Source organism: Streptomyces sp. NPDC030143 (assembly GCF_055573695.1).
Window position 1 is genome coordinate 1 of record NZ_JBVIAY010000031.1, and the last position, 56,039, is coordinate 56,039.

Consider the following 56,039-nt stretch of genomic DNA (forward strand, 5'->3'; position numbering starts at 1 on the left):
AGATCTTCGTCAAGGGCGAGGTCATCAAGACCGTCCCCGAGTCGAAGATCGTGGAGACCCTCATCGAGGAGGCCATGAAGATCGCCGAACAGATGGAACAGGACGGCGTCGCGGCGGGGGAGCCGGCCGTCACCGTGAGCTGAACCGGCACGGACCGAGAGGGGGCCCGTCGTGACGATCCTGGAGAACATCCGACAACCACGTGACCTGAAGGCGCTGCCAGCGGCGGAGCTCGGCGAACTCGCCGAGGAGATCAGACAGTTCCTGGTGCACGCGGTCGCCCGCACCGGCGGGCACCTCGGACCCAACCTGGGCGTGGTGGAACTGACCATCGCGCTCCATCGGGTCTTCGAGTCGCCGGTCGACCGCATCCTGTGGGACACCGGCCACCAGAGCTATGTCCACAAGCTGCTGACCGGCCGTCAGGACTTCTCCAAACTGCGGGGCAAGGGCGGCCTGTCCGGCTACCCCTCCCGGGAGGAGTCCGAGCACGACGTCATCGAGAACAGCCACGCCTCCACCGCCCTCGGCTGGGCCGACGGGCTCGCCAAGGCCCGCCGGGTGCGGGGCGAGGAGGGCCATGTCGTCGCGGTCGTCGGCGACGGTGCGCTCACCGGCGGCATGGCCTGGGAGGCGCTGAACAACATCGCCGCGGCCAGGGACCGGCCGCTGATCATCGTCGTCAACGACAACGAGCGCTCCTACGCGCCGACCATCGGAGGGCTGGCGAACCACCTCGCGACCCTGCGCACCACCGACGGCTACGAGAAGGTCCTGGCCTGGGGAAAGGGCGTGCTGCTGCGCACGCCCGTCGTCGGGCACACCGTGTACGAGTCGCTGCAAGGCGCGAAGAAGGGATTCAAGGATGCCTTCGCCCCGCAGGGCATGTTCGAGGACCTCGGGCTGAAGTACGTCGGCCCGATCGACGGGCACGACGTCACCGCCGTGGAGTCGGCGCTCCGGCGGGCCAAGCGCTTCCACGGGCCGGTGCTGGTGCACTGCCTCACCGAGAAGGGCCGCGGCTACGAGCCGGCCCTCGCGCACGAGGAGGACCACTTCCACACCGTCGGGGCGATGGACCCGCTGACCTGCGCGCCGCTCGCGCCCACCGGCGCTCCCTCCTGGACGTCCGTGTTCGGCGAGGAGATCGTCCGGATCGGTGAGGAGCGCGAGGACGTCGTGGCCATCACGGCGGCCATGCTGCACCCGGTGGGCCTCGGCGCCTTCGCCGAGCGCTTCCCGGACCGCGTGTGGGACGTCGGCATCGCCGAGCAGCACGCGGCGGTGAGCGCGGCCGGTCTCGCCACCGGGGGCCTGCACCCCGTCGTCGCCGTCTACGCCACCTTCCTCAACCGGGCCTTCGACCAGCTGCTCATGGACGTGGCGCTGCACCGCTGCCCGGTGACGTTCGTGCTCGACCGGGCCGGCGTCACCGGCACCGACGGCGCCTCCCACAACGGCGTGTGGGACCTGTCCGTCCTCCAGGTCGTCCCCGGCCTCAGGATCGCCGCCCCGCGCGACGCCGCCCAGCTGCGCGCCCAGCTGCGCGAGGCGGTCGCGGTGGACGACGCGCCGACCCTGGTGCGCTTCCCCAAGGAGTCGGTGGGAGCGGACGTCCCGGCGGTCGGCCGGGTCGGCGGCCTGGACGTCCTGCGCCGCGCCGACCGGGCGGACGTCCTGCTGGTGTCCGTCGGGGCGATGGCCCCGGTGTGCCTGCAGGCCGCCGAGCTGCTGGCGGCCCGGGGCGTCGCGTGCACGGTGGTCGACCCGCGGTGGGTCAAGCCCGTCGACCCGGCCCTGCCCCCGCTCGCCGCCGGGCACCGGCTGGTGGCCGTCGTCGAGGACAACAGCCGCGCCGCGGGCGTCGGTTCGGCGGTCGCGCTCGCCCTCGCGGACGCCGACGTGGACGTTCCCGTACGGCGGTTCGGCATCCCGGAGCAGTTCCTCGCCCACGCCAAACGCTCCGAGGTGCTCGCCGACATCGGTCTCACGCCTGTCGAGATCGCCGGACGGACCAGCGCGAGCCTGGCCGTCGCGGGAGAGCGGACGCAGGGCGGCGGAGCCGAGGTGTCCACACAGTCCAAGGAGCATCAGCCATGACCACCGCCGCATCCGAGTCGCCCTCGTCCCGGGCCGGGGAGTTCGACCTGCGCACGCTGCTGGCCGAGCGCGGAGCCGAACGTTACGCGCTGCACGACCGGTACCTCAACCACCAACTCCCGCGCGTGCTGCGCACCCTCGGCTTCGACAAGGTCTACGAACGGGGTGAGGGCGCCTACTTCTGGGACGCGGACGGCAACGACTACCTGGACATGCTCGCCGGGTTCGGGGTGATGGGCCTCGGCCGCCACCACCCCGTGGTGCGCAAGGCGCTGCACGACGTGCTGGACGCCCGGCTCGCCGACCTCACCCGCTTCGACTGCCAGCCGCTGCCGGGACTGCTCGCCGAGAAGCTCCTCGCCCACAGCCCGCACCTGGACCGGGTGTTCTTCGGCAACAGCGGGACGGAGGCCGTGGAGACGGCGCTGAAGTTCGCCCGGTACGCCACCGGGAAGCCGCGGATCCTGTATTGCGACCACGCCTTCCACGGGCTGACCACCGGGTCCCTGTCGGTGAACGGCGAGTCCGGTTTCCGGGACGGGTTCGCCCCGCTGCTGCCCGACACCGCCGTCCCGCTCGGTGACCTCGACGCGCTGGCACGGGAGCTGAAGACGGGCGACGTCGCCGCCCTGATCGTCGAACCCGTCCAGGGCAAGGGTGTGCACGAGGCGCCGCCCGGCTATCTGCGCGCAGCCCAGGAACTGCTGCACCGCCACAAGGCGCTGCTCATCGCGGACGAGGTGCAGACCGGCCTCGGCCGCACCGGCGACTTCTACGCCCACCAGCACGAGGAGGGCGTCGAGCCCGACCTGGTGTGCGTGGCCAAGGCGCTCTCCGGCGGCTATGTGCCCGTGGGCGCCACCCTCGGCAAGGACTGGATCTTCAAGAAGGTCTACTCGTCCATGGACCGGGTGCTGGTGCACTCCGCGAGCTTCGGGGCCAACGCGCAGGCCATGGCCGCCGGGCTCGCCGTGCTGTCGGTCATGGAGAACGAACAGGTCGTCGCGGGCGCCCGCGCCACCGGGGAGCGGCTGAAGGCACGGCTGACCGCACTGGTCGACCGGTACGAGCTGCTCGCGGACGTCCGGGGCCGCGGTCTGATGATCGGCATCGAGTTCGGCCGGCCCACGTCGCTGAAGCTGCGCAGCCGGTGGGCCGTGCTCCAGGCGGCCCGCAAGGGCCTGTTCGCGCAGATGGTCGTCGTCCCGCTGCTCCAGCGCCACCGCATCCTCACCCAGGTCTCGGGGGACCATGTGGAGGTGATCAAGCTGATCCCGCCGCTGATCATCGGGGAGCGGGAGGTGGACCGGTTCGTCGACGCCTTCACCGAGGTGATGGACGACGCGCACCACGGGGGCGGACTCGTGTGGGACTTCGGCAGGACGCTCGTGAGGCAGGCGGTGGCCGGGCGCTGACCGCTTTGCCTCAGAGGCAAGAAACTTGCCGCTGAGGCAAAACCCGGGCTGAAATGGAGGCATGAACTCCCCCGACGCCGAGTCCGCCGCGGGCTCCGACGCCGAACCCGCCGCGGGCGGCATCGGGCCGGACGACGACACCCTGCCCGCCGTCGCCCCGCGGCTGCGCGCCCTGCGCCGCCGGGCCGCCCTGACGCTGGAGTCCGCGGCCCGCGCCGCCGGACTGTCGCCCGCTCATCTCTCCCGTCTGGAGACGGGGCATCGGCAACCCTCGCTGCCGATGCTGCTGGCGCTCGCCCGCATCTACGGTACGACCGTCTCGGAGCTGCTCGGCGAGAGCGTCGCCGACCGGGACGCCGTGGTGCGCGCCGCCGACATGGAACCGACGGCGGCGGGCGGCTGGACGTACTGGCCGGCCGGGGCGTCCGGGCGCGGGATGCAGGCCCTGCGGGTGCGGGTGCCGTACGGCTCGCAGGGCGACGTCGTGCGCGTGCACCCCGGTGAGGAGTGGCTGTACGTCCTCACCGGGCGGCTGCGGCTGCGCCTGGCGGACGCCACGCACCTGCTCGGCGCGGGCGACAGCGCGCACTTCGACTCGCTGACCCCGCACCGCATCGCGGCCCAGGACCCCAACGGGGTCGAACTGCTCTTCGTCCACACCCTGCTGCAGAGCCCGACGGCCACGCTGTGCCTCGGCCCGACCCCCGAAGGAACGCCATGAGTGACATCGAGGAACGCTTTCCGCGCAGCCTCTGGATCCGGCTGATCATCTACATCGCGGTGGGGCACGTCCTCGCGGCGTTCATCTGGCTGCTCTTCGAGGTGGGTGCCCGGCAGTAGTCGCGAGCGCCGCCCGCGCAGCGGGCTCGTCGCGCGCGAAGGCGATCGGCCTCCCCATTTGTTCGGAGCTCTCAGTCGAGCAGTCGCTCCCGCAGCAGCTCCCGGGTCCCCGAGCCGAGTCCGAGGCCCTGTTCCAGGTAGGCGTCGACGCCGCCCCAGTTCTCCTCGATGGTCTCGAACGCCGCCGTCAGGTACTCGACGCGCGCCTCGAACAGGGGGCTGAGCAGCTCCATGACCTCGGGTGAGTAGGTGTCGGCGGAGGTGCCGCTGCGGTGCACCTTGTAACGGCGGTGCCTGGCGTTGGACTCCAGGTAGTCGGCGACGATCGCTTCGCGTTCCACGCCGAGCGCGAGCAGCGTCACCGCCACGGAGAGCCCCGCGCGGTCCTTGCCGGCGGCGCAGTGCATCAGGGCCGGGACGCTGTCCTGCGCGAGGGAGTGCAGCACGCGGGAGTGCTCGGCCGTGCGGTCCTTGATGATCGAACGGTAGGAGGCGGTCATCCGGCCCGCGGCCCGGCCGTCGCCGAGGATCCGGCGCAGCTGGTCGATGTCGCCGTCGCGGACCATCCGCCAGAACTCGGCGCCGTCCGCCGGGTCGGACAGCGGCAGGTTCACGTTGCGCACGCCCGGCAGTTCGACGTCGGGGCCCTCCAGCTTCTGGTCCGCCGCGTTGCGGAAGTCGAAGACCGTGTGCAGGCCGAGGGAGGAGAGGAACGCGGCGTCCTCGTCGGTGGCGTGCGCGAGGTGGCCGCTGCGGAACAGCACGCCGTGCCGCACCCGCCGGCCGTCGACGGTCGGCAGACCGCCCACGTCGCGGAAGTTGCGCACACCGGCCAGCTCGGGCTCGGTCGACGGGATCTGCTGCGTCACGGGGGCTCCTCCCTGTCGGTCCTGGTCGGCGCGGCTCGTCGGGGCCGACAGGACGCCTCCGACCTTACGGCACCTCCGGCCGGGCACGGGGCGGTCCGGGACGGCCGGGATCCGCCGGCCGGACGATCACGTTCCGGCAGACGTTGCCTGTCGGGTTCCCGTCCACCGATGATGTGGACGTTTGATCGCACCTGTTCGAATCAGTGGGGGTTTGATGCTCGAGTCCGCCGTCGACGGCCGTACCTGGATCCTTTCGGGGCCCACCAGCAGTTACGCCGTCCATGTCACCGAGGCCGACGAGTTGGTGCACCTGCACTGGGGGCCGCGGATCGCGCTCGCCGACGCCGAGGCCCTCGCCGTCCGCCCGCTGCCGGACTACTGGCCCTTCGAGTCCCCGCTCGACGGCCGCGAGGAGTACCCGGTGGAGGGCGGCGCGCGCTTCGTGCGCCCCGCCCTGTCCGTGCGCACCGCCGAACGGCGCGGCACCGAGTGGACCTTCGCGGGACACGAGAGCGAGGGCGACGAGCTCAGGCTGCGCTTCCGGGACGCCGGGCTGGAGGTCACCCTGCACTACCGGATGCGCGGCGACGTCGTCGAACGCTGGACGACCCTGCGCAACGAGGGTGCGGAGCCCCTGGAGCTGCTGCGCGCCGACTCCGCCACCTGGACCCTGCCCGACCGCGACGGCTGGCGCCTGTCCCAGCTGCACGGCCGCTGGGCCGCCGAGTCCCGTCTCACGCGGGCGCCCCTCACCTACGGCGAGAAGGTCATCGGCAGCCGTCGCGGTCACACCGGCCACCAGCACCTGCCCTGGGTCGCCCTGGACACCGACGCGAGCGAGGAACGCGGCGAGGTCTACGGCTGCGCCCTCGGCTGGTCGGGCTCCTGGCGGATCGCCGTGGCCCAACTCCCCGACGCACGCGTGCAGATCACCGGCGGCGCCGGTCACGACGACTCGGGTCTGCTGACGCTGGCGTCGGGGGAGTCCTTCAGCACGCCCCTCTTCGCCGGCCTGTGGACCGACGGCGGCTTCGGCGGCGCGAGCCGTGCCTGGCACGCCTACCAGCGCGCGTACGTCGTCCCGGACGCCGAGCGGGACCGGCCGGTGCTGTTCAACTCGTGGGAGGCCACCTACTTCGACATCTCCGAGGAGCAGCAGGCGTCGCTCGCCCGGCGCGCCGCGGCCATCGGCGTCGAACTGTTCGTGGTGGACGACGGCTGGTTCGGGGCGCGCACCGGCGACCACGCCGGGCTCGGTGACTGGACGCCGAACCCCGACCGCTTCCCGAACGGCCTCAGGCCGCTCGCCGACCAGGTGCACGCCCTCGGCATGCAGTTCGGCATCTGGGTCGAGCCGGAAATGGTCAATCCGGACAGCGAGCTCTACCGGGCGCACCCCGACTGGGTGCAGTTCCAACCCGGTCGAAAGCGGACGGAACTGCGCAATCAGCTCGTGCTGAACCTCGCTCGCGAGGACGTCCAGGAATACCTCTGGGGGCAGCTCGACACGCTCTTGTCCAGTGCGCCCGTCGACTACGTCAAGTGGGACTTCAACCGCTGCTTCACCGACGCCGGCTGGCCGGACGACGCCTACCCGCAGCGGCTGTGGACCGACCACGTGCGGGCCCTGTACAAGCTGCTGGACCGGCTGCGGGCGGCCCACCCCGGCGTGGCCTTCGAGTCCTGCTCGGGCGGCGGCGGGCGGATCGACCTCGGGGTCCTGGGCCGCACGGACCAGGTGTGGACCTCCGACAACACCGACCCCCTGGACCGGCTCGCCATCCAGCACGGTTTCACCCAGATCCACCCCGCGCGGGTCATGGCCGCCTGGGTCACCGACAGCCCCAACACGCAGCTCAACGGCCGGGTCAGCTCGCTTCGCTTCCGGTTCGTCAGCGCCATGGCGGGTGTGCTCGGGGTCGGCGGTGACCTCTCCGAGTGGACCGAGGAGGAGCTCGCCGAGGCGCGGCGGTGGGTGGAGCTCTACAAGGAGATCCGGCCCGTCGTGCAGCGGGGCGACCTCTACCGGCTGCGGCCCCCGGAGGGCGGGCTGAGCGCGGTGCAGTACGTGCGCGGGGACGAGAGTGTCGTCCTCGCCTGGCTCCAGGCGCAGCGGTTCGGTGAGCCGGTCCCGGCGCTGCGGCTGCGCGGACTCGACCCGACGGCGTCGTACGAATGCCGCGAAACGGGCGAAGTGCACCGAGGGGCGGTGCTGCTGCACCACGGCTTGCGCACCGGTCTGCGCGGTGACCTTGATGCGGCAGTTCTCCGACTGCGCCGCATCTGAGAGTTCTGTCCGAATTAGATTCATCAGTCCAACTCGCTCCACATTGCGGGAACCTGGAGAGGTGTCACGTGAGGAGCGTCATATTCGTGACCGTGCGTCGCGCGTCATGTTCACGTAATTCTGGCGCTTTTCATGGATGTTCGGTGAAAGGCGGGCCTATCGGTGCACGGAGCGTGACAGGGGATTCCCCCTGAGGCTCACGAGAAACGCGCCTCGCGTGCAACCTTCGCTTGTCCCTGTGCGTCGTGGTCGCTTACGTTCCAGTCCACTCCGGACGGACGCCGAATCCTGCCGCCGCCCGGAGCCCGCATTCACCCACCCGTGCACGGCAGGAGCGGGGGACCCACAGGCAGAACCGCCTGTCCCGGTCTCCGGAACAGGCTTGGGGTAAAGCCGCGCCTCGGCGTGGCCGGACATCTCCAGTCCGCACCCGACAGCTCACCTCGCAGGCGCCGGAGAGGAATCCGCCATGCCCGCGAAGGGTAAGCACCGCCGTCCCAAGACCCAGCGCCTCACCCGCTCCATCGCCGTCGCCGGAACCGGTGGCGCGGCGCTCGCCCTTCCGCTGATGGGCGCCTCCGGTGCTCAGGCCGCACCGGCGAAGTCGGCGGCCCAGTCGGTTTCCTCGGTGTCCGAAAAGACCGTTCAGTCCGTTCCGGTCGGGCAGCCGACCGCCGCCGCCGAGTTGAAGACCGCGGCGGGCACCCGGACCTACACGGTGCGGGCCGGCGACTACCTCTCGAAGATCGCGGACGAGCAGGACGTCAACGGCGGCTGGCAGAGGCTGTACGCGGACAACCGTGAGGCCGTCGGCGAGGACCCGTCCCTGATCCACCCGGGTCTGAGGCTGTCCATCGGCAAGAAGGCCGCGACCGGCTCCGGCACGTCCTCGTCCGGTTCCTCCTCGAAGTCCTCCCAGTCGTCGTCGAAGCCGTCGAAGTCGTCGACCTCCTCGTCGTCCTCGTCGTCCTCGTCGTCCTCGTCGTCGTCCTCCAAGGCCTCGGAGTCCTCCTCCAAGTCCTCCGCGTCGAAGACCTCGACCACGCAGACGTCCGACAGCGCGGGATCGGGCGCGAGCACGGCCGCCGGGTACGTCGCGCCGGTGGCGGGCGCCACCGTCGGCACCCCGTACCGCATGTCCGGCAGCATGTGGTCCAGCGGCTACCACACCGGTGTCGACTTCGTCGTCCCGACCGGCACCTCCCTCAAGGCGGTCGGTGCGGGCACGGTCGTCTCCGCGGGCTGGGGCGGCGCGTACGGCAACCAGGTCGTCATCAGGCTCAACGACGGCTACTACGCCCAGTACGCCCACCTCTCGCAGCTGTCCGTCTCGGCCGGACAGACCGTGAGCGCCGGCCAGCAGGTCGGCCTCTCCGGTGCCACCGGCAACGTGACCGGCCCGCACCTGCACTTCGAGATCCGCACCACGCCGAACTACGGCTCGGACGTCGACCCGGTCGCCTTCCTCCGCTCGCACGGCGTCTCGGTCGGCTGACCTCCCGCTCGACCCCCTGCCCGACACGCCGCCGAAGGCCGGACCCCGATCACGGGTCCGGCCTTCGGCGTCCCCGCCCGCCGGTTCCGGGCGCGTCTGCCCGTTCGTGGCCGTTTCCTCCATGGTCGTTCCACTGCGTTCACGTGGCAGATCCGCCCAGCGGATTCCGGGTGTGGTCGCTGGATCGACGCCGCTGACGGGAGGGTCTTGTCCCGGATTGGCAAATTCTTTAGGAGTGGCTTATCTCACCGCCCGTCAACCCCCGCTACGGTCGCGTAGGTCACATTCCAGGGTGAATCATGAACCGCTGTGGCAGACGATTCGAAGAATGACAGCAGTCCAGTGATCGGGTCGTACGTGGCGGTGGGGGACAGCTTCACCGAGGGCGTCGGCGACCCCGGCCCCGACGGGGCGTTCGTCGGCTGGGCCGACCGGTTCGCGGTCCTGCTCGCGGACCGGCGTCCCGAAGGCGACTTCCGGTACTCGAACCTGGCGGTGCGCGGCAAGCTGCTCGACCAGATCATGGCCGACCAGCTGCCCAAGGCGGTGGAGCTCGCGCCCGACCTCGTTTCCTTCTGCGCGGGCGGCAACGACATCCTGCGGCCCGGCACCGACCCCGACGAGGTCGCCGAACGCTTCGAGCGGGCGATCGCCGCGTTGACCGCCTCGGCCGGCACGGTCATGGTGACGACCGGCTTCGACACCCGTGGCGTCCCCGTGCTCAAGCATCTGCGCGGCAAGATCGCCACCTACAACGGGCACGTCCGGGCCGTCGCCGACCGCTACGGCTGCCCCGTGCTCGACCTGTGGTCCCTCAAGTCGGTCCAGGACCGCCGGGCCTGGGACCACGACCGGCTCCACCTCTCACCCGAAGGTCACACGCGCGTGGCGCTGCGCGCCGGGCAGGTCCTCGGCCTGGAGGTGCCGGCCGATCCCGAGCAGGCCTGGCCGCCGCTCCCGCCGCGCGGCACCCTCGAGGTCCGGCGCGACGACGTGCACTGGGCTCGCGAGTACCTGGTGCCGTGGATCGGCCGCCGTCTGCGCGGAGAGTCCTCGGGCGACCACGTGACCGCCAAGGGCACCTTGTCCCCCGACGACATCAAGATGCGGATCGCCTCGGTGGCCTGACGGGGTGCCGCCGCCCGGGGCGGGGTGTCGCGGGCACCCCGCCCCGGAGGACGGGCTGACGGGGCTGCCGCTCGGGGGCCGGATGCAGGGCGGGCGTCCACGGGACGGCCGTCGGGGCTGCCGCTCCGCAGGGCGGGGCGCCGGGGGGCTGTCGCCGGGCAGGTGCGCTCGGGGTCGCCGTCCGGCGAGGCGCGCTCGGGTCGCCGTCCGCGGCGGGGCACTCGGCGGTGCCGTCCGGCGACGGGCGCTCGGTGCCGCCGCCGGGCGGGTGTCCGGGGCGGCTGCGGCGGTGGTGCGCGGTGGGTTGGGCGGTGGTGCGCGGTAGGTGCGGCGGTGTCCTCATGGCCGTCCCGGTGCCGCCGTGGCCGTGGCCGCCGTCGCTCCACCGGCCAGGTGACCGCGCGGGAGTGGTGCGCGCGAGCCGCCCCGGGCGGGTGCTGGGATGGGCGTACGTCGTCCTCCAGCACCCGAAGGGGCGGTCCCGAATGTTCCGTCGCCGTATGCCCGTCGCCGCCGTCGTCGTGACGCTCCTCGCGCTCGGACCGTCGGCGGTCGCCGCGCCCGCGTCGGCTGCCGCGCCCGCCTCTGCCGTGCCGAGCCCCGCCGCCGCGCCGAGTCCCGGCACCGTCTCCGTGACCGGTGAGGGCGGTGCGAGCGCCGACCCCGACCTCGCGGTCGTCGGGGCCGGGGTGGAGACCCTCGCCGCCACTCCGCAGTCCGCTCTGGAGGCGCAGGGCAGGGCCGTCGAGGCCCTGCTCGCCGCGGTGCGCGGGCAGGGTGTCGCCGAGCGGGACGTCCGTACCGAGAGCGTCTCCCTCAACCCCGTCCACGACCACGCGGAGGGCACCTCCCGTCTGAAGGGCTACCAGGCCGCGCAGTCCTTCTCCGTGAAGGTCCGTGAGGTGGACCGCACCGGCGCCGTCCTCCAGGCGCTCACCGACGCCACCGGCGAGTCGGGCCGCATCACCTCCGTCGCCTTCGAACTGTCCGACCCGGCCCCGCTCCAGGCCCGCGCCCGCGAGGCCGCGCACGAGGACGCCCACGCCAGGGCCGCACAGTACGCCCGCCTGAGCGGCCACCGGCTCGGCCGGCTGGTCTCCCTCGCCGAGGGTGCCACCGGGTACCTGCGCCCCGCGCCGGTCACAGCGGAGGCGTCGGCCGCGGCCGCCGACGGCGTGCCCGTGGCTCCGGGCGTCATCCGGGCGACGGCGACGGTGACGGCGGTGTACGAACTGGTCTGAGACATCCGCCCCGCGCGGGCCGTCAGCGCTCCGGGGCGGCCGACGTCCGCGCGTCGAGCGAGAGTTCGCGGGCCACTGCCTCGTCGACCCACTCCCGGGCCCGCGCCCGGGACACCCCGCCCTCGTAGGACGTCAGCTGTACGGCGAGTCCGTCGAGCAGGGCCGTCAGACGCAGCGCCGCGCCGGAGGGGTCCGCGCACCGGAACTCGCCCGCGGCCACGCCCTCCGTGATCACCTCGGTGAGTGCCGCCTTCCACTGCCGGTCGAGGTCGCGGGCGACCTCCCGCAGGGCGGGCTCGCGCAGCGACACCGCCCAGCCCTCGATCCACAGCCGCCAGCCCTTGGCCTGGCCGGTGGGCGCGTACCAGCGCACGGCCGACCGCAGTCGCCGAAGCGCCGTCGTCCGGCGACCGAGCAGCTTGCGCAGCTGCGCGAGGTCGTCCTCGGCGGCGTACGCGAACGCGGCGGCGACGAGTTTCTCCTTGGTGGAGAAGTGATAGAGCACCAGCGCGTTGCTCACACCGAGCGTCGCGGCCACGTCGGCGATCCTGACCGCCGCCACGCCCCGCGCCTCGATCTGCCCGATGGCGGCCCGCAGCAGCTCCTCGCGTCGCTCGGCCACGCTCAACCGCACCCTTGTCACGCCGTCACCCTAGTCCGTAGGCCAGGGCACCGCCGAGCACGCCTTTCGGCCCGACGCCACCACCGGCCCCGGCCAGGACACCGACGCCGGGGCCGAGGCCGGGCAGTCCGTAGGCCCACGGATCGCGGCGGTGACGTCGCCGGTCCGGGCGAGGGACGGCAAGGGGGCGCCCATGCGGACTCCTCGACCGGAACCGACGCCGATCAGCGGGACGGTCACGGAACGTCGGCACCGGATGACGGTTCAGCGCCGAGAGCCGCGCGCCACCGTGTCGACGCCGCCCCGGCCGCCCGTGCGGCCGGGGCGGTCCGGTGTTGTCGGAGGAGCCGACCATAATGGGAATCCACAGCGACTCCCCTGGAGGTACCGTGGCCGGCTTCCGTTCCCCGAGCCCCGGGCTCCGTGCACTGCGGCCCGAGGCCTTCGGCGCGGACCCGAGCGGTGAGCGCCTGGCGCGCATCCGCAGATCGCCCCACTTCAAGGACGGGGTCTTCCAGAACCCCGGCGGACCGGCGCGCACCCGTCCCTCCGGTTCGGCGCTCGACTTCGCGAAGGTCTTCTTCGACAAGGACTCCCGCCCCCGCCGCGCCCCCTCGGGCACCGTGCCGGTGCACGCCACCACCCTCGCCGACCTCGCCAGGCCCCCGGCCACGGGCCTGCGCCTGACGTGGATGGGCCACTCCAGCGTCCTCGCCGAGATCGACGGACGGCGGGTGCTGTTCGACCCGGTCTGGGGCGAGCGCTGCTCCCCCTTCCCCTTCGCGGGCCCCAAGCGGCTGCACCCGGTCCCGCTCCCACTGGCCGCGCTGGGCCCGGTCGACGTCGTCGTCGTCTCGCACGACCACTACGACCACCTCGACATGCCCACGATCAAGCAACTGGCGGGCACGGACACGGTGTTCGCGGTGCCGCTCGGCGTCGGCGCGCACCTGGAGCACTGGGGCGTGGCCGGGGACCGGCTGCGCGAGCTCGACTGGCACGAGGAGACCGAGGTGGCGGGGCTGACGCTCACCGCCACCCCGGCCCGCCACTTCTGCGGGCGCGGCCTGCGCAACACCCAGCACACCCTGTGGGCGTCCTGGGTCGTCGCCGGCGCCGAGCACCGCGTCTACCACAGCGGCGACACCGGCTACTTCGACGGCTTCGAGGACATCGGCGCCGCGCACGGCCCGTTCGACGCGACGATGATCCAGATCGGCGCGTACTCCGACTTCTGGCCCGACATCCACATGACCCCCGCCCAGGGGCTCCGGGCCCACCTCGACCTCCAGGGCGGCGAGCCGCACGGCGTGCTGCTGCCGATCCACTGGGGCACCTTCAACCTCGCCACGCACGCGTGGGCGGAGCCGGGGGAGTGGACGAAGGACGTGGCGGACGAGGCCGGGCAGGCCGTCGCCTCGCCGCGCCCCGGAGAGCCGTTCGAGCCCGCGGGCAAGCTCCCCGCGGACGCGTGGTGGCGGGCGGTGTCCGCCCCGCTCGCCCACCCGTGGCGACGCCCGGCAGGAGGGGCCGCCGCGCGGGCCGAGCTGGATCTCGCCGGAGAGGTGTGAGGCCGGGCGTGGACGCATCCCCGACGGCCTCCGACGCCGCCTTCGCTCCCACGGGCTTCCCCGGGCTTCCCGGCGGCGTCGCCGTCTCGCACCTGTCGGTGTACGACTGGCCCGCCGCCGACGGTGTGTGCGGCGGCACCCCGCACCTGCACCTGACTTGCTCGGAGGCGTACGTCGTCACCGGCGGGCGCGGGGCCGTGCAGACCCTGACGACGTCCGGGTACCGGGTCACGCCGCTCGCGCCCGGCACGGTCGCCTGGTTCACGCCCGGCACCGTGCACCGGCTGGTCAACGAGGACGACCTGCGGATCACCGTGCTCATGCAGAACGGCGGGCTGCCGGAGGCGGGGGACGCGGTCCTCACGCTGCCGCCGGAGTACCTGACCGACCCGCAGACCTACGCGCGGGCCACGGTCGTCCCGGCGGACGCGCCCGAGGAGGAGCGGGAGCGTGTCGCCCGGACCAGGCGCGACCTGGCGATGGAGGGCTACCGGGCCCTGCGCGCGGCCGAGGGCCCGGAGGCCCTGGCGGCGTTCCACCGGGCGGCCGCCGCTCTGGTGGCGCCGCGGATCGCCGAGTGGCGCGCGCGGTGGCGGCGGGGGGCCGAGGCCGCCGCCCGGGCCACCGGGGAGCAGCTCGACGCGCTGGAGCGGGGCGACCTCTCCCATCTCGCCGACGCCGTCGTGCGTTCTCGACAGCCCTCCGAACGCGGGAAGTTCGGGATGTGCGGGCGTCTGGACGTCTACGAGAACTGAGACGCGTGTCACAAGCTCTGGTCGCGTCGAACCGGGTGAGCGTGATCAACCGGCAGCCGGCCGGCGCCTACCGGCCGGGCATGTTCGGCTGACCCGCCGGGGGGGGGAGAGCCGTGGGTCGGGCGCCCGCAGCGCGCCGCGCGGGCCCGGGCCCCTGCCCCGGCCCCTCCTTCGCGCCCGATCGTCGAGGAGGCCGGCGACCGGTGCGCTCGCCTCGGCGCGGCACTCCTCGAGGCAGGGGTGTCGCGTGCCCCGGAAGAGCGGGTCCGCGCCGGGGAGGTGCCCGCCGGGAACGGGAGGTCGTCCGGCGGCGGTCGTGCGCCTCCGCGCGAGTTCCGGCGGGGCCGCGCGGCCTGCCCGGACCGTCGGCCTCCGACGGCGAGAAGTAAAGGCCACAGCCGATACGCTGAGTAACTTCTCTCCGGGTGGTCGACGTCGGCGAAGCCCCTACGGACACCTCGCGGGCGGGCGGGATCGCCGGAACCGGCCCGGCCGTCCTGCGGCGGGGCCCCGGGAACGAGCGACCCCCGGTCCTGTGCCCGTCCGCTTGCGATCGCCTTTGACCAGGCATGATCGAACCACGGTCATCTGTTGTCCGGGATGATCGGCGGGTTATCGGTCCTTCGTGCGAGGCCTCATACCAGAGCGGGACGCTCCCCGGTGGACTTTGTCAACTGCCCACCGCACATGATGCGTCGGCGACTACTGTGAGTGGCCGTCGGGCGGCGCGCGGTCGAACTCTCCGCTCCTTCGACCGACACCGCGATGGCGCACGCCCGAGTCGCGCACCCCGCGCGATCACCCACGCCCGACGGACAGACAGTACGAGGACCCCGATGTCTCACCTCCGCGCACCGGCCGCACGCGCAGACCGCCGTGAGGGCGGACGGCACGGACGACCGGTCGCCCGCACCGCCCCCGCCCCGGCCGAGACCCACATACGGTCCCAGCTCCTCCGGCTCGCGGTGCTCCCGCCGACCGCCGTCGCCCTCAGCGCCTGCGCGGCCGTCCTGTTCACCGTGCGCTCCACCGGCGCCCGCACCAGCACCACCCTGTGGGCCGTCCTGACCGGCGCGGTCACCGTCACCGCCGCGGGCATCCTCATCGCGGCCGTGGCCGCCGACCGCGCCGCCCGCACGGTCGCCGACCGCCTCACCGCGCTGCGCCGGGGCACCGCACACGGCGAGGCCGAACTGCGCGCCCTGCTGGACACCCTGCGCCGCGGCGAGGTCCCGGCCCCGCGCACCACGCGCGGCGGACCGCCCGCGGACTCCGACGACTTCGAGCTGCTCGCCGCCGACCTGGCCCGTGCGCACGACGGCGCCGTCACCGCCGTCGTGCAGGCCGCACAACTGTCCAGCCAGGCCGGCAGCGAACAGAAGCTGGAGGTGTTCGTCAACCTCGCGCGACGCCTTCAGTCGCTCGTGCACCGCGAGATCTCCATCCTCGACGAGCTGGAGAACGAGATCGAGGACCCCGACCTCCTCAAGGGCCTCTTCCACGTCGACCACCTCGCCACCCGCATCCGCCGCCACGCCGAGAACCTCGCCGTGCTCGGCGGGGCCGTCTCCCGGCGGCAGTGGAGCAATCCGGTCTCCATGACCGAGGTGCTGCGCTCCGCCATCGCCGAGGTCGAGCAGTACTCGCGGGTCCGGCTCGTGCCGCCGATCGACGGCGAACTGCGCGGGCACGCCGTCGCCGACGTCATCCACCTGCTCGCCGAACTCGTCGAGAACGCCACGGTGTTCTCCGCCCCGCAGACCCAGGTGCTGCTGCGCGCCAACCTCGTCACCTCCGGGCTCGCCGTCGAGGTCGAGGACCGCGGCCTCGGCCTGCCCGTCGAGGAACAGAGCCGGATGAACGCCCTGCTCGCCGACCCCGACCAGGTCAACGTGGGCCGCCTGCTGGCCGACGGACGCATCGGCCTCTTCGTGGTTTCCCAGCTCGCGCGCCGCCACGGCATCCGGGTCCGCCTGCAGACCAACATCTACGGCGGGGTCCAGGCCGTGATCGTCGTCCCGCAGGCGCTGCTGGGCTCCCCCGCGCTGCCGGCACCGCAGGCCGAGGCCGACGGCCGGGACGCGAACGGACCCGGACGAGCGCCGGTGCCGCGACAGGCCGCCCCCGCCGTCGCGCGGGCCTCCGCCCCGCCCACCCGGGGCGTGCCCCGGGCCGGCGACCATCGCCCCCAGGCCCCCGCCCCGCTCCCGCCCCCGCCCGGCCGACGGCCGGCGGTCACGACACAGGCCGCCCCCGCGGTTGCACCGACCGTCCCCGCGGCCTCACCGACCGCACCCCCGCACTCGCCGGCCGGGCCCGGAACCCGGGGGACCGTCCCCGCGGACCGGCACCCCGTCCTGACGGACCGTCGCACGCCGGGCGACCCACAAGCCCTGCCGACGAGTCAGATGGCGCCCCCGCCGGCCGCGCACACCGTGCCCGCGAGCCGGCCGTCGCTGCCGTCGGACGCGTACGGGACGTCGGTGAACGGGCCGTCGCTGCCGTCGGACCCACACGCCGTGCCCGCGAGCCGGCCGTCGCTGCCGTCGGACGCGCACGCCGTGCCGGCGAACCGGCAACCCCTGCTCCCGGATCCGCACACCGTGCTTCCCGACCGGCGCGCTGCCTCCTCGGGAGGGCAGTCGCCGCCGGGGGCCGCTCCTCGGTCCCGGCATCCCGGCGGCCCGTCGGCCGCACCGGCACCGGCAGGCCTCCCCGCCCCGCCGCCGCTGCCGATCCGGCGCCCCTCGCACGACACCCCGCGGCTGAACGAGCGGGCGCCCACCCCCCTGCCCGTCCGCGGTGCCCATGAGCAGCGGCCCAACCCGGCCGAGGCCGTGCCCGGGATCCGGCCGGGCGACCGGCCCGCTGTCGAGGAGCACGAGGGGCTCGCACCGACCCCGCGCGTGAGCGCGGTGCGCGGCACCATGGGCAAGCCCCAGCTTCCGCGCCGTCGCGCCCAGGAACACATCGCACCCCAACTGCGCGGCGGCCCCGCCCCCCGCCAGGACGACGACCGGCCCGTCGGCCACGACCCCGGCCTCATGGCGGCCTTCCAGCGCGGCATCGGCCTCGCCGAGGCCCAGCAGAGCCTGGAGGCGGACGGCGGGGACCCCGTGCCGTCCGCCCACCCGGCGACCCCCTCCGTCGCGCGGCCCACGTCGCCGATATCCGCAGCACCCGCGCACGCGCCCGCCTCGCCCGAGGACCACCGCGCGTCCGGACCCGACCACCACCCCACCACCCGGCACGACGGGAGCGCACCCGCCGGATGAGCACGCCCGTGACCACCGCCCCCACCGCTCCCGCAGACCCCCGTACCCCAAGGAGTCGATCCACCATGGCGAGCGAAGCGCCGACCGGCCAGGTATCCGATCTCGACTGGCTGATGAGCGGCCTCGTGCAGCGCGTACCGCACACGACCAGTGCGGTCCTCCTGTCCTCCGACGGTCTCGTGAAGTCCGTCCACGGCCTGGACCCCGACAGTGCCGACCACATGGCCGCCCTGGCCTCCGGCCTCTACTCCCTCGGCCGCAGCGCCGGCGTGCGCTTCGGGGACGGCGGGGACGTACGGCAGGTGGTCGTCGAGCTCGACTCGACGCTGCTGTTCGTCACCACCGCCGGCTCCGGCACCTGCCTGGCCGTGCTCGCCGGCCGCGAGGCCGACGCGGCGATCCTCGGCTACGAGATGGCGATGCTCGTCAAGAGCGTCCGCCCCTACCTGGTGACGGCACCCCGACAGCACGCCGTCGACGCCTCGGTGATGGGGCCTTGAGCGTGGCGGCGGCCGGCGACGGGCCCTGGCTCGACGACGCGGCCGGACGGCTGGTGCGCCCCTTCACGGTCAGCAACGGCCGCACCAGACCCACCGTCGCCCTCGACCTGATGTCGCAGGTGAGAGCCACCGGGGTGACCCCCCTCGGCTATCTCGGTCCCGAGCACGCGCAGGCCCTCGACCTGTGCCGCGCTCCCGTCCCGGTCGCCGAGGTCGCCGCCCACCTGAAGTTGCCGGCGGCGGTCACCAAGGTGCTGCTGTCGGACCTCGTCGACTGCGGGGCGCTGACCACCAAGCCCCCCGAGTTCCACCACAACCCCACCGACCGGGCCCTACTGGAGGCAGTGCTCGATGGACTACGACGACAGCTCTGAGCACGACGAGCACGACGCCGGCTCGGACCCGTTCCCCACCGCCCTGAAGATCCTCGTGGCGGGCGGGTTCGGGGTCGGCAAGACGACCTTCGTCGGCGCGGTCAGTGAGATCGCGCCGCTCAGCACCGAGGAGCTGCTCACCACCGTCAGTGCCGCGACCGACAACCTCGACGGCATCGAGAACAAGGTCGAGACGACCGTCGCCATGGACTTCGGCCGCATCACCCTCGACAAGGACCACGTGCTGTACCTGTTCGGCACGCCCGGACAGGAGCGGTTCTGGTTCATGTGGGACGAGCTCTCCGAGGGCGCCCTCGGCGCGGTCATCATCGCCGACACCCGCCGCCTGGAGGAGTGCTTCGCGGCCGTCGACTTCTTCGAGGAACGCGGCCTCGGCTTCATCGTCGCCGTCAACGAGTTCGACGGGTCCCACCGCTACGACCCCGAGGAGGTGCGCGCGGCCATCGACCTCGACCCGGCGATCCCGGTCGTGCGCTGCGACGCCCGCATCTCCGCGTCCGGTGTCCAGACCCTGCTCACCCTCGTCCGGCACCTCATCGCGCACGCACCGGCAGCACCCCGGCCGAGCCGCGGCGCCCACATGTGATTCCCGCACACGACGCACCGGAGCCGCAGATGACACACCTCCCCAGTGACGGAGCCCGTTCATGAGCTACGACCCGCCGCGCCCGGCCGGTCGACTGCTGCTCACCCCCGAGGACAGGGAGGCTCCCGCCCGCACCCGCCGACTGCGCCGGCTCGGCCTCGGCGAACGGCCGGACCCCGCCCTCGACGCCTTCGCGGACCGCCTCGCCGAAGTGGCTCGCGCGCCGTACGCCATGGTCAACTTCATCGACGAGGAGCGGCAGTTCTTCGCCGGACTGCACACCCCGGCCGGCGGCCCGGCCGCCCGCGGCGGCAAACCCGAGCTGGGCCGCGGACTCGCCCGCGCCTACGGCTACTGCCCGCACGTCGTTGTCCGGCGCAAGGCGCTGGCCTTGGAGGACGTGCGCGACTATCCCCGCTTCGCCTGCAACCCGCTCGTCGACGAATACGGCATCCGTTCCTACCTGGGCGCCCCGCTCATCGACAGCACCGGCATGGTGCTCGGCACGGTGTGCGTCGCCGACCTCACGCCCCGGCCCTGGGGGAAGGGCGGCCTGGAGACCATCAAGGCGACGGCCGCCGATCTCGTCGTCCGGCTGGAAAGGCCGATGGACGACGGGCTGCCGTAGCGGCCGGAGGGACGGACCCGGCGACGGGTGTGAAGGAAACCTGCGGCGGCGCTTAAGAAATCCTCGATGGACCGGGGCGGGCGGGTGCGGCAGATTGCTCCTCGAATCCACCCCTCTCCCCGGATGCGGGCCCCTTCGGCGTGCCCGGGAGCGTCATGACAGGAGCCGTAGCGTTGAAGGCGCTGGTCAAGGAGAAGGCGGAGCCCGGGCTGTGGCTCGGAGACGTCCCGGAGCCCGCGGTCGGAGCCGGTGACGTCCTGATCAAGGTGCTGCGCACCGGCATCTGCGGCACCGACCTGCACATCCGGGCCTGGGACGGCTGGGCGCGGCAGGCGATCCGCACCCCGCTGGTGGTCGGGCACGAGTTCGTCGGTGAGGTCGTCGACATCGGCCGGGACGTCACCGACGTCGCCGTCGGCGACACGGTCAGCGGGGAGGGGCACCTGGTGTGCGGCAAGTGCCGCAACTGCCTGGCCGGCCGCCGCCACCTGTGCCGGGCCACCGTCGGCCTCGGCGTCGGCCGCGACGGAGCCTTCGCCGAGTACGTCGCCCTGCCCGCGTCCAACGTGTGGGTGCACCGCGTCCCGGTGGACCTCGACGTGGCCGCGATCTTCGACCCGTTCGGCAACGCCGTCCACACCGCCCTGTCCTTCCCGCTGGTCGGCGAGGACGTCCTGATCACCGGCGCCGGCCCGATCGGCCTGATGGCCGCGGCCGTGGCCCGGCACGCCGGCGCGCGGAACGTCGTGGTCACCGACGTGAGCGAGGAGCGCCTGGAACTCGCCCGCAAGATCGGCGCGAGCCTCGCGCTGGACGTCTCGCGGACCGGCATCGCCGACGGGCAGCGGGAGCTGGGCCTGCGCGAGGGCTTCGACATCGGCCTGGAGATGTCCGGCCGCCCCGAGGCCCTGCGCGACATGATCGCCAACATGACGCACGGCGGCCGGATCGCCATGCTCGGCCTGCCGGCCGAGGAGTTCCCGGTCGACTGGGCCCGGATCGTCACCTCGATGATCACGATCAAGGGCATCTACGGCCGCGAGATGTTCGAGACCTGGTACGCCATGTCGGTGCTCCTGGAGGGCGGACTCGACCTCGCCCCCGTGATCACCGGCCGCTACGGCCACCGCGACTTCGAGGCGGCGTTCGCGGACGCGGCGAGCGGCCGCGGCGGCAAGGTCATCCTCGACTGGACCCTCTGAGACCTCCAAGGACTGATGATGTTCGACTCCGTGCGCGACGACCTGCGCGCCACCCTCGACGAGATCCGCGCCGCCGGCCTGCACAAGCCCGAGCGCGTGATCGGCAGCCCGCAGTCCGCGACCGTGAACGTCACGGCCGGCGGCCGCCCCGGCGAGGTCCTCAACTTCTGCGCCAACAACTACCTCGGTCTCGCCGACCACCCCGAGGTGGTCGCCGCCGCCCACGAGGCCCTGGACCGCTGGGGCTACGGCATGGCGTCCGTGCGCTTCATCTGCGGCACCCAGGAGGTGCACAAGGAGCTGGAGGCGCGGCTGTCCGCCTTCCTCGGCCAGGAGGACACGATCCTGTACTCCTCCTGTTTCGACGCCAACGGCGGTGTCTTCGAGACACTCCTCGGCCCGCAGGACGCGGTGATCTCCGACGCGCTGAACCACGCGTCGATCATCGACGGCATCCGCCTGTCCAAGGCCCGCCGCCTCCGCTACGCCAACCGCGACCTCGCCGACCTGGAAACGCGGCTCAAGGAGGCGTCCGACGCGCGGCGCCGCCTGATCGTCACCGACGGCGTCTTCTCCATGGACGGCTACGTGGCCCCCCTGCGTGAGATCTGCGACCTCGCCGACCGCTACGACGCCATGGTCATGGTCGACGACTCGCACGCCGTCGGCTTCGTCGGCCCCGGCGGCCGGGGCACCCCCGAACTGCACGGCGTGACGGACCGCGTCGACATCGTCACCGGCACCCTGGGCAAGGCCCTCGGGGGTGCCTCCGGCGGCTATGTGGCCGCCCGTGCCGAGATCGTGGCCCTGCTGCGCCAGCGTTCCCGCCCGTACCTGTTCTCCAACACCCTCGCCCCGGTGATCGCGGCGGCCTCGCTCAAGGTGCTCGACCTGCTGGAGTCCGCGGGGGAGCTGCGCGAGCGCCTCGCGTCGAACACGGCCCTGTTCCGCGGCCGGATGGCGGCCGAGGGCTTCGACGTCCTCCCCGGCGACCACGCCATCGCGCCCGTGATGATCGGCGACGCGGCGAGGGCCGGCCGGATGGCCGAACTGCTGCTGGCCCGCGGGGTGTACGTGATCGGCTTCTCCTACCCGGTCGTCCCGCAGGGCGAGGCCCGTATCCGCGTCCAGCTGTCCGCCGCGCACTCCACGGACGACGTGAACCGGGCGGTCGACGCCTTCGTCGCGGCGCGGGCGGAGCTGGACGCGGTCTGAGGGGTCCTTGCACCGTGCCCGCCTGGGCCGCGCGGCCTGGTACCGCACTCCTCGCCGCGTTGCCGGAGAGCCCTGGTGGCCCCGCTCTCCGCTACGAGGACTCTCCGGCGCCTTGCGATGCACGGCGCCGGACCACGCGGCCCGATCAGGCGCTCACAGTGCACGGGCCCCTGAGAGCTCCGGACATCTGGGGATAATCGTTCGCATGATCGAGGCACGGCGGCTCCACATCCTCCGTGCGGTGGCCGACCACCGCACCGTGACGGCGGCTGCCGCCGCGCTGTACCTCACCCCCTCCGCCGTCTCCCAGCAGCTCACGGCCCTGGAACAGGAGACCGGCCACCGGCTGGTGGAACGCGGCGCGAAGGGCGTACGGCTGACGCCGGCCGGGGAGATCCTGCTCGCGCACACCAACGCGGTCCTCGCGCAGCTGGAGCGCGCCGAGGCGGAACTGGCCGCGTACGGCTCCGGGGACGCCGGGACCGTCACGGTCGCCGCCTTCGCGACCGGCATCGCCCTCGTCGTCGCGCCCGCGGTGGCCCGGCTCGCCGGCACCGCCCCCGGCATCAGGATCCGCGTCCAGGACGCCGAGGGCGACGCCAGCCTGCCGATGGTCCTCGACCGGCAGGTCGACATCGCCGTCGCCGTCGAGTACCGCGGGGCGCCGGCCGCCGACGACCCGCGCCTCACCCATGTCCCGCTGTACGCGGAGCCCTTCGACGCGGTCGTGCCGGTCACCCACCGGCTCGCTGAGGCCGAGGAGGTGCCGCTGGCGGAGCTGGCGAAGGACCCGTGGATCGGCCCGTACCCCGGCAACCCCTGCCATGACGTGGTGGTCCTGGCCTGCGAGCACGCCGGGTTCCAGCCGCGGCTCGAGCACTCCTCCGACGACTTCCGGGCGGTCGTCGCCCTCGCCTCGGCCGACGCGGGCGTGGCCCTCGTCCCGCGCTCGGCGCTGCGCGGCATGGACCTGACCGGTGTGGTCGTCCGCCCGGTCGACGGGGCGGCCCCGACCCGCCGCGTCTTCGCCGCCGTACGGCGGGGCGCGGAGGCCCATCCGCTGATCCGCCCGGTGCTGGAGGCCCTGGGGGAGGCGACGCCGACGGCGTGACCCCCTCGTCCCGGCCTCGCCTGATTCCCGGCGACCGGCTACCCGGGGTACCCCGGCAGGTGATCTTGCGACCGCCCCGTACCCCGCCCGCGTGATCGCCGTCGCCCCGGCCCACCGCCCCTCGGCGAACCGAACCGCGTGATCGTCGGCGATGCCCGCAGACCGCCTCACCGATCCCCCCGCGACCCCCCCGCGGCCCCCCGCGACCCCGCCCGTGTGATCACCCGTGACCCCTTCTCGGAATCCCGTATGCGGGATAGCATCCCACATATGAGAAACGTTGAGGGGGGCGGTTCCGCCCCGCCCGAGAGCGCCCAGGACGCCGTCGACCCGGTGGACGCCCGACTCGCCGCCCGTCTCGCCGAGCTGCGTGCCGAACGCGGCTGGTCGCTCGGGGAGCTGGCCGAGCGCAGCGGGGTGAGCCGTTCGACCCTGTCGCGGGCCGAGCGGGCCGAGATCAGCCCCACCGCGGCCACCCTCAACCGCCTGTGCCACGTCTACGGCCGGACCATGTCCCGGCTGCTCGGCGAGGTCGAGGGGGCGCCCGCGCTGCTGGTGCGGGCCGCCGACCAGCCGGTCTGGGAGGACCGCGCCTCCGGGTTCGTCCGGCGTTCGGTGTCGCCGCCGCACGCCGGACTGCGCGGCGAACTCGTCGAGGGCCGGCTCGCCCCCGGCGCCGACATCGCCTACGACCGGCCGCCCGTGCCAGGCCTGGAACAGCACATCTGGGTCCTGGAGGGAGCCCTCGACCTCACCGCGCAGGACGTCGAGCACCACCTCGGCACCGGCGACTGTCTGCGCCTGCGGGTGTGGGGGCCCACCCGGTTCCGGTGCGCGGGCGACACGGACGTGCGGTACGCGCTGGCGGTGGTGCTGCCGTGACGACGACCCGCCTCGACGCCCCCGCCCTGCTCGGCCTCGCCGAGGAGCTGGCCGACCTGCTCGTCGACGCCGTGGACGGCGGCGGCTCCCTCGGCTTCCTCGCCCCGCTCGACCCCGCCCACGCCCTCGCCTGGTGGCGGGAGCGGGCGACGGCGGTGGCCGCCGGTCAGCTCGCGGTGTGGGCGGCCCGCGACGGCGACCGCGTCGTCGGCACGGTCGGCCTCGCCTTCCCCGACAGGCCCAACAGCCGCCACCGCGCCGAACTCGTCAAGCTGGTGGTCCACCGCGACGCCCGCGGCCGCGGCCTCGGACGCCGGCTCCTGGCCCTCGCCGAGGAGGCCGCCGCCGCGAGCGGTGTGACGCTGCTGCACCTGGACACCGAGACCGACAGCCCCGCCGAACGCCTCTACCGCGGCGCCGGATGGACCCGCGCCGGGGTGATCCCGGACTACGCGGCGGACCCGTCCGGTGTACTGCGGCCGACCACCCTGTACTACAAGCACGTCGTCGCCGGGTGACTGTCGGTGGCAGCCGCTACGGTGCGAGGCATGCCGGACGCCGAAGACGCACGCCGTATCGCCCTGTCCCTGCCGGACACGACGGAGAAGATCGCTTGGAACATGCCCACCTTCCGGGTCGCGGAGAAGATGTTCGCCACGCTGCCCGAGGACGAGACCTCGCTCGCCGTGCGCTGCCCCAAGGAGGAGCGCGACGAACTGGTCCTCGCCGAGCCGGGGAAGTTCTGGATCGCCGACCACGAGGCCCAGTTCGCCTGGGTCCGGGTCCGGCTCGCCGCCGTGGAGGACGAGCGGGAGCTCCAGGACATCCTGGCCGACTCCTGGCGCCAGGCGGCCCCGCCGCGCCTGCTGGAGTCGTACCCCGGCCTCGGCCTCCCGGCGCAGGGCTGACCCCGGCGCGGGCCGGGCCGCCCCGAAAGGGGTGCGCGACCACCGACCCGAGTGCGGTATGGTTTCTGTGCACGTCCGGCCGGGGGAAACCCCAGGTCAGGCGGGCAACGGGACGTGGCGCAGCTTGGTAGCGCACTTGACTGGGGGTCAAGGGGTCGCAGGTTCAAATCCTGTCGTCCCGACCAGCTTCACCGCAGGTCGGAAGGCCGTTTCCACGGAATGTGGGGGCGGCCTTCGTCGTGTGGTGCGTGCGGGTTGCCGAGACAAGTCGGCGCGCCCGCGCGGGTTGCCGCCCCTCGAGAAGCGTCTCCGCCAACGGGCCGGCCCCGGCGGCGTCGGGTGCTGTCCGGCCCCGTCGACGGCCCCCTGCCCGCCCGTCCCGCGAACGGCCGACGCCCCGACGACCGTGTCCTTCGACCGTCTGCGCGGGCGCCGCGCCCGGCCTGCGGCGCCCTGCCGGGCTCCGCGCCGCGCCCGGATCCCTGCGGCGGCGACCTCACCGGTCCCGACGGACCCGGCGAACTCCGCGACAGCCCGGGAACCGGCCACGGCTGTCCGACGCGGCGGCCGACGGGGAGACGGGCCGCCGCCGGTGGGAGGTGGCGGAAGAGCACCGGCGTGAGGTACGAGGCGCCTCGGGCGGAGGGTCTCGTCGGAGGGCCGCGAGCACGCCCGGCCCGCCCCGCCCGTCAGGAGGCGGACAGACCGACGTGGGCCAGGGCCTGCCGCAGCAGGAAGCCGTGTCCGCCGGGCATCTCGCTCTGCACCGCGGGCGACGCAGCCTCCTGCGGGTCGAACCACACCAGGTCCAGGGCGTCCTGCCGGGGCCGGCAGTCACCCGTCACCGGCACGATGTAGGCCAGCGACACCGCGTGCTGACGCGGGTCGTGGTACGGCGTGATGCCCTGGGTCGGGAAGTACTCGGCGACCGTGAAGGGCTGGAGGGACGCCGGGACGCGGGGCAGCGCCACCGGGCCGAGGTCCTTCTCCAGATGGCGCAGCAGCGCGTCGCGGACCCGCTCGTGGTGCAGGACCCGGCCGGAGACCAGGGTCCGGCTGACATTGCCGTCCGGTCCGATGCGCAGCAGCAGGCCGATGCGGGTGACTTCGCCGCTGTCGTCGACGCGCACGGGCACGGCCTCGACGTACAGGATCGGCATGCGGGCACGGGCGAGTTCGAGTTCGTCCTGGCTCAGCCAGCCCGGCGTGGTCTCGGTCATGTCAGACATTGCTAGATCATACTTTCAGTGTCCGGTGGGGTAGCCGGTAGACCCGGCGGGCGTTGTCCGCTCCCGCCCACCGCGCCAGGCGCAGCGCGTCGGGCAGGCTCAACTCGTCGTCGTCCACCCGGTCCTGGAGGAGGTCTCCGAGGCCCCGGCGGAACGCCAGCGCGCCGAGCGCGTGGAACTCCACGACACCGTAGGCGTCCGAGCTGTACAGCAGTTTGCGGAACGGTGTGATCTCCAGCGCCTCCTCCAGCACCGCCCGCGCCCGGGCCGGGCCGACGTGGTGCAGGGTGAGCCCCACGTCCAGGTACACCCGCTCGAACACCGCGGCCAGGTAGGCGGCCTGCCGCTGGTAGGGCCAGCAGTGCAGGAGGAGCACCGGGATCGTGCCCGAGGTCAGGTGCAGCCAGTCCGTGAGGCGGGTGGGATCCACCCGGTGCAGCCGGATGTCGCGGTCGCCGAAGCCGGTGTGGAGCTGGAGGGGCAGCCCCAGGTCGACGGCGGTCCACAGCAGGTGCCGTACCAGGACGGGGTCCGCCAGCCGTCCGCCGTGCGCGAGCCAGCGCCGGGCGGCGCGGGTGACCTCGGCGTCCGAGGGACGGGCCGGGTCCAGGTCGAAGCCGGTGCGGTAGGCGGCCACCGACTTCACCGCCACCACCCCCGGCCGCCGCACCGCGTCCAGCGCGGCCGCGCGGAACGCGTCCCCGTACCCGTCCGGCTCGACGCCCCGCCCGGCCACCGTCTCCGCGACACGCTCCAGCCGGACCACCTCGTACGCCACCGCGCCCGCCGCCTCGGCCAGCTCGGCCGGCGTCGTCAGGGGCAACGGGGCGAACCCAGTGTCCACACAGAGCGCGCCCGTCCCCGCCGCCGTGAGGAGACGACGGCCGACCTCCCCGGGGCCCAGCTCGTCCCGCCGGGCCAGGTAAGCGTCGGCGGGCGCGTGCCGCTCCAGGTCCAGCAGGGGCGCGCAGTGCCGGCGGACGGCGACGCCCGCCGGGGTGTCGAACGGCGAGCTGCCCGGCCAGCGCTCGCCCTCGGTGAGCAGCGACTCGAAGCCCGCCCGGTCCAGCGGGCCGGTGACCACGCCGTGACAGTGGTGGTCCACCAGTCGCAGTGCGGCGAGTGCCTCGTGGACCGGCCCGACGGCCATGTCAGTACACCCACCGGTAGGCGGCGGCGACCTGCGCGTCGTCCAGCCCGTCCGCGGCCTCCAGCTCCCCGAGCCGTACGGCGGTCACCGCGTCGGCGAGGACCGGCCCGAGCGCGCCGCGCAACACCTCGTCCCGGCGGAACGCGGCGACAGCCTCGTCCAGCGAGGCCGGCAGCCGCCGCACGCCCCTGGCGGCGGCCTCCCCGGCGTCGAGGAGGGCCGGGTCGCCGGTGGTCTCCTCGGGCAGCACGGCACTCGACGACACCCCGTCCAGGCCGGCGGCGATCAGACAGCCGAGCGCGAGGTAGGGGTTGGCGGCCAGGTCGACCGGCTTGACCTCCAGGTTCGCCAGCTCCGCGCGCCGGCCTACGGTGCCCCGCACCAGCCGCAGCGCGCACTCGCGGGTCTCCAGCCCCCACGCCGTGAACACCCCGGCCCACTGGGAGGGCCTCAGCCGCAGACGGCTCGCGGGGCTCGGCGCGGTCACCGCCGTCAGGGCCGGCAGACGCGCCAGCACCCCGGCCGTGAAGGCCTCCGCGTCGGCCGTCATGCCGTGGCGCCGGTCGCCGCCCGTGTGCAGGTTGACGCCACCGCGCCAGGCGGAGAGGTGGACGTGGCCGCCGTTGCCGACGCCGCGTGCCGCGACGGCGGGGGAGAAGGAGACCCGCAGGCCGTGGCGGCGGGCCACCGCGCGGATCGTCTGCCGCACCAGCACACTGCGGTCGGCCGCCGCCACCGGGTCCAGGGCACCCGCCGAGATCTCGAACTGACCGGGCCCGTACTCGGGATGCACCTGGTCGACGTCCACGCCCTGCGCCGCGCACGCGGCCAGCAGGTCGGCCAGGTACGCGCTCAGCTCGACCTGGCGGACCGCGCCGTACGCCGGTCCCGTGGCCGCCGGGACGAACTCCCCGGCGGGCGCGGAGTCCAGGCCCACGGCCCACTCGATCTCGACGGCCGCCCGGAAGGCCAGGCCGTGCGCGCGGGCCGCGTCGGCGACGACCCGCCGCAGGAAGGTGCGGGAGCAGCCCGGATGCCGCTCGCCGTCCTGGGTGATCCGGTCGACCGGCGCCCACGCCCAGCCGGGCTGCCCGGCCAGCACCACCAGCCGGTCGAGGTCGGGGTACAGGCGCAGGTCGCCGTCCGGGGAGCCCAGGACGTCCGTGGTGACGCTGCGGTCGTCCGCGAGGAACGTGTCGAACACCGGGGACATGCCGACGCCCCAGGCCGCCGCCGACGCCAGTCCCGCGACGGGGATCGTCTTCACCCGCGTGACGCCCGCGGTGTCGACGTAGGCGAGGACGATCCCGTGCACGCCCCGCCCCGACAGCCCGCCGCTCAGCGCTCGCGCCCGCTCGACGTCACCGGGGCGTCCGCCGGGCACCGGGTCGGCGAGGGTGGTCATACGGCCTCCCACGGTCAGGGCCCGATGCGCGGTCGGTCGGCCGCACGGCGGGCCACCGTCACAGACCACCGTCGCACGGCCGGGCCGCCGGCACAGCGCCACCGTGCCGCCGTCACCGCGTCCCCGTTGCGCGGGGGACAGCCGGCACCGCGTCCCCGTGCCCGGGGTGAGCCGCCGGCACCGCGTCCCCGCGTCCGGGGCGGGACTGCCGGCACCGTGTCCCGTGCCCGGGGCGGGCCGCCGGCTCAGCCTCCCCGTCCCCGGGGTGAGCCGCCGGCTCAGAGGCCCGCTGCGGGATCCACCGTGTCCCCGTCCTTCGGGCGGGCCGCCGGTACAACGCCCCCGTGCGGCCTTCACCGCGTCCCCGTTGCGCGGGGGACAGCCGGCACCGCGCGTCCCGTGCCCGGGATGGGCCGCCGGCTCAGCGTCCCGTTGTGGGAGTCACCGCGTGCCCGTCCCGGGGGCGGATCGCCGGCGCGGCGCCTGCTCGCGCGTCCGGCCGACCGCCCTCACCACCTCACCGCCGCCCGGTGGGCGGGCCCTGCGTCAGGGCTTGACGGCCACCGCGCCGTACTGCGGCACCACAGCCGGGGAGCCCGGCTCGGGACGCCAGCGGGAGCACGGCACCAGGCCCGGCTCCAGCATCTCCAGGCCCTCGAAGAACGCGGCGATCTCCGCGCCGGAGCGGGCCGTGATCGGCGGTGTGGCGTTCTCGTTCCAGAACTTCATCGCCGGGATCTGGCCCTCGCCGCCGACCTCGGGGTCGTGGGTGGGGTGCGTCAGCACCAGGAAGCTGCCCGAGGGGACCTCGGCCATGATCCGGCGCACGACGTCCCGCGCCGCCTCGACGTCCAGGACGAAGTTCAGGATGCCGAGCATCATCACCGCGACCGGGCGGGTGAGGTCCAGGGTGGCGCCGGCCCGCCGCAGGATCGCGTCCGGGTCGTGCACGTCGGCGTCGATGTAGTCGGTGGCGCCCTCGGGGGTGCCGGTCAGCAGCGTGCGGGCGTGCGCGAGGACGATCGGGTCGTTGTCGACGTACACGATCCGCGACTCGGGGGCGACGCGCTGTGCGATCTCGTGGGTGTTGTCGGCCGTCGGCAGCCCGGTGCCGACGTCGAGGAACTGCCGCACCCCGCGCTCCTCGGTGAGGAACCGCACCGCCCGGCCCAGGAACCAGCGGTCCGCGCGGGCGATCTCCCGGATCAGCGGGAACATCCCGGCGACCTGCTCGCCGACCTTCTGGTCGACCTCGTAGTTGTCCTTGCCGCCGATCCAGTAGTTCCACACCCGCGCGTTGTGCGCCACTCCGGTGTTCAGCCGTGCCCGTCCGCCCGCCGGCGCGTGGCCCTCGCTCACGTCACTGCTCCTTCTCGCGTCCTGACCGGAATCGTTCGCCCGTCCGGCCGTCGTCGCCATTGTGCCGTCGGGTGATCACCGGTGTCCCGGGAATCGGCGCGACGGCGGCGACCGGCGCGGGGGCCGGCGCCCCGGGCCCCCGGCGGTGGCCCTCGTGTCCCCCGGTAGGGTGACGGTCCGGTCGCCCCCGTACAGGAAGCAGGACATGCGCCCCTCGCAAGCCGCCCGTCCCACCGCCCCCGACCCGTCGGTCGCCCCGGCCGACATCCGGCTGATCGTCACCGACATGGACGGCACTCTGCTCGACGACGGCCAGCGGACGCCCGAGGGACTGGGGGAGACGCTCGCACGGCTGCGGCGGCGCGGGGTGCTGTTCAGCCCGGCCAGCGGACGCCAGTACGCCACCCTGGAGCGCGAGTTCGCCGACTTCGCCGACGGCATGGTCTTCATCGCCGAGAACGGCACCTACGTGGTGCGCGACGGGCGGGAACTGAGCTCCGACCCGCTGGCGGCGGACGTGGTCCCGGGGATCGTGGAGGCCGCGCGCGGGCTGGCGGCCGACGGCGCCGACATCGGCGTCGTCGTGTGCGGCAAGCGGTCCGCCTACGTGGAGCGGGCCGACGACGCCTTCATGGACGAGGTGGCCCGGTACTACGTCCGCCACCGCGTCGTCGAGGACGCCGCCGCCGTCGACGACGACATTCTGAAGGTCGCCCTGTTCGACTTCGGGTCGGCCGAGAGGACGATCGCCCCCGCCCTGAAGCCGTTCGCCGCCACCCACCAGGTCGTCGTCTCCGGCGAGCACTGGGTCGACGTCATGAACCGCACCGCCAACAAGGGTGCCGCGCTGCGCCGGCTCCAGAGGGAGCTCGGCATCACGTCCGCGCAGACCATGGTGTTCGGCGACTACCTCAACGACCTGGAGATGCTGGACGCCGCCGACTGGTCGTTCGCCATGGCCAACGCCCACCCGGAGGTCGTCCGCCGGGCCCGTCACCTCGCCCCTTCGAACAACGACGACGGCGTCCTGCGCACCATCGCGCGGGTGCTGGACCTCTGAGGGCCCCGCGGCCACCGGCCCCGCCGTCACCCGCCGGGCCGCCCCGCCGTCACCCGCCGGCCGCACGTGCCCGGGCGGCAGGCGTCGGCGGGCGTGCCGTACGGCTACCGGTACGTCATCTCGACGCCGGCCGAGGTACGGGGGGCGCCGGGCGAGGAGACGGCGGAGAAACCGGCCGTGGTGCCCGGCGACCACAGCCCGCGCTGTTCGCGCCCGACCCGTCCGTGCTCGTGCCGCGCGTGCGGACGCCGGTGGCGGTCGCGCCGAGCCGCCCGGCCCGTCTCACGCCTTGAGCGGGTCGTGGCCGATCGTCATCAGACGGTGCCGGCGGCGGGTGTCCTCCCGCGTCCGCTCCGGCTCCGGTTCGTTCTCCAGGTCGGCCTGCGCGGTCACCGTGTCGACGACCCGGTGCATCACGCGGACGTCGTCGTCGGTCAGGTCGGTGCGCCGCTTCTGCAGGATGGCCAGCACGTGCTGCCCGGTCGGGCTGCCGGCCGCCTCGGGCAGGGGTTCGGCGTTCTCGTCGGCGTCCCGCACCCGCAGCCAGGCGGCCAGCTCCTGCGAGGTCATGTTCACGACGCGGTGGAAGTCCTCCCACAGCGCGTCGAGTTCGAGGGCGTCGGTCATGGCGTGCCCCTTCGTCCGGTGGATCGTTCTCGGTGCCTGTCCGGCCGGTTCAGCTCTCGCGCGGCCAGTTCTCCGCCTCGAACATCCACCGCTGCTTCTCCAGGTCGGCGGTGATGCCGATGAGCAGGTCCTGGGTGACAGGGTCCGCCGTCTCCGTCGCCTCGATCCGCTCCCGCAGCCGTCCGATGGCCGCGCTCAGCGCGTCCGCGATGACCTGCACGACCTCCTCGTCGCGCACCCAGCCGTCCTTCGGGCCGGGCAGCGTGAACGTCGAGGCGATGGTCTCCGGACGGCCGTCGGGCGGCAGACCCAGCGCGGCGGCCCGCTCGGCGACGGTGTCCGCGTACTCGCGGGCCGTCGTGACCACCTCGTCGAGCTGGAGGTGGATCGAGCGGAAGCGGGGGCCGACGATGTTCCAGTGCGCCTGCTTCCCGACCAGGGAGAGGCCCAGGAGGTCGATCAGGGTGGTCTGCAACGCGTCGAAGGTGACCTGACGGGCGGGTTCCGGCAGCGGGCTCTTCACGACAGTCATACCGAGGTTCTCCTTGCGGCGTCGTCTCGTGCGGTACGGAGCAGTTCGGCGCGTTCCTCCTCGCCGGTGCCGCCCCACACTCCGGCCATCTGCCCACTGGCGAGGGCGTAGTCCAGGCACGCGGCGGTCACGGCGCAGCGGGCGCAGACCCGCTTGGCGTCGGCGACGTCCCGCAGGGCCGGTCCTGACGTGCCCACGGGAAAGAACAGCTCGGGGTCCTCGCCCACACAGGCGGCACGGCGCAACCACTCCATGGAGGCGCGGGTGCCCAGGGCGAACAGGTGCAAACGCGGCGCCCGTCAACCGCCGGGCCCGTCCGCCGGGAGCCGTGTCACCCGGGGAGGACGTCGTCCAGGAACCGCGTCACGTCCGCGAAGACCTCGGCCTTGTTCGTCTCGTGGAACACCTCGTGCCGGGCGCCGGGATAGACGCGCTCGGTGAGACTGCCGCTTCCGCTCAGCCCCTCGACGCCGGGCCGGGTGCCGGCGAGCGGGACCAGCCGGTCGTCCTCGCCGTGCAGCCACAGCAGCGGGATCGGGCCGACCCGGCCCTCCTCGGCGACGGTCCCCAGGGTCCGCACGAACGCCTCCAGCGTCGGCCGCTTCATCGGGCCGTGCCACACCAGCGGATCGGCGGCGTACGCGGCGCCCACCGCCGGGTCGCGGGACAGCGCGGCGGGGCTGATCGGGGTGTCCGGGATCTCGTCGAGGGCGAGCAGCCGCCCGGGCAGCTCCCAGGCGCCGAGGACCGGGCCGGACAGTACGAGCGCGGCGGTCCCGTCGCCGTACCGCTGTGCGTAGCGGGCCGCGACGAGGCCGCCCATGGAGTGGCCGATCACCACCAGCGGCAGGCCGGGGTGCGCGGCCCGGGCGAGCCCGGCCACGGCGTGCAGGTCGGTCACCACGTCCTCGAAGTCCTCGATCACGACCCGCTCGCCCGCCGACCTGCCGTGGCCGACGTGGTCGACCGCGAACACGGCCGCCCCGTGTCCCCGCAGCACGGCTGCCACCCGGGCGTGACGGCCGGCGTGCTCGCCGTAGCCGTGGACCAGGAGGGCCAGGTGGCGGGGCTCAGGGTGCGACCACTCGTAGGCGGCCAGCGCACCGCGGGTCCCTGCGAGGGCGTGCTCGGTCATGTCTCCTCCTGTACGGGACCCGACCCAGTGAAACTAGCGGTGCTAATTTAGAGGGAGTCGGTCCACCGGTCCACATCGTCGTCGGTCAGGAGTCCCCCTCGTGCGTCCCGTCCACTTCGCGGCCGCCCGCCGCACCCCCATCGGCAAGCTCCGCGGTGCGCTGTCCACCGTGCGGCCCGACGACCTCGCCGCCGCCGTCGTGCGCGGCCTGGTCGCCGACCTGCCCGCGCTCGACCCGGCCCGGATCGACGACGTCTACTGGGGCGCCGCCAACCAGGCCGGCGAGGACAACCGCAACGTCGCCCGGATGGCAGCGCTGCTCGCCGGACTGCCCGAGACGGTCCCCGGCGCCACGGTCAACCGGTTGTGCGCCTCCGGCATGGAGGCCGTCACCGCCGCGGCCCGCACCATCGCCGCCGGCGAGGCGGACGTCGTGCTCGCGGGCGGCTCCGAGTCGATGAGCCGCGCCCCGTTCGTGCTGGCCCGCCCCGACGAAGCCCTCCCGCACCGCATGGAGACCGTCGACACCCGCCTCGGCTGGCGCCTGGTCAACCCGGCGATGAAGGACCTGCACGGCCTGCTGTCCATGGGCGAGACCGCCGAGGAGGTCGCCGCTCGCCACGGCGTCCCGCGCGAGCGCCAGGACGAGTTCGCCCTGCGCAGCCACCGGCTCGCCGCGCTGGCCCGCAAGAACGGCCACTTCGACGACGAAATCCTGCCCGTCGAACGCCCCGACGGCGTGGTCGTCGATGCCGACGAGTGCATCCGCGAGGACACCTCCTACGAGCGGCTCGCCGGGCTGAAGCCCGTCTTCCGCGCCGGCGGCACGGTCACCGCGGGCAACGCCTCCCCGATGAACGACGGCGCCGCCGGCCTCCTCCTTGTCAGCGAGGAGGCCCTCAACGACCTGGGGCTGGAGTCCCTGGGCCGCTATGTCGCCGGTGCCTCCGCCGGCGTCCACCCCGACGTGATGGGCATCGGCCCCGTCCCCGCCACCCACAAGGCGCTGGCCCGCGCCGGGTGGGGGGTCGGCGACGTCCAGGAGGCCGAGTTCAACGAGGCGTTCGCGGCACAGGCCCTGGCCTGCGTGGACCGACTGGGCATCGACCCCGACCTGGTCAACCCCAGCGGCGGCGCGATCGCCCTCGGCCACCCGCTGGGCTGCTCGGGCGCCCGCATCCTCACCACGCTCCTGCACCGCATGCGACGCACCGGCGCCCAGCGCGGCCTGGCCACCATGTGCGTGGGCGTGGGGCAGGGCAGCGCGGTGCTGGTGGAACGGCACTGACCCGGCCGGCCGGGGCGGTCACCGGACGGGAGCCCGGCGGACATCAGGCGGGTGCCGGGGCGGCCACCAGGCGAACGCCAGGGCGGGCCACCAGTCGAGACGGACCTCACGGCGTCGGTTAGGTGCCCTTAGCATCGGTAGCCGTAATGAACACGATGACCTTGTGGCACCTCACCGGCTGGGAGTTCGCCGCCCTCGCCTTCGCGGCCCTGCTGGTCGGCTTCTCCAAGACGGCCGTCAGCGGGGCCAACACGGTCAGCCTCGCCCTCTTCGCCGCCGTCCTGCCGGCCCGGGCCTCCACGGGCGTGCTGCTGCCGATCCTCATCGCGGGGGACGTCCTCGCCGTCCTCACCTACCGGCGGCACGCCCACTGGCCCACCCTGTGGCGGCTCTTCCCCGCTGTCGCGGCCGGCGTCGTCGTCGGCACGGTCTTCCTGACGTGGGCCGACGACGCGGTGGTGCGCACGTCGATCGGCGCGATCCTGCTGCTGATGGCGGGCGTCACGGTGTGGCGCCGCCGCACCGCCGGGGCGGCCGACGACCCGGACGCCGTGGTCACCCGGGGCGGCCGCCTCAAGGCCCGCTCCTACGGCGTCCTCGGCGGCTTCACCACGATGGTCGCCAACGCGGGAGGCCCGGTGATGTCCATGTACCTGCTGTCGGCGGGCTTCCGCAAGCTCGGCTTCCTCGGCACCTCCGCCTTCTTCTTCCTCATCGTCAACGTCTCCAAGGTGCCGTTCAGCGTGGGCCTCGGCCTCATCGACGGCCGCTCACTGCTGCTGGACGCCGCGCTCGTCGCCTTCGTCGTGCCCGGGGCGCTGTTCGGCACGTGGGCCGTCCACCGCATCGACCAGCGGCTGTTCGAACAGCTCGTCATCGCCGCCACGGTGGTCGGCGCACTGCAACTGCTACTGCGTTAGAGGTGTTGGTGACGAGGGCGACGCCCAGCCCCGCCTCCCGGATCGTCCGCAGCGCCTCCACCGTGCCGGGCAGCGGTTCCCAGGAGACGGTCAGCACTCCGTCGACATCGACGAGGACGGCCCGCACCGCATCCATACGGGGACGATAACGCCGTCCTCGGCCGTCCGCGCCGGGAGAGCCACCCCGTAGGCTCGACACCATGTCCGCGCACGTCCTGGTCCTCGGTGGCACCACCGAGGCACGTGAACTGGCCGCCGCGCTGGCGGTCCGCCCGGGTGTGCGGGTGACCTCCTCGCTCGCCGGGCGCGTGTCCCGGCCGGGGGCGCTCGCCGGGGAGGTCCGCATCGGCGGGTTCGGCGGGGCGGAGGGGCTCGCCGCGTGGCTGCGCGAGGAGCGCGTGGACGCCGTCGTGGACGCCACCCACCCCTTCGCCGCCGGCATCACCGCGAACGCGGCCCGGGCCGCCGCCGCCACCGGACGCCCGCTGGTGGTCCTGCGGCGGCCCGGCTGGCGCCCCGGCCCCGGGGACCGCTGGCATCCGGTCGACTCGCTGGAGGGGGCGGCACGGGTGCTGCCGGGCCTGGGCGAGCGCGTCTTCCTGACGACCGGACGCCTGGGCCTGGCGGCCTTCGCCGCTCTCACCGGCCTCCACTTCGTCGTACGGTCCGTGGAGCCGCCCGAGCCGCCGACACCCCCGGACCTCGAACTCGTCCTGGCCCGTGGTCCGTTCACCGTCGACGACGAACGGACCCTGCTGCGCGAGCACCGGGTGGACGTGCTGGTGACGAAGGACAGCGGCGCGACGGCGACGGCGGCGAAGCTGACGGCCGCGCGGGAGCTGGGACTGCCCGTGGTGGTCGTGCGGCGGCCGTCGCTGCCCGCGGGGGTGGAGACCGTGCCGGACGTGGCGGGGGCAGTGGCGTGGCTGGGGTTCGGGGCGGGGTGAGCCCGAGCGCGAGGGCCCGGGCGTGCGGTCACCGCACCCGGCCGGGGTGACCGGGGGGCGGCCGGGCGGTCAGGGGGCCGGGGCCGGGGTGCCGTGGGGGAGCCGGGTGACGGGCCCTCGACGAGCAGCGGACCCGCTCCTCGGCCGACGCCCCCACGCCGCGGCGTGACGGCGCCGGTCTCGCGCACGACGCGGGTCTCGTGTGCGCCCCGCACGACGCGGGTCTCGTGTGCGCCCGTACCGGGGGCGAGAGCGGCGAGCGCGGGGAGCGAGAACGGCGAGCGTGCCGGGGCGGATGCGGGAGCGGTCCGCTCGGGGCGGCCCTCACGCCTCGCCGGGGTTGCGGCGCAGCAGATACGTGTCCATGATCCAGCCCTTGCGCTCGCGCGCCTCGGCCCGCAGCCGCTCGATGCGCGGACCGGCCTCGGCGAGCGGACCCGAGACCAGGATCTCGTCCGGCGTGCCGATGTAGGCGCCCCAGTAGATCTCCATGTCCTCCCCGGCGTACCGCCGGAAGGCCTGGTGGGCGTCGAGCATCACCACCACGTCGTCCACCCCCTCCGGGAAGCCCTCGGCGAGCCGGCGGCCCGTGGTGATCTGCACCGGGCGCGCCACCCGGTTCAGACCGGTGCGGTGCCGGGCGACGAGCGCGGAGACACTGCTGATGCCCGGCACCACGTCGTACTCGAAGGTCACCGCCCCCCGCTCCAGCACCTCCTGGAGGATGGCGAGCGTGCTGTCGTACAGCGCGGGGTCGCCCCACACCAGGAACGCGCCGCTGTCGTCCTCCCCGAGCTCCTCGGTGATCAGCCGCTCGTAGATGTCGGCGCGGGCACTGCGCCAGTCGCCGACGGCGGGGGAGTAGGCCGCCCCGCCCGCCCCGCGGTCCCTCTCCGGGTCACGGGCCTCCACCACCCGGTAGGCGCCGTCCGGCAGGTGCGCGTCCAGCATGTCGCGGCGCAGGCGCGTCAGATCGCTCTTCACCTCGCCCTTGTCCAGGACGAAGAACACGTCCGTGCTCCGCAGGACCCTGACCGCCTGAAGGGTCAGCTGGTCGGGGTCGCCCGCGCCGATACCGATGACATGAATCTTTCGCACGCCCTGAGTCTGCCGTACGGCACGGACGGTGACGGCACCGGATCCCGCCGCCGTCAGTCCAGCCGGGGCGCCGCCGCCCGCGCGTCCACCGGGCCGCCCGTCTCCTCCACGGTCCGCGCCAGCTCCCGCGCCCAGTCGGCCAGCCGCGCGAGGTCCATCCCGTACGGCCGCCCCTGCCCGGTGCGCGCCGCCCACTCCTGAACGGCGCCGGCCCCGCGCCTCAGCAGCCGCGCACCGCCGGTGACGTTGCCGCGTGCCGCGTGGGTGAGGCCCACCGCGAGCTGGGCCAGGCCCCGCCACAGGGTGCGCTCGGACGCGGGCCCCGACTTCCAGGCGTCCTCGAAGACCTCGTGCGCGTGGAACGGCTTGCCCTCCGCCAGCAGGGCCCGCGCCTCGGCGACGCTCTCCTGCGGCGTGCGCACCACCCCCTCCGGCTGCCGTGCCACACCCACCGCGCCGTACGGCAGGGGCCGCCCCAGCCCGTCCCGGGGCCGGGCGTTGCGCGCTCGCCCCTCCTCGTCCCGGTCCCGCGGCCCGGCCGTGCCCTCGTCGCTGCGCCCTGTGCTGCCCATGAGCCGATTGTCCCGCGCCGACGCCCCCTTCGGTGCACCGCCCGGCGTGGGGTAAAGTTCTGTTCGCGCGATCACGCGGAACTCCGCGGGACAGCGCACCGGGACGTGGCGCAGCTTGGTAGCGCACTTGACTGGGGGTCAAGGGGTCGCAGGTTCAAATCCTGTCGTCCCGACTTTACGAAGTCGCAGCTCAGGAGCCGTTTCAGAGGAGATCTGAAGCGGCTCTTGATCATTCCTGCGGACCTCTTGGGGACCGGGATGCTGGCGTGAGCTGTGGTCTTGCACGCGTAGCAGGTGTCGGGTCCACGGTGTTGCGACGCGGCCGGTAGGACGGGTCTGGAAGCAACTGGCGCCGATGCCGGCCCGGCGGCCGAGAACGCCACCACTGCGCTCCAGCAATACGGCCCGCAGGAGCCGCCGCCGAAGCGCGCGTGCTGGTGCCGCGCTTGCACACAGGTTTTCTTGCGGGGCGGGCGGCCTGGCCGGTGGCCGTCTCCGGGCTCGTGTACCGGATGCCCCGACGGCGGGCCCGGAGGCGCTGCCACGGCGTCTCGTCCTGGTGGTGTTCTGCCTGCGCAGCCCCCTTGGAATCGGGTGCGGGCGCTGGCCGCATGCCGGCGAGCGCGGACGACGGTGGAGTCGACCGACCTCTCCCAGTCGACTTCACCTGCCGCGTCCGCCGCGGGCCGCGGCCCGGACCCGCTGGATCAGACGCTTCCACCTCCCGTCCGCTGACCACAGCCAGTGGCGTTCCTGGACGGTCTTCCACGGGCCGAACCATTCGGGCAGGTCACGCCGCTGAACACCGGTCCGCGCCCGGTGCAGAATCCGGTCGATCACCGGCCGGTGGTCCCGCCAGCGCCACAAAGCCTGTTACCGACCGGCAGAAACGGCCGCAGCAGGTACCACTCGGCATCACTCAGACCACCCCGCCTCATGACTGCAGCAAGACCCGAACGCGGAAGTGGTCACATGATCGACGGGACAAGTCCGGATTCCGGCGACGGCTCCAGCCGCCGGGAAACCGCAGGGCACGACCGCGGTCGGCAGCCGGGACACCTTCCCCGCGTCGATGGTGCTCGACGTCCAGTTGGGTGGGAGACAACCCGGTGGGCTGCGCCCGGCCGGTGCGACGGCGACTCCTTCGTACGGACCACTCCGAGCTGCGGCTCCTCCCCAGATCACCGGATGCTGGGACGGGCTCCCTGATGTGCCCGCGAGCGATGGAGGAGGCATGTTGACATCTCTGGCCCGGATTCCACTCGAGGGCGGGGGCTCGGTACTGGTGGAGACGGCAGCCGGCATCGAGGGGCCGGTGAAAGCCGGTCGCGTCGCGGATGCCATCCGTGAGGTACCGGAGACCTTGCAGGAAGCTCTGGAGCCGGTCACCCAGGCTGCACAGGCAGTTCTTGAGCAGCTACGCAAGGCCCGGCCTGACCAGATCACCGTCGAGTTCGGCGTCGACCTCGCGGTCGAGGTCGGCGCGGTGATCACCAAGAGCAAGGCGAACTGTCATCTGCAGGTCTCCGTGTTGTGGATGAACGACGATGGTTAGCGCCGGGGGAGGGGCGGACGACGGCACTCTGTCGGACCTGCCCACAGCGGTGGCGCAGATCCTCGGGCCGGACGGAGGCGTGGCGGGGGCAGGCTTCTTGGTGGCCGCGGATGTCGTGGTCACATGTGCGCACGTGGTCCGGGCGGCCGGGTCCGGGGCAGGGGAACTGGTGCGGGTGACCTTCCCACGGGTGACGGGTGCGGACGGACTGGAGGGACGCGTAGAGCAGTGGCGTGCACCCGAGGACGAGGACGTGGCCTTCGTCCGGCTGCGTGAAACGCCACCAGGCACGCGGGTGTTGTCACTGGGCTCCGCCGAGGGATGCGGCGGCCACCGAGTCCGGTCGTTCGGCTTTCCGGCCCAGGCACAGAGGGACGGGCACCTTGGCTTCGGGCAGGTGGGTGATCTGTTGCCGGCCTCGCCGAACACGAGCGCGCTCCTTCAGCTGACCGGAGCCAACGATCTGACGACCGGGTTCAGCGGCGGACCCGTCATGGACGAGGTGACCGGTCTGGTCGTCGGCATGGTCACCGAGATCACAGCCCCCGACGCGTTCGGCAAGGGGCTGAATATTGCGTACGCCACCCCGACCGAAATCCTGCGAGTGCTCCGCCCGGAGCTGGCGGCACAGGACGTCTGCCCCTACCGGGGTCTGGAGCCGTTCACCTTGCAGCATGCCCAGTGGTTCCAGGGGCGTGATGAGGCGCTGCGGCAGGTCCTGGCGAACCTGGCCTTGGGGCGACGGCTGACGCTGCTGCTGGGGCCGTCCGGCTCGGGCAAGTCGTCGTTGATTCAGGCGGGGGTGCTGCGGGCGTTGAGCAAGGGGGAGGTGCCGGGCAGTGACCGGTGGCTGCCGGTGTTGGCGCGGCCCCGGCAGCATCTGCCGACGGAGATCGAGCGAGCCGGGCTGCCGGGGGCAGCGAGTGACGGGATCTCCGCGGCGGTCGCCGACAAGCTGGCGAGCGAGCCCGAATACCAGCGCGTCCTGTTGGTCATCGACCAGTTCGAAGAATTTCTGGTTCAGGGCGCCCGCGGCTGGCCGCAGGACTTGCTGGCCGTCATCGACGACATCACCACGGCGGCCGGCGAGCATGGCCAGCTCAGCGTGATTCTGGTGATGCGCGACGACTTCTACCACCAACTGGCTGCTCTGGTCCCGAAGCTGCTGGCAGCAGCGACGCACGGGCTGCTCAACGTGCCCGGCGCGCTGACCCAGGACGACCTCCACAACATCATCGTGAAGCCCGCGCGGCTCGTTGGACTCCGCTTCCAGCCGGGGCTGCCCGAGCAAATCATCAGTGACGTCCTGGCGAGCAGCCCCGAAGTGACGGAGACCCGCCAGGCTCCGGTCACCGTGCTGCCGCTGTTGGAGTTGACGCTTGACCAGCTGTGGCGCAGGCGGAAGGACGGTTTCCTTACTCATGAGGCATACCGACGCATCGGAGGGTTCACCGGAAGCCTGACCACGTGGTGTGACAGCGTCCTGGGGCAGTTGTCTCCCGGTCAACAGGACATCGCGAGGCGCATCCTCACCTCTCTGGTGCGCCCCGGGGACCGCAGTCGTCGTATCCCTGCCGTCCGCGCGCAGGTGCCCCTCGGCGAGCTACGTGACCTGGCGGTCGGCCCGGACAGGTCACGGGATGGCGACGTCGACGCCGTCATCACTGCTCTCGCTCGCCATCGCATCATCACCACGCAGAGATTCCGCGATCCCCAACTCCCCGACGCGCCCCCGGGCGAGCCGGTGGCGGAGCTGATCCATGACGCGCTCATCCGTGACTGGGGGGCACTGCGGGACTGGATGCGCCGGGATCACGAGTTCCATGAGTGGCTCGATCGCACCCGTGCTCGGCAGGCCCGCTGGGTCGAGGAGCGCGATCCGGGCGACCTGCTCGCGGGGACGGCGCTGGCGGAAGGTGTGGACTGGTCCCGGTCCCGGCAGTGGGGCCTGCCGGACGACATCGCGACGTTCCTTTCCGCCAGCCGGCAGCGCCAAGAAGCGGTTGATCAGCGGCGCAAACGCCTCATCGCTGGGCTGGCCACGTTGCTGGTGCTCGCGCTGCTGGCCGGCGCGGGGGCGTTGTGGCAGTGGCGGACGGCAGTCGCGGAAAGGGAGGCGGTGTTGTCGCGGCAACTGGCCACCCAGTCGGACACGATCAGTACGACGAACCCCGAACTCGCTTCACTTCTGGCTGTCCAGGCGTACCGAACAAGCCCCAGCGCCGAAGCCCTCCACAGCCTTCGAACCGCCTCCTCCCTCCCCCTGCAGCGCCGATTGTCGGGCCACGCTCAAACAGTGGCTGCCGTTGCCTTCAGCCCCGACGGCAAGAGCCTCGCCACCGGTAGTTACGACAACACCGCACGGCTGTGGGACGCGCCCACCGGCAAGACCCGCCACGTCCTGAAGGGACACACCGATCAGGTGAATGCCGTTGCGTTCAGTCCCGACGGCAGTGTTCTCGCGACCGCCGGCCAGGACAAAAAGGTGTGGTTGTGGGAAGTCTCCACCGGCGAGCGCCTCGCCACCCTGTCAGGCCACGAAGGCGGGGTGACCGGGGTGGCGTTCAGCCCCGATGGCAAGACCCTCGCCGCGTCCAGCTACGACACCGTGCAACTGTGGGACCTCGTGGCCCAAAATGCGGGTGCTGTCCTGAGAGGACACACGAACCTCGTGACTTCGGTGGCCTTCAGCCCCGACGGCAAGACCCTCGCCACCGGATGCGGCGACAACACCGCTCGGCTGTGGGACATGGGCACAGGCAAGACCCGCCGCATTCTGAAGCGACACACCCTGCCTGTGAACTCAGTGGCCTTCAGCCCCGACGGCAAGACCCTTGCCACAGGCGGCAACGACTCCATCGTTCTGCTGTGGGACGTGGTCACCGGCAAGCCGGGCCCCGAGATCGCCACCGTCACTGAATCGGTGGCGTTCAGCCCCGACGGCAGAACTCTGGCCACCGGCGGCAGTGGCTACCAGGGGGACTACTCCGTGACGCTGTGGAACGTGAGCACCGCTGCACCGATTCTGTCCCTGACCGGGCACAGCGACCAGGTGCTTCGGACAGCGTTCAGCCCGGACGGCGAAACCCTCGCCAGCGTCGGCCGCGACCACACCGTGCGTCTGTGGAACGTGACTCCCGAGCTCACGGGTACCGCGCTGACAGGGCACACCGATTCGGTGACGTCTGTGGCGTTCAGCCCCGACGGCAAGACCCTCGCCACCGGAAGCGTCGACTCGACCGCACGGCTGTGGAACATGGCCACCGGCAAGACCCGCCCGCCGCTGCGGGGACACTCCAGCCAAGTCAGCTCGGTGGCGTTCAGCCCCGACGGCGCAACCATCGCCACGGCCAGCTTCGACGCGACGGCGCGGCTGTGGGACGCGGCGACGGGCGCCACACGCCACATCCTGGAAGGACACGAGGACACGGTGGATGGGGTGGCGTTCAGCCCCGACGGCAAGACCCTCGCCACCGCCGGCGCCGACCGGACAGTTCGGCTGTGGGACGTGGGCACCGGCAAGATTCGCCGCACCCTGAAGGGACACACCGACCAGGTGCTCTCGGTCGCATACAGCCCAGATGGCAAGGCCCTCGCCACCGGAGGCTATGACTACACGGCCCGTCTGTGGGACGTGCATACGGGCCGCACCCGCCGCATTCTACGGGGGCATAACGGCCGGGTGAGGTCGGTGGCGTTCAGTCCGGACGGCAAGACCCTAGCCACCGGCAGTGGTGACCAGACAGCACGGCTGTGGGACGCGACAACGGGCAACACCCGCACCACCTTGATCGGACACACTCAGGAGGTCTACGCCGTGGCTTTCAGCCCCCACGACGGAGTCCTCGCCACTGCCAGCAGCGACCACACGGCACGACTGTGGGACAGCCGCTCCGGCAAAGCCCGCCTCACACTGACCGGACACTCCCTTCCGGTGGACCATGTGGCCTTCAGCCCCGACGGTCACACGCTCGCCACGGCCAGCCTGGACTTCACCGCGCGGCTGTGGGCTGTCGATCTACCCCAACCCTCCGCGGCGATCCGGAAGATCTGCCGTGCCGTCAACCGCGACCTGACTTCGGAAGAACGAGCAGCCTATCTGCCAGGGCAGTCGGCAGGCCCCGTCTGCCACGCCGCCACTGGCACGTAGGGCTCGGTTGACGCGGGGAGTCCACCCGCAGCGGGACCAGCAGTCCGGGCGTGAACGCCTTCAATTAGGCGAGCAAGACCTCGTGCAGCACTGGTGTGTTCCTACGAACATTGAGATATGTCCATCTCGATATAGGTCAGAGTTTCGCCTCCCCCTTCGGTGGTCAGTTCATCGGGTCCATAAGTGCCGCTCGTTTTCACACTCCATGTTTCCGTATATGGCTCAGGGGGAGTTTGTAGCTCCTCCTTGTTTTCCGATGCCTTCACGGGTGAATACTGGATCTCTTTCCCTTTGACTTCGAAGTCGCCGAGTTCGGTATAGTTGCCTCCTACGTACACGTAGGTCCCATTACCTTCAAATTCCGTGTAAGTTGACTTGTCTTTGCTGAGCCAACTGCCCACCAGTTCCCCAGGCATCTTGACAGGTTGCGCCTCCGCGACCGTGCCACTCGCAGTGATCAGGGCAAAGCTCAAGAGAGCGGCACCCGCACCGTTGCGTATGACTTTTGTTGATCGTTGTATATCGAGGCCGCGCATGGTTGCTCCTGGTGGCGGGGAGGGTGGACTCTTTCTGTCATACTGCACCCGCGCGGAGCGCTCTTGCATCTCGATCTTTTGTTTCTTCTTGCACGGTGCAGCTTCGGGAGGTGCGGCAGTGTGTAATCGAGGTATCGATGGCTGAACTCTCTACTTCAGTTCATCCTTCACATGTCGCAGTATTGCCAAGGCCTTATGGGAAAGGTTCGACAAGGCTTCCCGAGACGTAGCTTTGTGGCGTCGGCCACCCGCGGACAGGTGCGCGAGCCGGCGCATCGTGCGGTTCGTACGCCAGTACGCCGCGACCAGCAGCGTTCGGTCCCCGGACCCCACGGCCAACCCCTTGTGGACCGCGTTACCCGAGCGCCGATGGCCACCAGCTTCGCGAACGCATGCGGGCTCAGCCCGGTGAACCGGGCTATCCAGGTCGACGCGCTGCGGGAGCAGTGCCCCTGGTACTGGCCGGGGTCGGGCTCGCGGTGGTCACGGATTCCTGGCGGGACCTCGCCGGGCGGCTGGGCGTCCGCGTCCTGGACATCGAGCCGGAGACCACCTTGGACATCGCCCTCGTCAGCCGCCGCGGCAGCCTGTCGCCCGCAGCCGCCGCGTTCGTCACGGCCGCGACCTCGGCCACCGCCGACACCTGATAGGCACCGCTTATAAGGGAGATCCGCTTTGCGTCTTGGACGCCCCGCGGACCGCCTTGCTGCAATCGACGGCATGACGACGAACCACCGCATAGCCCTGATCCCCGGTGACGGCATCGGCGCCGAGGTACTGCCCCCGGCACAGCGGGTGCTCGATGTTCTCGGCCGCCGCCACGGCTTCAGCCTGTCCTACACGTCGTACGACTGGTCGTGCGAGCGGTACCTGCGGGAGGGCGCCATGATGCCCGCCGACGGGATCGACCAGCTGCGCGAGGCGGACGCGATCCTGCTGGGCGCGGTGGGGTATCCGGGGGTGCCCGACCATGTCTCGCTGTGGGGGCTGCTGATCCCGATCCGGCGCAGCTTCCGCCAGTACGTCAACCTCCGGCCCATCCGGGTTTTCGAAGGCGTCGACAGTCCGGTGCGCGGCGCCCGGCCGGGCGAGGTCGACATCGTCGTCGTGCGGGAGAACGTTGAGGGCGAGTACAGCGAGATCGGCGGACGGATGAACCGGGGGACACCGCAGGAGCTGGCCGTTCAGGAGGCGGTGTTCACGCGGGCCGGGGTCACCCGGATCGCCGACTACGCGTTCTCGCTCGCCGGGCGCCGCCGGGGGAAGGTCACCTCGGCCACCAAGTCCAACGGCATCATCCACACCATGCCGTTCTGGGACGAGCTGATCGCCGAGCGGGCCGCCGAGCACCCCGGCGTCGCCTGGGACCAGGAGCACATCGACGCCCTGGCCGCCAAGTTCGTCCTCGATCCCGCGCGCTTCGACGTCGTCGTCGCCTCCAACCTCTTCGGTGACATCCTCAGCGACCTCGCGGCCGCCGTCGCCGGATCCATCGGCATCGCCCCGGCGGCCAACCTCAACCCCGAGCGGGACTTCCCCTCGATGTTCGAGCCGGTGCACGGTTCCGCTCCCGACATCGCCGGCCAGGGCATCGCCAACCCGCTGGGGGCGATCGGCTCGGCGGCCCTGATGCTCGACCACCTCGGCCACCCCGAGGCCGCCCGGGACGTCGACGACGCCGTCGCCACGGTCCTGGCCACGTCGGACGTCCGTACCCGCGACCTGGGCGGTACGGCGACCACCGCCGAGTTCACCGAGAAGCTGCTGGAACTCCTCTGAGCGTCCCGGACCTTCGAAAACCGCAGCCGAGTACACCGCCGCACCCGGGACCCAGAGGCGGAACCAGAGACAGCGGGCAGCTGTGAGCCGCGGGTCCCCTCAAGGCCGGCTCCCGTCCCGACCACCCCGAATGCAGCGAGCACCACGTCGCTTTCGAGGTGATCGACGACGACGTCATCGTCACCTGACGCTTCCCCTCGACTACCCGTGACAGTCAGGAATTCGCCATGTCTCCACCCCACCGTGCCCAGACGCGGCCCCTCCCTGAGGCAGCAGTCCTCCAAGGGCTGCCTCCCGTACGTGAGGTAAGCGCCGCGGAAGTGGCCGCCCGCATCTCCGGCGGCCCCCGTCTCGTCGTCCTCGACGACGATCCGACCGGCACCCAGACGGTCGCCGACGTGCCCGTCCTGACGTCCTGGACGGTGGATGACCTGCGCTGGGCGCTGCGCCAGGACAGCGCCGTCTTCTTCGTCCTCACCAACACCCGCAGCCTGTCCCCCGAGGACGCCGCCGCCCGCAACCGCGAGGTCGTCCGCGCCCTGCACGCGGCCGCCGCGGCCGAGGGCACCGGCTACGTCCTGGCCAGCCGCGGCGACTCCACGCTGCGCGGCCACTTCCCGCTGGAGACCGACGTCCTCGCAGAGGAGCTGACGGAGCTGGGCGCAGGTGCTCCGGACGGTGTGGTGGTGGTCCCCGCCTACATCGAGGCGGGCCGGCTGACCGTCGGCTCCCGCCACTGGATGCGGACCGCCGAAGGACTGCTCCCGGTCGGGATGAGCGAGTTCGCCCGCGACGCCACCTTCGGCTACCGCAGCTCGTCGCTGCCCGAGTGGGTCGAGGAGAAGACGGGCGGACGCGTGCCCGCGGACGAGGTCCTGCGCATCACCCTCGACGACCTGCGCGGCGGCGGCCCGGCGCACACGGCGCGGCTGCTGTCCTCGCTGCACGGCGGACGCACGGCCGTGGCCGACGCGGTGTGCGACGACGATCTGCGGGTGCTGGCCCTGGCCCTGGCGCAGGCGGAGGAGAGCGGCACGCGGCTGCTGTACCGGGTCGGGCCGTCCTTCGTCAGGGCCCGCGCCGGACAGGCCGGGCGGGCACCGCTCACCCCGGCCGAGCTGCGCCCGCTGTGCGGCGACGCACCGCACGGTCTCATCGTCGTCGGTTCTCATGTCGCGCTGACGACACGGCAGTTGGACCGGCTGCGGGAGCGGAGCGGGATCGCCGAGTACGAGCTCGACGTGGCCCTGCTGCTCGACGAGGAGCGACGTGACGCCCACATCGCCGAGGTCGCGGCCGCGGCCGCCGGCGCGCTGGACTCGGCCGACGCCGTGATCCGCACCTCTCGCGTGCTGGTGACGGGTGCCGACGCGGACGACAGTCTGGCGATCTCCCGCCGGGTCTCCGCCGCACTCGTTCAGGCCGTGCGCCAGGTCAACGCCTCCCGGCGGCCCGCTTTCGTCGTCGCCAAGGGCGGTATCACCTCCAGCGACACCGCCACCCACGGCCTCCGGATCCGTCGTGCCTGGGCCCGGGGCACGCTGCTGCCGGGCATCGTCTCGCTGTGGGAGCCCGTGGACGGCCCTGCCGCCGGCATCCCCTACATCGTCTTCGCCGGGAACGCCGGGGGCGCCGACGCCCTCGCCGACGCCCTCGACCTGCTCAGGAGTGCCTGATGCTGCTGCGTGGAACCGATGCCCTGAAGGAGGCCGCGGCCGCCGGTCACGCCCTGCCCGGGTTCGTCGCCTACAACCTGGAGACGGTCCAGGGCGTCACGGCCGCCGCCGAGGCCGCCGGACGGCCGGTCATCGTCCAGGCGGGCTCCAGTCCCTTCAAACACGCCGGCCGCGAGGCCCTGATGCGGCTGGCGCTGGACGCCGCCGCACGCTCCACGGCCCCGCTCGGCGTGCACCTCGACCACAGCCGGGACCTGGACGAGATCACGGCCTGCCTGGAGGCGGGCTACACCTCCGTCATGGTCGACGGCTCCCACCTGCCGTTCGCCGAGAACATCGCCTTGACGGAGGAGGCGGTCCGCCGGGCCCGCGACCACGGCGCCTGGGTGGAGGCCGAGCTCGGTGCCCTGCCGGGCGACGAGGACGTCTCCACCGACGCCGTCGCGCAGGCCGCGGCGATGACCGACCCGCAGCAGGCGGCCGAATTCGTGGCCGCGACGGGCGTGGACGCGCTCGCCGTCGCCGTCGGCAACGTCCACGGCTTCACCGCGCACCCGGTCCGCCTGGACCTGGAGCGGCTGGCCGCGATCCACGAGGCCGTACCGGTCCCGCTCGTCCTGCACGGCGCCAGCGGTCTGCCCGTCGAGGAACTGCACGGCGCCCTCGCCCGAGGCGTCGCCAAGGTCAACGTCAACGCCGAACTGCGCCGCGCCTATCTGGAGGCCACCCGCGTGACCCTCCCGTCCGCGTTGCCCGGCTCCGACGTCGTCTCCCTGTGGGCGGCCGGCCGCGACGCGGTCCGGGACGCCGCCCTGGATGTCATCGGCCGCCTGAGCCCCCGCGCCGAAGGGGGAAACGCATGACCCGAACTCAGCCCCGCTGACCTGGACCGCACCACGGCGACGGGCACCAGGCCGTCGTACGCCCCCGGCGGTGCGCGTTGCACGCGGTCCGCACCGCTTCGCCTCGTGCTCTCGGGCCCTCACCGGCACGCGGGCCGATACCTCACCCTGTCGGAGACACCATGTCCACCACTCCCTCGATCGCCGTGCTGCACACCAGTCTGCTGTTCGTCGACCCCGATTCGGTCATCAACGAGTACCTCTCGGAACTCGCGCCGGACGCCAAGGTCCTGCACTTCGTCGACAGCGACGTGCTCGCAGCCGTGGTGCGCGACGGTGGGATCTCACCTGCCAGCACGCAGCGCATGGTGCACTTGGCCCAGGCCGCGGAGGCCGCGGGGGCCGATGTCCTCTTCTCCGCCTGCTCCTCGGTCGGTCCGGCCATCGATGTGGCCCGGCGCCTGGTCTCCGTCCCTATCGTCAAGATCGACGACGCGATGACGGCGTCAGCGGTCGAGACCGCCGACGTCATCGGCGTCCTGGCCACGGTCCCGACGACACTGCCGCCGACCCGTGCCCTCGTCGAGGAGAAGGCCCGGGCGGCCGGCCGCGACATCACCGTCCAGGAGCGGCTCTGCGAGGGCGCCTTCTCGGTGCTGATGTCCGGTGACCGCGACCGCCACGACGCGATGGTGCTGGACGGGGCACGGGCGCTGGCCACCGAGGTCGACGTGATCGTGCTGGCCCAGGCGTCCATGGCACGGCTGGCTCCCGCGATCGCCGAAGCCGTCGGCAAGCCCGTGCTCGCCAGCCCCCGCAGCGGAGCGGAGGACGCGGTGCGTGTGCTGAACGAGCAGGCGGCTGAACCCGTCCATGCCACAGCCAGGTCCTTCGGGACCATGGAACGGCAGGGAGGCTGCGGAGCCGGATAACGGCACCGCACCAGTGCGGTCCGGCTTTGACGGCGCGGTCCACGGTGCTGCGATCTTTTCCGTGCGTGGCGTCGTGGCGGACCGGGCGACCTCCGCCAGACCCCTTTCCTTGCGGATGGCCGCCTGGTTCGGCCTGCTCCGCAATCACCGCCCGCATCTTCCGTCCACGCAGTGAGCACGGCCGGCTCGGACCGGGAGTACGGCTTGTCCCCTGCAACAGCCCTCAAGAAGCAGGTCGTCAACCACTGCCCTTGGCCGTCCCCGGCCGGAACACAGGAGCCAGCATGCCGAGGTTCGCAGCGAACCTGTCCATGATGTACACCGAGCACGATTTCCTCGACCGCTTCGCCGCGGCCTCGGCCGACGGCTTCGAGGCCGTGGAGTACCTCTTCCCCTATGCGTACGACGCCGCCGAGCTGCGCCGCCGTCTCGACGACCACGGCTTGGAGCAGGTGCTCTTCAACGCACCTCCCGGAGCGTGGGAGTCCGGAGAGCGCGGGATGGCGGCACTGCCCGGACGCGAGGCGGAGGTGCGTTCCGGGGTCGACCGGGCGCTGGAGTACGCGGCGGCGCTGGGCTGCCCGCGGGTGCATCTGATGGCCGGGCTGGTCCGGCCGGACGCGCCACCGGTCGAGCGGGCCAAGCACCGTGACACCTACCTGACCAACCTGGCCCGGGCCGCGGAGCGGGCCGCCGCGGCCGGCGTCGACATCCTGATCGAGCCGATCAACGGCCGCGACATGCCCGGGTACTTCCTGAGCACCCAGGCCGAGGCCCACGCCGTCGTTCAGGAGGTGGGAGCCTCGCATCTCAAGGTGCAGTTCGACCTCTACCACTGCCAGATCGTCGAGGGCGACCTCACCGCGACCCTGCGCCGCTACCTGCCCACCGGCCGGGTCGGTCATCTGCAGATCGCGGGCGTGCCCGACCGGGGTGAGCCCGACCGGGGTGAGCTCAACGTCCACCACCTGCTCGACGTGGTCGACGAGCTGGGCTTCGACGGGTGGATCGGCTGCGAGTACCGCCCCCGCGCCGGCACGAGCGAAGGTCTCCGCTGGCTCCACGACTACGGGAGCCACCGAGGGCGTAGCACATGAGGACGTCGACACGGGTGGCATCGGCTTCCTGGCAGGACAGGTCGCCGCCGCACCCCATAGGGGCCCTCGGTGCCGTCCCCGGCCGCACGCCTGACACAACGTCCGAACATCGTGCCCGCAACGGACAGATCACGCGTGGGCTCCGTGCGGGACGTCAGAAATACTCGACGGGCCGGAGCAGTCGCACGCTCCACGCCGCCGGTGCAGGCCGGTTCCAGCATCATGCCCGACACGGTCGATCCGGTGCTTGCCGAGGCCGCCCATCAGGCGCCTTCGGTGATCGGCACGCCGTCACCACCACCATGGCGGCGGAGGACGGACAGCACCACCTCAACGCCTTCGAGCCGATCGTCCGGCCCTTCGTGTCGCTGTTCGTACCCGCATGGTCGCCGGTTTCGAGAGCTGCACCGGCCTGGTGACCGCCCACCCGGACACATCGGTCCACCGCACGAGACCGTGGCGGAAGCCGTCGGGCCCTACTCCGAGATGCGCGATGGGTCTGGCCGAACTCGGCCCGGTGACGCCTGGTATGTCCGCTCCCGATTTTCGTCGTTGTCACATCCACTGGAGGAAAAGCATGTCGCTCCTGAAGACCATCGATCCCAACCCCTCCTTCGCACCCCAGGAGTCCGGCCCGCTGCCGGAACGCCTGATTTCCGGCAACCCGACTTACAAGACCTGGGCCCAGGACTCCGCCCGCGGGGAAACGATCAAAACGGGCGTCTGGGAAGCCACGCCCGGCGAGACGCACTCGATCAAGGGCGAGCTCTTCGAGTTCTGCCACATCCTGTCCGGCGTCATCGAACTCACGCCGGAAGGTGGCGAGCCGGTGGTCTACAAGGCAGGGGACAGCTTTGTCATGAAGCCGGGCTACGTCGGAGTCTGGAAGACCATCGAAACCGTGCGCAAGATCTACCTGACCGTTTCCTAAACCCGGCTCCGCATGCGGTATGGGGCGATGGGGCCGGGCGGTAGCCGCCCGGCCCCATCCTTACTGCTCGGCGTCGCCGCGCAGCAAGCAGGCGGGCGCACGGAGAGTCCCGGATGAGCACCCTGCAGAGCAGCAGCAGGTCAGACGGTTCACTGAGATGTCCGGATCCAGCCAAGGTGCCGCAGGGCAGAGAGAGAAAGGCGAGTAGCACGCGCCCCGGCCGGTAGGAGTCACCGGCCGGGGCGCGTGCTACTCGCCGTCAGGCGGGGAGCGTGTCGCCGACCACGTATCCGCGCCGCTTGTCCACCACGTTGCGCAGCGGCCGGCCCTCGATGTGCCGGGTGAGGTTGTCGAGGAACACCTCGACGAGGGCCTCCCGCTCGCCGGTGGTCTCGCCCGCCGTGTGCGGGGAGATCATCACGCCGGGCATGTTCCACAGGGGAGACTCGGCAGGCAGCGGTTCCTGGGCGAACACGTCCAGGGCTGCGCCGGCGAGCCGTCCGGCGGCGAGGTGGTCGACCAGCGCCTCCTCGTCGACGAGTCCGCCACGGCCTACGTTGATCAGCCGCGCCCCGGGCTTCATGGCGGCGAGCACGGAGGCGTCGACCATGCCCCGGGTGTCCTGGGTGAGGGGTGCGGCCAGGACGACGTAGTCCGCCTCCGTCAGCGCGGAGCGCACGGTCCTCGCACCGTGGACCGTGCCGAAGTCGGGGTCGTCCGTGCTGGCCCTGCGGCCCGCGCCGCACACACGCATCCCCACAGCGCGCAGCAGCCGGGCGATGGTCCGGCCGATCGGCCCCGTCCCCCAGACCAGCACGGTGCGTCCGGTGATGCCGTCACTGGGGCGCGGACGCCACTCGCGGCGCCGCTGGTGCTCCCAGGTGCCGGGGAAGTCCTTGGCGAGGGCGAGGATCAGGCCGAGGACGTATTCGGCGGTCGGCTGTTCGTAGACCCCGCGGGCGTTGGTCAGGACCACGCCCGGATCGTCCACCAGGGCGGGGAAGAGGAAGGAGTCCACTCCCGCCGAGGACGCGTGGACCCAGCGGGGTGCCTTCTCCGGATCGTCGGGCCAGGCCTCGCGGATGGCCGGGGTGATGGTCACCCAGGCCAGGAGGACGTCGGCGCCGGGGAGGAGGTAGGGCAGTTCCTCCTCGGTGGCGTAGACGGTGTCCGCGAGGCGTTCGATGTGTGCGGTGGCGGGGGGCCGGTTGCCGCGGTAGAGGACGACGAGTCGGTCGGGCATGTCAGGCTCCGACGGGGACGGCCATGTACTTGTACTCCAGGAACTCGTCGATGCCGACGCGTCCGCCTTCCCGGCCCAGGCCGGACTGCTTGACGCCGCCGAAGGGCGCGGCGGGGTTGGAGACGAGGCCGGTGTTGATGCCGATCATGCCGCTTTCGAGGCGTTCGGCGACACGCAGGGCGCGGTCGAGGTTCTGGGTGAACAGGTAGGCGGCCAGACCGAATTCGGTGTCGTTGGCGGCGGCGACGGCCTCGTCCTCGGCCTCGAAGGTGCGGATCGCGGCGACGGGGCCGAAGATCTCGTTGTCGATGATCGCGGAGTCGGGGGCGATACCGGTGAGGACGGTGGGCGGGTAGAAGCAGCCAGGCCCTTCGGGGAGTTCACCGCCGGTCAGGACGGTGGCGCCGCGCTTGACGGCGTCGCGGACCAGGTCGTGGGCCTTGCTGCGGCCGGCGATGTCGATGAGGGGGCCGACGTCGGTGCCGGGCTCGGTGCCGGGGCCGACGGTGAGGGCGGCCATGCGGGCGGCGAGGCGGGAGGCGAACTCCTCGGCGACGGAGGTGTGGACGAAGATGCGGTTGGCGGCGCAGCAGGATTCGCCCATGTTGCGCATCTTGGCGACCATGGTGCCTTCGACGGCTGTGTCGAGGTCGGCGTCGTCGAAGACGATGAGGGGGGCGTTGCCGCCCAGTTCGAGGGAGGTGCGCACGACGGTGTCGGCGCACTGGGCGAGCAGGATGCGGCCGACCTGGGTGGAGCCGGTGAAGGAGAGCTTGCGGATCTGCCCGCCGCGCAGCAGGGGTTCGACGACGCCGGCGGCGTCCGTGGTGGTGACGATGTTGAGCACACCGGCCGGCAGACCCGCTTCGGTGAGGATCTCCGCCAGGGCGAGGCTGGACAGGGGCGTCTGGGGGGCGGGTTTGAGGACGATGGTGCAGCCGGCGGCGATGGCGGGGCCGATCTTGCGGGTGCCCATCGCCAGGGGGAAGTTCCAGGGGGTGATGAGCAGGCAGGGGCCGACGGGCTGGCGGGTGACGAGCAGGCGGTTCTTGCCGTCGGGGGCGGTCATCATGCCGCCGTCGATGCGGACGGCTTCCTCGGAGAACCAGCGGAAGAACTCGGCGGCGTAGGCGACCTCGGCACGCGCCTCGGCCAGGGGCTTGCCCATCTCCAGGGTCATCAGCAGCGCGAGGTCCTCGGTGCGCTCGATGATGATGTCGTAGGCGCGGCGCAGGATCTCGCTGCGCACCCGGGGCGGGGTGGCGGCCCAGGCGGCCTGCGCGGCGACCGCCGCCTCGACGGCGCGCCGGCCGTCGGCCGGGGAGGCGTCGGCGACCTGGCACAGTTCCTCGCCGGTGGCCGGGTTGTCCACGGACAGGGTCCGGCCGGACTCCGCGTCCTGCCAGGCACCGCCGATGAACAGCTGCTTGGGAACATCACGGACGACAGTCATCGTGGGTGTCTCCTTGTGCGTAGAGGGGCTGTCGACCGGGTCAGCGGATGCGGTCGAGCGTCTTGTAGTAGGCGCCGGCGAAGGGCAGGAACCAGGCGGTGCCGTTGTAGAGGGGGATGCGGGGCGGGGCGATGTCACGGACGGGGCTGACCTCGGGGTGGCCGTCCATCACCTCGGCCATGACCTGTCCCATGTGCGTGGCCATCTGCACGCCGTGGCCCGCGTATCCCATGGAGTAGTAGACGCCGTCCTCGGTCTGCCCGGCGTGCACGATGCGGTCCATGGCGAAGCCGACGGAGCCGCCCCACACGTACTCGATCTTCGTCCGGGAGAGCTGGGGGAAGATCTCGCACATCTCACGGAACAGGACCGCTCCGCTCTTCTTGTCCGAGGTGGGGTCGGACGGCGCGAAGCGGGCGCGGCCGCCGAACAGCAGCCGGTTGTCCGGGGTGAGCCGGAAGTAGTGGCAGACCTTGTTGGAGTCGACGATGAGGCGGGCCTTGGGGATGATGTCCCGGGCGAGCTCCTCACCGAGCGGCTCGGTCACGATGATGAAGCTGCCCACACACACCTGCTGGCGGCGCAGCCACGGGAAGTTCTTGTCGGTGTAGGCGTCGGTGGCCATCATGACCTGCCCGGCGCGGATCACACCGCGCTCGGTGCTGACCTCGAAGCGGCCGGCGGCGGTACGCCGCACGCCGATGGCCGCGTTGCGCTCGTGGATCTCGACACCGGTGCGCTCACAGGCCTCGGCCATACCGCGCACGAACCGGCCGACGTGCAGTGCGGCGCTGAACGGGTCGAGCAGGCCGCCGTGGTAGACGTCGGAGCCGATCTCGGAACGCAGCTCGGACTTGCCGATCAGTGTGGTCTCGTGTCCGAAGTACTTGGACAGGTCGCGCTGTTGGGCCTTCTTGCTTTCGAAGTGCGCGGGGCGGGACGCGACGCCCAGGCGTCCGACGCGACGGAACTGGCAGTCGATGGACTCCTCGTTCACGAGCCGCTCGACGGTGTTCACGGCCTCGCCGTAGGAGTTGTAGATCTCGCGGGCCCGCTCCAGGCCGTACCGGCGGATGGCCTGGCGCACGCCGATGGTGAAGCCCAGGTTGGCCATGCCGCCGTTGCGGGCGGAGGCACCGGTGCCGATCTGTCCCTTCTCGACGAGCGTGACGCGGGCGCCCTTGCGGGCGGAGTGCAGGGCGGTGGACAGACCCGTCAGGCCGGCGCCGACGACCACCAGATCGGCGTCCTCGGTCAGCGGCTTGCCGGACCGGTCGGGAAACGCCCCAGCGGTTTCTATCCAGTAGGGAATCGTCTTCATGTCGGGTCCTTAGCGGGGAGTTTCGAAGGGGGGCGGCCGGGCGCCACCAGGGGCCCGGCCGACGGCGCTGTCAGCGCTGTGACGGTCGGATCGACGTCGAAGTGGAGGGCGTTGAAGACCGGGACCGGCAAGGTGCGGAAGTCACGTCAGCCGCAGTCGGCCGGCGTCTTCTCCGGA

51 protein-coding genes, 2 tRNA genes, 2 pseudogenes and 1 riboswitch are annotated in these 56,039 nt (G+C 72.6%); of the genes and pseudogenes, 37 read left to right on the plus strand and 18 right to left on the minus strand.

The window, feature by feature from the left end; translation table 11 throughout:
- The 5 genes and pseudogenes from ACZ4YY_RS33430 to ACZ4YY_RS33450 all read left to right on the plus strand — a co-directional run.
- Positions 1-143 (plus strand): annotated as a pseudogene (locus ACZ4YY_RS33430) (flavodoxin-dependent (E)-4-hydroxy-3-methylbut-2-enyl-diphosphate synthase); the annotation flags it as partial.
- 28 nt (positions 144-171) lie between these two features.
- Entirely contained in the window at positions 172-2,100 is a 1,929-nt protein-coding gene (dxs, locus tag ACZ4YY_RS33435) for a 1-deoxy-D-xylulose-5-phosphate synthase (protein ID WP_468298731.1), read from the plus strand.
- Positions 2,097-3,515 (plus strand): aspartate aminotransferase family protein, encoded by a 1,419-nt coding sequence (locus ACZ4YY_RS33440; RefSeq protein ID WP_468298732.1) that lies wholly within the window; start codon positions 2,097-2,099, stop codon positions 3,513-3,515. The genes dxs and ACZ4YY_RS33440 overlap by 4 nt, the downstream gene beginning before the upstream one ends.
- A 61-nt stretch (positions 3,516-3,576) precedes the next feature.
- A complete protein-coding gene (locus tag ACZ4YY_RS33445) occupies positions 3,577-4,236 on the plus strand; it encodes a helix-turn-helix domain-containing protein (RefSeq protein WP_468298733.1) in 660 nt (219 codons plus the stop codon).
- Positions 4,233-4,355 carry a DUF6126 family protein gene (locus ACZ4YY_RS33450; RefSeq protein WP_468298734.1) on the plus strand — a complete coding sequence of 41 codons (123 nt, stop codon included), beginning with the start codon at positions 4,233-4,235 and terminating at the stop codon, positions 4,353-4,355. Before ACZ4YY_RS33445 ends, ACZ4YY_RS33450 begins: the two co-directional genes overlap by 4 nt.
- Before the next feature lie 71 nt (positions 4,356-4,426).
- Here ACZ4YY_RS33450 and ACZ4YY_RS33455 read toward each other — a convergent pair whose 3' ends face one another.
- Entirely contained in the window at positions 4,427-5,224 is a 798-nt protein-coding gene (locus ACZ4YY_RS33455; RefSeq protein ID WP_468298735.1) for a tyrosine-protein phosphatase, read from the minus strand.
- A gap of 214 nt (positions 5,225-5,438) precedes the next feature.
- On the opposite strand from ACZ4YY_RS33455, the gene ACZ4YY_RS33460 reads away from it, so the two are divergent.
- The 4 genes from ACZ4YY_RS33460 to ACZ4YY_RS33475 all read left to right on the plus strand — a co-directional run bounded on the left by ACZ4YY_RS33460 (position 5,439) and on the right by ACZ4YY_RS33475 (position 11,375).
- Positions 5,439-7,511 (plus strand): alpha-galactosidase, encoded by a 2,073-nt coding sequence (locus ACZ4YY_RS33460; protein ID WP_468298736.1) that lies wholly within the window; start codon positions 5,439-5,441, stop codon positions 7,509-7,511.
- Positions 7,512-7,817: 306 nt separating this feature from the next.
- Positions 7,818-7,976, plus strand: a riboswitch (cyclic di-AMP (ydaO/yuaA leader).
- Positions 7,977-7,980: 4 nt separating this feature from the next.
- Positions 7,981-9,006: a M23 family metallopeptidase gene (locus tag ACZ4YY_RS33465; RefSeq protein WP_468298737.1), complete on the plus strand. Its 1,026-nt coding sequence runs from the start codon at positions 7,981-7,983 to the stop codon at positions 9,004-9,006.
- Between the two features lie 342 nt (positions 9,007-9,348).
- Entirely contained in the window at positions 9,349-10,134 is a 786-nt protein-coding gene (locus ACZ4YY_RS33470; protein ID WP_468298785.1) for an SGNH/GDSL hydrolase family protein, read from the plus strand.
- A 500-nt stretch (positions 10,135-10,634) separates the two neighbouring features.
- Entirely contained in the window at positions 10,635-11,375 is a 741-nt protein-coding gene (locus ACZ4YY_RS33475) for an SIMPL domain-containing protein (RefSeq protein WP_468298738.1), read from the plus strand.
- A gap of 22 nt (positions 11,376-11,397) precedes the next feature.
- Here ACZ4YY_RS33475 and ACZ4YY_RS33480 read toward each other — a convergent pair whose 3' ends face one another.
- Positions 11,398-11,997, minus strand: a complete 600-nt coding sequence (locus ACZ4YY_RS33480) for a TetR/AcrR family transcriptional regulator (protein ID WP_468298739.1) — start codon at positions 11,995-11,997, stop codon at positions 11,398-11,400.
- Between the two features lie 389 nt (positions 11,998-12,386).
- Here ACZ4YY_RS33480 and ACZ4YY_RS33485 point away from each other — a divergent pair, with 389 nt between their 5' ends.
- The 14 genes from ACZ4YY_RS33485 (at position 12,387) to ACZ4YY_RS33550 (ending at position 25,210) form a co-directional block, all read left to right on the plus strand.
- Entirely contained in the window at positions 12,387-13,568 is a 1,182-nt protein-coding gene (locus tag ACZ4YY_RS33485) for an MBL fold metallo-hydrolase (RefSeq protein WP_468298786.1), read from the plus strand.
- An 8-nt stretch (positions 13,569-13,576) separates the two neighbouring features.
- Entirely contained in the window at positions 13,577-14,323 is a 747-nt protein-coding gene (locus ACZ4YY_RS33490; RefSeq protein WP_468298740.1) for a cupin domain-containing protein, read from the plus strand.
- Positions 14,324-15,159: 836 nt separating this feature from the next.
- Positions 15,160-17,598, plus strand: a complete 2,439-nt coding sequence (locus ACZ4YY_RS33495) for a sensor histidine kinase (protein WP_468298741.1) — start codon at positions 15,160-15,162, stop codon at positions 17,596-17,598.
- 65 nt (positions 17,599-17,663) lie between these two features.
- On the plus strand, positions 17,664-18,098 hold the full coding sequence (locus ACZ4YY_RS33500; RefSeq protein WP_468298742.1) for a roadblock/LC7 domain-containing protein: 435 nt from the start codon (positions 17,664-17,666) through the stop codon (positions 18,096-18,098).
- Between the two features lie 2 nt (positions 18,099-18,100).
- Entirely contained in the window at positions 18,101-18,472 is a 372-nt protein-coding gene (locus tag ACZ4YY_RS33505; protein WP_264933121.1) for a DUF742 domain-containing protein, read from the plus strand.
- Complete coding sequence (locus tag ACZ4YY_RS33510; protein ID WP_468298743.1) at positions 18,450-19,079, plus strand: GTP-binding protein; 630 nt, start codon at positions 18,450-18,452, stop codon at positions 19,077-19,079. Before ACZ4YY_RS33505 ends, ACZ4YY_RS33510 begins: the two co-directional genes overlap by 23 nt.
- 61 nt (positions 19,080-19,140) lie before the next feature.
- Positions 19,141-19,707 (plus strand): GAF domain-containing protein, encoded by a 567-nt coding sequence (locus ACZ4YY_RS33515; RefSeq protein ID WP_468298744.1) that lies wholly within the window; start codon positions 19,141-19,143, stop codon positions 19,705-19,707.
- A gap of 173 nt (positions 19,708-19,880) precedes the next feature.
- A complete protein-coding gene (tdh, locus tag ACZ4YY_RS33520) occupies positions 19,881-20,909 on the plus strand; it encodes an L-threonine 3-dehydrogenase (protein ID WP_468298787.1) in 1,029 nt (342 codons plus the stop codon).
- Positions 20,910-20,927: 18 nt separating this feature from the next.
- Positions 20,928-22,124 (plus strand): glycine C-acetyltransferase, encoded by a 1,197-nt coding sequence (locus ACZ4YY_RS33525; RefSeq protein ID WP_468298788.1) that lies wholly within the window; start codon positions 20,928-20,930, stop codon positions 22,122-22,124.
- A gap of 205 nt (positions 22,125-22,329) precedes the next feature.
- Complete coding sequence (locus ACZ4YY_RS33530; RefSeq protein ID WP_468298745.1) at positions 22,330-23,235, plus strand: LysR family transcriptional regulator; 906 nt, start codon at positions 22,330-22,332, stop codon at positions 23,233-23,235.
- 270 nt (positions 23,236-23,505) lie between these two features.
- Complete coding sequence (locus tag ACZ4YY_RS33535) at positions 23,506-24,117, plus strand: helix-turn-helix domain-containing protein (protein ID WP_468298746.1); 612 nt, start codon at positions 23,506-23,508, stop codon at positions 24,115-24,117.
- Positions 24,114-24,635, plus strand: a complete 522-nt coding sequence (locus ACZ4YY_RS33540) for a GNAT family N-acetyltransferase (protein WP_468298747.1) — start codon at positions 24,114-24,116, stop codon at positions 24,633-24,635. The genes ACZ4YY_RS33535 and ACZ4YY_RS33540 overlap by 4 nt, the downstream gene beginning before the upstream one ends.
- 30 nt (positions 24,636-24,665) lie before the next feature.
- Positions 24,666-25,025, plus strand: a complete 360-nt coding sequence (locus tag ACZ4YY_RS33545; protein WP_468298748.1) for an MmcQ/YjbR family DNA-binding protein — start codon at positions 24,666-24,668, stop codon at positions 25,023-25,025.
- Positions 25,026-25,133: 108 nt separating this feature from the next.
- Positions 25,134-25,210, plus strand: a tRNA-Pro gene (locus ACZ4YY_RS33550).
- A gap of 504 nt (positions 25,211-25,714) precedes the next feature.
- Here ACZ4YY_RS33550 and ACZ4YY_RS33555 read toward each other — a convergent pair.
- The 4 genes from ACZ4YY_RS33555 to ACZ4YY_RS33570 form a co-directional block, all read right to left on the minus strand.
- Entirely contained in the window at positions 25,715-26,245 is a 531-nt protein-coding gene (locus tag ACZ4YY_RS33555; protein ID WP_468298789.1) for an NUDIX hydrolase family protein, read from the minus strand.
- Positions 26,246-26,261: 16 nt separating this feature from the next.
- Positions 26,262-27,404 carry an amidohydrolase family protein gene (locus tag ACZ4YY_RS33560; protein WP_468298749.1) on the minus strand — a complete coding sequence of 381 codons (1,143 nt, stop codon included), beginning with the start codon at positions 27,402-27,404 and terminating at the stop codon, positions 26,262-26,264.
- A gap of 1 nt (position 27,405) precedes the next feature.
- Complete coding sequence (locus tag ACZ4YY_RS33565; RefSeq protein ID WP_468298750.1) at positions 27,406-28,809, minus strand: type I glutamate--ammonia ligase; 1,404 nt, start codon at positions 28,807-28,809, stop codon at positions 27,406-27,408.
- A 546-nt stretch (positions 28,810-29,355) separates the two neighbouring features.
- Complete coding sequence (locus ACZ4YY_RS33570) at positions 29,356-30,168, minus strand: SAM-dependent methyltransferase (RefSeq protein ID WP_468298751.1); 813 nt, start codon at positions 30,166-30,168, stop codon at positions 29,356-29,358.
- A 205-nt stretch (positions 30,169-30,373) separates the two neighbouring features.
- On the opposite strand from ACZ4YY_RS33570, the gene ACZ4YY_RS33575 reads away from it, so the two are divergent.
- On the plus strand, positions 30,374-31,228 hold the full coding sequence (locus ACZ4YY_RS33575) for a Cof-type HAD-IIB family hydrolase (RefSeq protein ID WP_468298752.1): 855 nt from the start codon (positions 30,374-30,376) through the stop codon (positions 31,226-31,228).
- A gap of 282 nt (positions 31,229-31,510) precedes the next feature.
- Here ACZ4YY_RS33575 and ACZ4YY_RS33580 read toward each other — a convergent pair whose 3' ends face one another.
- From ACZ4YY_RS33580 to ACZ4YY_RS33595, 4 genes are read right to left on the minus strand one after another with little or no spacing between them, the layout of a single operon-like run.
- On the minus strand, positions 31,511-31,855 hold the full coding sequence (locus ACZ4YY_RS33580) for a DUF3140 domain-containing protein (protein ID WP_468298753.1): 345 nt from the start codon (positions 31,853-31,855) through the stop codon (positions 31,511-31,513).
- A gap of 49 nt (positions 31,856-31,904) precedes the next feature.
- Positions 31,905-32,387 carry a Dps family protein gene (locus tag ACZ4YY_RS33585; protein ID WP_468298754.1) on the minus strand — a complete coding sequence of 161 codons (483 nt, stop codon included), beginning with the start codon at positions 32,385-32,387 and terminating at the stop codon, positions 31,905-31,907.
- A complete protein-coding gene (locus ACZ4YY_RS33590; RefSeq protein ID WP_468298755.1) occupies positions 32,384-32,674 on the minus strand; it encodes a WhiB family transcriptional regulator in 291 nt (96 codons plus the stop codon). Before ACZ4YY_RS33590 ends, ACZ4YY_RS33585 begins: the two co-directional genes overlap by 4 nt.
- Positions 32,675-32,718: 44 nt before the next feature.
- Complete coding sequence (locus ACZ4YY_RS33595; protein ID WP_468298756.1) at positions 32,719-33,522, minus strand: alpha/beta hydrolase; 804 nt, start codon at positions 33,520-33,522, stop codon at positions 32,719-32,721.
- Positions 33,523-33,622: 100 nt separating this feature from the next.
- On the opposite strand from ACZ4YY_RS33595, the gene ACZ4YY_RS33600 reads away from it, so the two are divergent.
- Both ACZ4YY_RS33600 and ACZ4YY_RS33605 read left to right on the plus strand, forming a co-directional pair.
- On the plus strand, positions 33,623-34,810 hold the full coding sequence (locus ACZ4YY_RS33600; RefSeq protein WP_468298757.1) for a thiolase family protein: 1,188 nt from the start codon (positions 33,623-33,625) through the stop codon (positions 34,808-34,810).
- A gap of 146 nt (positions 34,811-34,956) precedes the next feature.
- On the plus strand, positions 34,957-35,730 hold the full coding sequence (locus ACZ4YY_RS33605; protein ID WP_468298758.1) for a sulfite exporter TauE/SafE family protein: 774 nt from the start codon (positions 34,957-34,959) through the stop codon (positions 35,728-35,730).
- On the opposite strand, the gene ACZ4YY_RS33610 is transcribed toward ACZ4YY_RS33605, so the two are convergent.
- The gene (locus tag ACZ4YY_RS33610; protein ID WP_468298759.1) at positions 35,684-35,866 is read right to left on the minus strand and encodes an HAD family hydrolase; all 183 of its coding nucleotides are present in this window, start codon (positions 35,864-35,866) and stop codon (positions 35,684-35,686) included. The two genes, ACZ4YY_RS33605 and ACZ4YY_RS33610, sit on opposite strands and share 47 nt — an antisense overlap.
- Positions 35,867-35,930: 64 nt before the next feature.
- On the opposite strand from ACZ4YY_RS33610, the gene ACZ4YY_RS33615 reads away from it, so the two are divergent.
- Positions 35,931-36,677, plus strand: coding sequence for a cobalt-precorrin-6A reductase (locus ACZ4YY_RS33615; RefSeq protein ID WP_468298760.1), 747 nt, complete (start codon positions 35,931-35,933; stop codon positions 36,675-36,677).
- Between the two features lie 324 nt (positions 36,678-37,001).
- On the opposite strand, the gene cobF is transcribed toward ACZ4YY_RS33615, so the two are convergent.
- Entirely contained in the window at positions 37,002-37,775 is a 774-nt protein-coding gene (gene cobF / locus ACZ4YY_RS33620) for a precorrin-6A synthase (deacetylating) (protein ID WP_468298761.1), read from the minus strand.
- A gap of 53 nt (positions 37,776-37,828) precedes the next feature.
- Complete coding sequence (locus tag ACZ4YY_RS33625) at positions 37,829-38,347, minus strand: DUF309 domain-containing protein (protein WP_468298762.1); 519 nt, start codon at positions 38,345-38,347, stop codon at positions 37,829-37,831.
- A 99-nt stretch (positions 38,348-38,446) separates the two neighbouring features.
- Between ACZ4YY_RS33625 and ACZ4YY_RS33630 the strand changes: the two genes are divergently transcribed.
- A tRNA-Pro gene (locus ACZ4YY_RS33630) sits at positions 38,447-38,520 on the plus strand.
- A 490-nt stretch (positions 38,521-39,010) separates the two neighbouring features.
- Here the strand turns inward: ACZ4YY_RS33630 and ACZ4YY_RS33635 are convergent.
- Entirely contained in the window at positions 39,011-39,214 is a 204-nt protein-coding gene (locus tag ACZ4YY_RS33635; RefSeq protein WP_468298763.1) for a transposase, read from the minus strand.
- A gap of 367 nt (positions 39,215-39,581) precedes the next feature.
- Between ACZ4YY_RS33635 and ACZ4YY_RS33640 the strand changes: the two genes are divergently transcribed.
- Complete coding sequence (locus ACZ4YY_RS33640) at positions 39,582-39,902, plus strand: CU044_2847 family protein (RefSeq protein WP_468298764.1); 321 nt, start codon at positions 39,582-39,584, stop codon at positions 39,900-39,902.
- 49 nt (positions 39,903-39,951) lie between these two features.
- Positions 39,952-44,052: an nSTAND1 domain-containing NTPase gene (locus ACZ4YY_RS33645; RefSeq protein WP_468298765.1), complete on the plus strand. Its 4,101-nt coding sequence runs from the start codon at positions 39,952-39,954 to the stop codon at positions 44,050-44,052.
- Positions 44,053-44,153: 101 nt separating this feature from the next.
- Here ACZ4YY_RS33645 and ACZ4YY_RS33650 read toward each other — a convergent pair whose 3' ends face one another.
- Positions 44,154-44,588, minus strand: a complete 435-nt coding sequence (locus tag ACZ4YY_RS33650) for a hypothetical protein (protein ID WP_468298766.1) — start codon at positions 44,586-44,588, stop codon at positions 44,154-44,156.
- Between the two features lie 446 nt (positions 44,589-45,034).
- Here ACZ4YY_RS33650 and ACZ4YY_RS33655 point away from each other — a divergent pair.
- The 7 genes and pseudogenes from ACZ4YY_RS33655 to ACZ4YY_RS33685 all read left to right on the plus strand — a co-directional run.
- A pseudogene (locus ACZ4YY_RS33655) lies at positions 45,035-45,235 on the plus strand (LysR substrate-binding domain-containing protein); the annotation flags it as partial.
- Between the two features lie 73 nt (positions 45,236-45,308).
- Positions 45,309-46,367, plus strand: a complete 1,059-nt coding sequence (locus ACZ4YY_RS33660; RefSeq protein ID WP_468298767.1) for a tartrate dehydrogenase — start codon at positions 45,309-45,311, stop codon at positions 46,365-46,367.
- 320 nt (positions 46,368-46,687) lie between these two features.
- The gene (locus ACZ4YY_RS33665; protein WP_468298768.1) at positions 46,688-48,043 is read left to right on the plus strand and encodes a four-carbon acid sugar kinase family protein; all 1,356 of its coding nucleotides are present in this window, start codon (positions 46,688-46,690) and stop codon (positions 48,041-48,043) included.
- Positions 48,043-48,906: a class II fructose-bisphosphate aldolase gene (locus ACZ4YY_RS33670; protein ID WP_468298769.1), complete on the plus strand. Its 864-nt coding sequence runs from the start codon at positions 48,043-48,045 to the stop codon at positions 48,904-48,906. The genes ACZ4YY_RS33665 and ACZ4YY_RS33670 overlap by 1 nt, the downstream gene beginning before the upstream one ends.
- A gap of 161 nt (positions 48,907-49,067) precedes the next feature.
- A complete protein-coding gene (locus ACZ4YY_RS33675) occupies positions 49,068-49,817 on the plus strand; it encodes an aspartate/glutamate racemase family protein (RefSeq protein WP_468298770.1) in 750 nt (249 codons plus the stop codon).
- A gap of 284 nt (positions 49,818-50,101) precedes the next feature.
- Positions 50,102-50,914 carry a 2-oxo-tetronate isomerase gene (gene otnI, locus ACZ4YY_RS33680; RefSeq protein WP_468298771.1) on the plus strand — a complete coding sequence of 271 codons (813 nt, stop codon included), beginning with the start codon at positions 50,102-50,104 and terminating at the stop codon, positions 50,912-50,914.
- A gap of 577 nt (positions 50,915-51,491) precedes the next feature.
- A complete protein-coding gene (locus tag ACZ4YY_RS33685; protein WP_468298772.1) occupies positions 51,492-51,845 on the plus strand; it encodes a cupin domain-containing protein in 354 nt (117 codons plus the stop codon).
- Positions 51,846-52,104: 259 nt separating this feature from the next.
- Here ACZ4YY_RS33685 and ACZ4YY_RS33690 read toward each other — a convergent pair whose 3' ends face one another.
- The 3 genes from ACZ4YY_RS33690 to ACZ4YY_RS33700 are packed head-to-tail and all read right to left on the minus strand — an operon-like array spanning position 52,105 to position 55,862.
- The gene (locus ACZ4YY_RS33690) at positions 52,105-53,088 is read right to left on the minus strand and encodes a D-2-hydroxyacid dehydrogenase (protein ID WP_468298773.1); all 984 of its coding nucleotides are present in this window, start codon (positions 53,086-53,088) and stop codon (positions 52,105-52,107) included.
- A 1-nt stretch (position 53,089) separates the two neighbouring features.
- Positions 53,090-54,541: an NAD-dependent succinate-semialdehyde dehydrogenase gene (locus ACZ4YY_RS33695; protein ID WP_468298774.1), complete on the minus strand. Its 1,452-nt coding sequence runs from the start codon at positions 54,539-54,541 to the stop codon at positions 53,090-53,092.
- A gap of 40 nt (positions 54,542-54,581) precedes the next feature.
- A complete protein-coding gene (locus ACZ4YY_RS33700) occupies positions 54,582-55,862 on the minus strand; it encodes an NAD(P)/FAD-dependent oxidoreductase (protein WP_468298775.1) in 1,281 nt (426 codons plus the stop codon).
- Positions 55,863-56,039 lie beyond the last annotated feature (177 nt).

Bases quoted from the DNA above. Each gene is read 5' to 3' on its own strand.
- ACZ4YY_RS33525 (WP_468298788.1), top strand. From the start codon at position 20,928: ATGTTCGACTCCGTGCGCGACGACCTGCGCGCCACCCTCGACGAGATC.
- ACZ4YY_RS33575 (WP_468298752.1), top strand. From the start codon at position 30,374: ATGCGCCCCTCGCAAGCCGCCCGTCCCACCGCCCCCGACCCGTCGGTC.
- ACZ4YY_RS33585 (WP_468298754.1), bottom strand. From the start codon at position 32,387: ATGACTGTCGTGAAGAGCCCGCTGCCGGAACCCGCCCGTCAGGTCACC.
- ACZ4YY_RS33670 (WP_468298769.1), top strand. From the start codon at position 48,043: ATGCTGCTGCGTGGAACCGATGCCCTGAAGGAGGCCGCGGCCGCCGGT.
- ACZ4YY_RS33560 (WP_468298749.1), bottom strand. From the start codon at position 27,404: ATGGCCGTCGGGCCGGTCCACGAGGCACTCGCCGCACTGCGACTGGTG.
- ACZ4YY_RS33580 (WP_468298753.1), bottom strand. From the start codon at position 31,855: ATGACCGACGCCCTCGAACTCGACGCGCTGTGGGAGGACTTCCACCGC.
- ACZ4YY_RS33595 (WP_468298756.1), bottom strand. From the start codon at position 33,522: ATGACCGAGCACGCCCTCGCAGGGACCCGCGGTGCGCTGGCCGCCTAC.
- ACZ4YY_RS33615 (WP_468298760.1), top strand. From the start codon at position 35,931: ATGTCCGCGCACGTCCTGGTCCTCGGTGGCACCACCGAGGCACGTGAA.
- ACZ4YY_RS33640 (WP_468298764.1), top strand. From the start codon at position 39,582: ATGTTGACATCTCTGGCCCGGATTCCACTCGAGGGCGGGGGCTCGGTA.
- otnI (WP_468298771.1), top strand. From the start codon at position 50,102: ATGCCGAGGTTCGCAGCGAACCTGTCCATGATGTACACCGAGCACGAT.
- ACZ4YY_RS33460 (WP_468298736.1), top strand. From the start codon at position 5,439: ATGCTCGAGTCCGCCGTCGACGGCCGTACCTGGATCCTTTCGGGGCCC.
- ACZ4YY_RS33510 (WP_468298743.1), top strand. From the start codon at position 18,450: ATGGACTACGACGACAGCTCTGAGCACGACGAGCACGACGCCGGCTCG.
- ACZ4YY_RS33535 (WP_468298746.1), top strand. From the start codon at position 23,506: ATGAGAAACGTTGAGGGGGGCGGTTCCGCCCCGCCCGAGAGCGCCCAG.
- ACZ4YY_RS33555 (WP_468298789.1), bottom strand. From the start codon at position 26,245: ATGACCGAGACCACGCCGGGCTGGCTGAGCCAGGACGAACTCGAACTC.
- ACZ4YY_RS33690 (WP_468298773.1), bottom strand. From the start codon at position 53,088: ATGCCCGACCGACTCGTCGTCCTCTACCGCGGCAACCGGCCCCCCGCC.
- ACZ4YY_RS33700 (WP_468298775.1), bottom strand. From the start codon at position 55,862: ATGAAGACGATTCCCTACTGGATAGAAACCGCTGGGGCGTTTCCCGAC.
- ACZ4YY_RS33605 (WP_468298758.1), top strand. From the start codon at position 34,957: ATGAACACGATGACCTTGTGGCACCTCACCGGCTGGGAGTTCGCCGCC.
- ACZ4YY_RS33515 (WP_468298744.1), top strand. From the start codon at position 19,141: ATGAGCTACGACCCGCCGCGCCCGGCCGGTCGACTGCTGCTCACCCCC.
- ACZ4YY_RS33675 (WP_468298770.1), top strand. From the start codon at position 49,068: ATGTCCACCACTCCCTCGATCGCCGTGCTGCACACCAGTCTGCTGTTC.
- ACZ4YY_RS33545 (WP_468298748.1), top strand. From the start codon at position 24,666: ATGCCGGACGCCGAAGACGCACGCCGTATCGCCCTGTCCCTGCCGGAC.
- ACZ4YY_RS33445 (WP_468298733.1), top strand. From the start codon at position 3,577: ATGAACTCCCCCGACGCCGAGTCCGCCGCGGGCTCCGACGCCGAACCC.
- ACZ4YY_RS33660 (WP_468298767.1), top strand. From the start codon at position 45,309: ATGACGACGAACCACCGCATAGCCCTGATCCCCGGTGACGGCATCGGC.
- ACZ4YY_RS33440 (WP_468298732.1), top strand. From the start codon at position 2,097: ATGACCACCGCCGCATCCGAGTCGCCCTCGTCCCGGGCCGGGGAGTTC.
- ACZ4YY_RS33495 (WP_468298741.1), top strand. From the start codon at position 15,160: ATGTCTCACCTCCGCGCACCGGCCGCACGCGCAGACCGCCGTGAGGGC.
- ACZ4YY_RS33695 (WP_468298774.1), bottom strand. From the start codon at position 54,541: ATGACTGTCGTCCGTGATGTTCCCAAGCAGCTGTTCATCGGCGGTGCC.
- ACZ4YY_RS33610 (WP_468298759.1), bottom strand. From the start codon at position 35,866: ATGGATGCGGTGCGGGCCGTCCTCGTCGATGTCGACGGAGTGCTGACC.
- ACZ4YY_RS33450 (WP_468298734.1), top strand. From the start codon at position 4,233: ATGAGTGACATCGAGGAACGCTTTCCGCGCAGCCTCTGGATCCGGCTG.
- ACZ4YY_RS33565 (WP_468298750.1), bottom strand. From the start codon at position 28,809: ATGACCACCCTCGCCGACCCGGTGCCCGGCGGACGCCCCGGTGACGTC.
- ACZ4YY_RS33530 (WP_468298745.1), top strand. From the start codon at position 22,330: ATGATCGAGGCACGGCGGCTCCACATCCTCCGTGCGGTGGCCGACCAC.
- ACZ4YY_RS33625 (WP_468298762.1), bottom strand. From the start codon at position 38,347: ATGGGCAGCACAGGGCGCAGCGACGAGGGCACGGCCGGGCCGCGGGAC.
- ACZ4YY_RS33500 (WP_468298742.1), top strand. From the start codon at position 17,664: ATGGCGAGCGAAGCGCCGACCGGCCAGGTATCCGATCTCGACTGGCTG.
- ACZ4YY_RS33685 (WP_468298772.1), top strand. From the start codon at position 51,492: ATGTCGCTCCTGAAGACCATCGATCCCAACCCCTCCTTCGCACCCCAG.
- ACZ4YY_RS33650 (WP_468298766.1), bottom strand. From the start codon at position 44,588: ATGCGCGGCCTCGATATACAACGATCAACAAAAGTCATACGCAACGGT.
- ACZ4YY_RS33465 (WP_468298737.1), top strand. From the start codon at position 7,981: ATGCCCGCGAAGGGTAAGCACCGCCGTCCCAAGACCCAGCGCCTCACC.
- ACZ4YY_RS33475 (WP_468298738.1), top strand. From the start codon at position 10,635: ATGCCCGTCGCCGCCGTCGTCGTGACGCTCCTCGCGCTCGGACCGTCG.